Below are 57671 nucleotides of genomic sequence, written 5' to 3'. Positions count from 1 at the left end.
ACGTCTCGACCATGCGCTTGTAGTCGCTCGGCAGCGCGGTGCCCAGGCGCGACTCCGCCTCCGCCCAGTCCACGTCCGGCCGCTGTGCGGGCTGTGTCCAGCCGGTGATCCGTATGAGCCGCTGCATCCAGTCGACGTCCTCGTCCGGAGCAACCGCCAAGGGTTCGGGCACCTCCCTGCGAGCGACCACCAGCACCGGCCGCTCGATCCCCTCTGCATCCCGCGCCGTGCCCGTGCCGACCCACTGATCCCCGTACGCCCACGCCCGCATCGTGACGGCCCGGTCCTCGAAGGGGACAAGGAGAGCCGCGCCCCTGGACTCGTCGACCGTCGGATCGGTGAAGCCATCGAGGACGAGGGTGCGCGGGGCACCGTACCTGCCGCCGAGCAGGTCGGTCAGCTCCTGCGGGTCCAGCTCGCTGGGCAGGTACATCCAGCCGTCCCCCGGGCCGAGCTGCGCCAGCAGGTCGTTGACGGTCACTTGCGTGAGCTCCATGACGGACAGTGAAGCGCACCGCACTGACAATGGACGTGCTCACAGACGTGTCTGACGTCAACCCGATAGGTGCTGGACCCCACCCCCGAGGAGACCGTCACTGGACGTAGCCATTGTCAACGGGATCGTAGATTTGCTCATCCGCTGCTAATGAACCGCCCTCATTGCTGACGAAGTCGCGGATCCTGGAGGGGCGGGGACACGCCCGGTGCGCTCGTTCTGCAGATCCCACAGTTCGCGGAACAAGCCGTCGCGCTGGGCGAGGAGTTCAGCGAAGGTACCGTCCTGGATGACGCACCCCTTGCTCAGGACAACGATGCGGTCCGCGATCGCTACATTGGTGAGCCGGTGGGTGACCAGGACGACGGCGCGGTCTGCGGCGAGGCGGCGGAGGCCGGTGAAGATGCGGTGCTCGGCCCGTGGGTCGAGGGCAGCGGTCGGCTCGTCCAGTACCAGGAGTCCGGCCGGCCGGTGGAACGCGCGGGCGAGCGCGATGCGCTGCCACTGTCCGCCGGAGAGTTCCTGTCCGCCCCACCATTCCTTGGCGAGCAGGGTGTTCAGGCCGTTGCGCAGACCGTCGACGACCTCGTCGGCGCCCGCCGCGTGAGCTGCAGTGAGTACCGCGGAGTCCCCCTCCTCCTTGGGCTGGCCAAGGGTGATGTTCTCCCGAGCTGACAAGGGCCAGTTCGCATAGGACTGCGGTACGACGGCGACCCGCTTCCAGGCCGCGTGCGCGTCCAACTCCCGTGCGTCGACCCCGTCCCACGTGATCGCTCCGCTGTCGGGCAGGTACAGCAAGGACAGGAGCTTGCTGAGCGTGGTCTTACCCGAACCGTTCTCGCCTACCAGGGCGACGACCTCGCCCCGCCGGACTTCCAGGGATACGTCGCTGACGGCCGGGCGATCGGCGCTCGGATACTTGAAGGTGACATTCTCCGCGCATACGGCCGTGGGACCGGCCGGCTCGTGGGTGCCGCGGTCGATGCGATGGCCGCCGGCTTCGTCGATGAAGTCGGCCCAGTCGTCCAAGTACATGCCGGTGCGGAAGAGCTGGGCGCCGTAGCCGACGATTCCGTCCAGCCCGGCGCTGACACGCCCCAAGGCGAGGAACGCCGTGCCGAGGGCGGCAACCGAGATCCGCCCGGCGGACACCAGGAGCGCCAGGGCCACCCAGACCACGGCGTGTGCGATGCCTCCCGCGGCCCCGCCGACCAGGGAGATCCGGGCGGCGCGCCAGGTCGCCTGGTCGGTGGTCCTGTCGATCCGCGCACCGGCCGTGCGGTACTTGCCGAGCAGGAACGGGGCCATGGTGTCGGAGCGGACCTGGTCGGCGGTCTGCTTGTCGACCATGTACCAGCGCAGCATCCCCAGCAGCCGGCGGTCCTTCGATGTGGCGAGTGAGGCGATGTAGCTGATGCGGGCCGCCCGCACGCTGGCCACGCCCTTCGGCAGCGCGGCGAGGACGAGCAGCGGCAGCAGCACGGGGTGCACGGCGGTCAGGACGCATGCGGAGGCGATCAGCGACGCCGACGCCGCGAGGATGTACTGGGTCTCCGTCAGGAGATCCCGGGAGACCTCCACGCCGCGGTCGGCTGCATCCCACCGGTCATTGTATCCGGGATTGTCGTACGCGGACAGTTCCGCCTTGGTCGCGGCGTCGAGGAGCTTGAGTTCGGCTTCGCGGGAGACACGAGGCGCCAGCCGGGCCGACAGCGAGGACGAGGCGATGCCCAGGAGGGCGCGCAGACCGATGGCCCCGGTCAGTACGAGCAAGGATGGCGCGGCGTCCATGAGTTGGGCACTGCTGATGCGCTGAGAGGTGATCAGCGGCTTGATCGCTCCGGTGGTGGCCATGAGCCCGAACGCTTCCAGCACCCCTGAGAGGACCTGTACGAGCAGCAGGGCGATGACCGTGTTGCGGTCCACTTGCCAGCCCAGGGCGAGGGCGCGACGGATCAACTGGGGTAGGCGGCGAGCCATGGAGCGGCTGGTGATGGCGTTGGCGGCCTCGATACGGCGGTCACCGGGGATGGCCAGCCTCAGCTCCTCGTCCGGTACCTCCGCGTCGTCGGGCAGTGTGGCCTCTTGGGCGGTTTTCGGGGTGGTCGTCATCGCCTCCGCCCCTCCGCCGTCATCTGGCGCCTTGCCCGGATGGCGTCGGCCGCGGTCACGGCGCACGGTGCGATAGCCTCGGCCGCCCGATACCGGCCGATCAATGTGCGATACAAGACGTCCCCCTGTGGGTGAAGTGCCGATGGGTGTCGGCGGTGGCTGAACCGTTTGGGCCGTCGCTGAGAACGGCGCCGCTGCTGGGCCGCCGCGCGTGCCAGCGCGGTCCGAATGAGCGGGCATGTCACGTCCCGCCTCCGTCATGTGCCAAGGCGGGCGAACGCATCGTCGAGGTCGTCGAGGTGGTTCAACAGGCTGCGGATGGTGGTCTGTCTCTCGCTCCAGTGCTGCTTCAGGTCCTCCTCGGCTTCCTGCGGGAGGCCGTATTCGGCAGTCGTGGCGCCATAGAAGCTGAACAGCATGTACAGGAGCGCGACCCGGGCGCAGGACCGCACCTCCGCCAGGGAGAGGCCGGGGTTCTCCGCGTGGTAGGCGCCCACCATCGCCAGCGCGCAGGCGGCCCATTCCGGGCTGTTGGCCACGGTGCGCGGGTCGAACGCCGCCCGGCCCAATTCCCAGGCCGGCAGTCCGGACGCGCAACGGAAGTCGATGACACCGGTGACGGCATCGGCGAGGACGATCAGATTGGTGCGGGTGAGGTCCGCGTGCAGAGCCTGTTCCACCAACGTGGCGGGCAACTGCTCCCGCAGTCGGTGGACATGAGCGTGCAGGTCCTCTTGCCGGTGACCGAGGTCGACCCGCAGTTTCCAGAGCCCGTCGTGTCCCTGCTGTAGCGCCGTGACCATCACGCTGTCGCACTTCGCGACCGCGTCGTCGACGGCGCCGGTCCGCCAACGGGACTGCTGCACACGCTTCGGTAGCGGATATGCGGCCAACACCCGGTGCATGCGCCCCATCACGACACCGATGTGCTCGGCGAGGGAAACCGTCATTGCCGAGGTGGCCACGCGACCGGGCGCCTCGTCGACGACCGCCCACACTCTGCCCTCCGAGATGGTGACGAGGTTGCCATCCGCGTCGGTCCACACGCGCGGTACGGGAAGCCGTGCGGCGCGGCAGTACTCCGACATGTCCAACGCGGCCCGTGCCGCATCCACGTCCGCGACCGATCGGTACTCCTTGACGAACAGCCGCAATCCGTCCGTGGTCAGAACCCGCCGGTTGATCGTGTCGGTGCCCATGGGTACCGGCTCGATCGCGTCGACAACGAACCCGTACCGGCCTTCCAGCACGTCAGCCGTCAGCTCCGCGCCCCAGTCCGCCTCGCTCATCCCCGTCACCGCTCTCTGCGCCTGGAGGGGCGGCGGACGGTGAACACGGTGAACGCGTTGTTCTCTGGGAGCTGCCCGCCCTCCGCGAAAGGGGAGAAGGTCTCTGTGAGAGCCGCCTCGAAGGCGTCCCGACCGTCGCCGAACAGATGCTGGGCTGTGAACGACGTCGAGTGCAGGCAGCCGATGACCTGGTCGGTGATCCGCCGGCCGTGGACGGGAACGGTCGTTGAGGTGGCATCGCAGCAGTCGGACGCGCGCAGCATCTCCTCGTACGGCGGTTCCACCGGGCTGAAGAAGGCGTCATCCGCGCGCCGCCGCTCACCAGGGAACTCCTGGACCACTGTTCGCGCGGCACGTTGCCAGGGGTCTCCCGTCCACGGGCTGCGATCGCGGAACACCGCGATCACGCCGTCTTCGTACCGGTCGGGCTCGCTATCGGTGTGTTGCCTGGCAGCCCTCAGCTCACCGCTGGGTCCGCCGACCTCCCGGGCCGACGGCAGGATGTCGCCGGCCCGGGGATGTCCAGCTGCGACCGTGTACCTGGCGGTCTCCGATCCCACCAACTGGTGGAGTGCGCTGGGCATATCGGTCATGTCGGTGCGCCCTTCCGCTGGCTGAGTCGCCCGACCGAACCACAGTGTGCGACCGGCCGGGTGCGCAGGGTGTTCACGCCTGGGTGGATAGCTTGCCAAGAGCCACTGACATTGCGGCCTGAGCTGGTCATTTGCATGCCCGGAGACGAAGGACGGTGCCGGAGGCCATCTCGAGGAGGGACTCGCCCAGAACCCCGTATCTCCAGCCGAGAGTCACCAGATGCGGGTCGTTGGCCGCCTCGACGCGCACCCGCAACGCTCGTACCCGTCCCAGGGCTTCATCGCGGCTGATGCGAGTGCGCGCCGCGTGCTCCGTCGACGTCGCACCGATGGCGACCATCCGCCACGTCTCGATCTCCGCGTCCGAGAAGGCCCCCGGGAAGGTGACCTTCTCCGGGCGCCGGAGCTGCTCGGTGACGAAGCAGGCATGGACGACTGCGGCCCGTCCGCGTACGCCGAACTTCTGTCCACAGTGCTTCAACTGCACGTTGATCGTGCCAGCGGTGATCATGAGCTCGCGGGCGATCGTGTCGGTGCTCTTGCCCTCCGCGACCTGCTGGACGATCCGGATCTGTGCGGGTGTCAGGTCGAGCGAGGTGCGGGACGGGCGCGCCGGTCGGGCACTCACGGAAGGTCTCGATCCTTTCGGGGAGGAATGGCTGTCAGGCGCGAGCCAGCCACCGACGCCGCTCGGCATCGGTGACCAGCCTCCGCTCGTGTTCGAGTTCCAGCTGGGACAGACGGGTGTAGTGCTCGACCACGGCGGTGCCGAATGCCTCCTGCGCGAGAGCGCTGTTCTGGAAGGCGGCGAGAGCATCGGCGAGGGTGGGCGGCACGGAGGTGCCGCCCACCCTGTAGGAGTTGCCGGTCTGTGGCGGACCGAGAGTGAGCTTCTGCTCGATGCCACGGTCAATGGCCGCCAGTGCCGCGGACAAGGCCAGGTAGGGGTTGGCATCCGCGCCCGGTACGCGGATCTCCAGATGCAGCCCCTCGCCGTGGCCGACGACGCGGACGGCGCAGGTGCGGTTGTCGTAGCCCCAGCTGAACGTGGTCGGGGCGAATGAGCCGGGCGTGAACCGCTTGTAGGAGTTGGTGTTCGGGGCGTAGAAGGGGGCCAGCTCGGGCAGGCCGGCGAGCAGGCCCGCGATGGCGTGCCGCCCAGTCTTGGACAGCTGGCCCTCGGGCTCGTTGAGCTGGCTGATGGCTTTGGACCACAGCGACACATGGAGGTGCATGCCGTTGGCCCGGCCGGTTTCCGGGGCTGCCATGAAGGTGGGCGCGAGACCGGCACGTGAGCCGAGGGTGCGCACCGCGTGCTTGAAGAGAAGGTGCCGGTCGCAGGCGGTGAGCGCGGGCCCGTACGGGAAAGTCACCTCGACCTGGCCAGGCCCGGCCTCGGTCTTGATCGCTTCCACAGGCATTGCGGCGCCCGCGAGCGCGCGCTGAAGGCGGCGGAAGAACCGGTCGGGGACCGGATCGTGGTCAAGGGCGTAGTCGAGGTTCTCCGACGCCAGGGGCTGCAGGTCCTGGTACCCGGCCTGTTCCGCTTCCGCGTATGTGCCCCTGTAGAGGACGAATTCGGTCTCGATCCCTGCCTTGGGGTGCAGACCGTGCCTGGACAGCCGGGTCATCTGCTGGTGGAGGATCTGGCGCGGTGCGATCTCAATGGGTGTTCCGTCGTGGGTCACGGCGTCGCCGAGCACGACGGCGGTACGCGGCAGCCACGGCAGCACCCGCAGGGTCGACAGGGCCGGCTGCACGGACAGGTCCTGATAGCCGGTCTCCCACGAGGTCAGCGCGAAGCCGTCCGCCGGGCTCATGTCGACGTCGGTGGCCAGGACGTAGGCGCACACCTCAGCGCCGTGATGCGCGACGCGCTTGAGGAAGTGGTTCGCGTCGTACCGCTTCCCCTTCAGCCTTCCCTGCAGATCGGGCACGGCGAGCAGCACCGTGTCGATCGCGCCCGCCTTGACGAGGTCCCGCAGGTCAGACAGGGAGGAGGCTCTCTCGGAGCGCCCGCCCTGCCCGGGAAAGGACGCGGCGGCGAGGCGTGGCATGGTGCCGTTGGTGCTCGTGGTGTGCGTCATCAGACGACCTCGTCTTCGTACGTGGCGGCCGAGCGGTCGAAGTTCTGGGCCGGCACGTCGTACGAGCTGCCCTGTTTCCGCCACCATCCCCAGGCCAGGGCGAGGACTGCGAGCAGAGCGATCGGCGCGTAGTTGAAGCTCTCCACGGACACCAGGCCACCGCCGGCGGGACGTGTCTGCGGCAGACAGAAGAGCACCGTCACGAACACCACCCAGATGACCGCGATCGTGCCGACGGCCACGCCCCAGTTGCCGAGATTCCACGGTCCGGGCCGGAACCGGTGGCGGTTCTTGATGCGCAGATAGATCGGGATCGCATAGGCCGGGGTGATGCCGATCACGTTGATGCTGGTGATCGCCGCGTACGCGACCGGGCTGTACAGGCTCGGCAGGGCCAGCACCGCGGCGCACACGACGGACAGCAGCACGGCCTTGCGCGGGGTGCCGGTGCGGCGGTCGATCTGCCGCCACTGGTGCGAACCCGGCAGCGCCCCGTCGCGGGAGAACGCGAACACCATCCGGGACGCCGCGGCGGTCTCGGCATTGCCACAGAACAACTGGGCGCTGATCACCACCAGGAGCAGTGCCTTCGCCCCCGCCACGCCCAGGGCGTCCAGGAAGATCTGCGCCGGCGGCACCCCCGTCGCCGTGTCCACGGTGCCTGCGTAGTCCTGGATGGCGAAGGTGAGCCCGGCCAGCAGCACGAACCCGGCCAGCCACGACCAGCCGATCGAGTGAATGATCCCGCGCGAGGCGGACACCTGGGCGTCGGTCGTCTCCTCCGACAGGTGCGCGGAAGCGTCGTAGCCGCAGAACGTGTACTGGGCAAGCAGCAGACCCAGTGCCGCCACGTACAGGGGGCTGGACCAGCCGGTGTTGTTGACGAATTCGCCGAACACGAAGTCGGCGGCCTGGTGGTGGGAGGGAACGATCGCCAGTGCTGCGACGATCAACGTGACGCCGCCGAGGTGCCACCAGACACTGATGCTGTTGAGGATGCTGACCAGCCGGACCCCAAACAGGTTCAGGGTGAGGTGCAAAGCGAGGATGCACAGGAAGATCACCATGATCCGGCCCGGCGTCGGCTCGAAGCCCCACTGCAGGTTGAACAGGGCGCCCGTGAACAGTGCCGCCCCGTAGTCGATGCCGGCGATTGCGCCGAGCAGGCCCAACAGGTTCAACCAGCCCGTGTACCAGCCCCATTTCCGGCCGCCGAGCTGCTCCGCCTGGTAGTACAGGGCCCCGGAGGTCGGATAGGCGGAGGTCACCTCGGCGAGGGCGGCGCCGATGAACATCACCATGGCGCCGACGGCGAGCCAGCCCCACAGCATCACCGACGGGCCGCCGGTGTTCAGGCCGAAGCCGTACAAGGTCATGCAGCCGGACAAGACGCTGATGACGCTGAAGGAGATCGCGAAGTTCCCGAACGGCCCCATGCGCCGGGTCAGCACGGGCTCGTAGCCCAGCTCCCGCAGGTATGCGTCATCGGACTTCCGGGGGGTCGCATGGTGGTTTGGACTCAAGCGGGACACAGGTCAGCCTCCAAGACTTGAACTGGGGAAATACGGACAGGCTCATGCCAATTGGTTGGGCGTGGTGGGCAGCAGATCCCGATCACGGGTGCGGCCCGGCACGGGGCCTACGGGCACGGGCGTAGGAGAAGGACTCGGCACGCGCTCGCAGGAGCAGCGCTTCGCCGGGGTCTGGTCCTGCGGCCCCGTCGTGGACCGACGCCCACGGCTCACGGGCTGCGTACGGGCCCATCGCCTCGAAGACCTCGGCGGCCTCCAGGTACTGGTGGCCCGCCCACAACGTGTAGGCGAGAAGGTTCAGATCGGTTACCGAACGCTGCCAGGCGGGTGCCTTGCGGAACCAGTCATGAAAGGCGGTCAGCGTGCAGTCGAGCGTCGGCTCCTGCGCCCACTGCCGCCGCCACAGCGGATCAGCACGCGACTGCCGCCGCTGCTCGATCTGCGCGTACGCCGGCAGAAGCAGCACCGGCGATCCGACGGGCCGCTGCGAGGCCACGGACCGGCCGAAGTCGAAGACCGCGGCCAAGGAAGCGCCCCACGGGCCCTCGACGGCGAGCATGAACTGCAGCACGCGGTGGTATGCCTCGCGGTTGTACGGATCACGCTGGTTGACCTCGTACAGCAGTCCCCACGGACCGCTGGGCAGCATCGGCTCGGCGGGCCTCATACGATGTTCCTGACGCAGCTGCCGTGTGTCGATCTGCGCCAGCGCCAGGAGACACACCCAGGGCACGGGATCATGCGGCGCGCGACGAGTTGCCAGCAGCGCCTCACGCCGCGCCCTGATCTCGAACTCCAGAGTCTGTCGATGCTGTTGGCGGTTCGCACGCAACGCCCGCTCGACAGCAACGCGAGCACTCATCAGCTGCGCGTCGTAGCTGTCGGGCTCTTCCTCGAGCCACAAGCCGACCACATCCGACCGGGCGGCGGCCACCGCCAACAGCTGAGTGCGCGATGTGCGCAGTGCCCAATGCGTACCGGTATCCAGCAGCAGTTCCCGCGCCGTTCTCCAGCGGCCCGCCTGTAACTCGATAAGCGCCACGCCCAGGTCGTCGTCGTGGCCGGCAGGGTGATACACGAGACGCATCAGAGTCCCTCGCCACGGATGGGGTGGTGACGGAACGCGAGGTCGAGGCTGCTCGCCGGGTGTGCTCGAACTGTGCGAGGTGGCGTCGTGCTCTGTGGATCGAACGTCGATGTCATCGGGGGCCTCAGGCAAGTTGGGGGGAATGGGGCCGCGAAGTGGGTGAGTGCTACCGCCGCCGGGAGGCAGGAGGCGACTCGGTCACCGAGTGGGACGGCCTAGAGACGAATCTGGCCGATCATGTCCGCGATGCTGGTCACGAACCGGTTGATGCTCGGGGCCATGGACGTGCTCGCCAGGAAGAACCCGAAGAGCCCGCAGACGACCGCGGGTCCGGGTTTCACGGACTTGCTGCGGATCAGAACGACCACGACGATGCCGAGCAACAGGACGAAGGAGATACTCAGCGCCATCAGGAGGCTGCTTCCTCCGCAGGCCCGCGCCGCTCCCGGCGAGCCTGGCTCAGCGCGCGGCGCAGAGCATCGGGCCGGGTCAGCGATCGCGGGCCTTGAGGGAAGACGTGCCAGTGCATCCCCGGAGGCGTCGTGCTCTCGGCGGACGGCACGACGACGTGACACTTCTGCCCCAGCGCAACGGTCCCCGGCTCCTCCCAGCGGGCCGCGGTGCCCACGGGAACCAGGAAGTACAGCCGGGGCTCCGGACCCTCGTGGTCCAGGATCACCGGGCCGACCGGTTCGTCACCCTCGCCAAGGATCTCGATCGCGCGCCGGCCCACAGCCTCCACGGCGCGTACGGCATCCCACCACTCGCCTGCCGAGCACAGCTCCGGCTCCTCGCCGATGGGCATCCAGCGCGGCGGGAGCGCGCGAGTTGCGGGATTGTCGTCAGACATGGAAAAAGCCTCCTCACCACTGCGTGTGAGGAGACCATTCCATTCAGCAAGCTATTGTGCGCGGACAGACTGTCCGTGGGGTTCGCTCACCAAAGCCCTTGACACAACCTCAGGTTGTGCTAAGTCCCGTCCAACTCCCGAATGCGGACAGTTCGTTGGAAGGGTGAGCGTCCATCCTGAGCAGCGCCGCAGCCGTCTCGCGCACGGACGGGTGGAACCGCGTGTGGTTGGGCGCGACCTTCCGTGCACGCTTGAGATCCGCGAAGGCACCAGCCCGGTCGCCCACAGCAAGCTTCGCGGAGGCCACGTCGATGAAGTGGTGGCTCGACCGCTCGCCGACGGTCGTAGCGGGCGGCGCCCACTCTCCGCCGGAAACCGGAGACCATTCAGTGAGGCGAGCGAGAGCCTGCTCGGTATCACCCATGTCGATCATCGCGTGCACCTCGTGGATGCGGATGTTCGTCGGTCCGAACGACATCTCGTACGCCAGAGAGTCGCGGTTGCCTGCCATGCCCGCGACCTGCTCCGCCTCCCTCAGGTACGCGTCGGCACGATCGGAGTTGTTCTCACGGGCTTCGAGAACGGCCAGCTTCAGCAGCAGCGCACCGTCGACGGCAAGCGCGTCCTGCGTGAAGGAGCGTTCCGGCTGGAACCGCTCCAGCTCGGTCCGCAGCGCGAGGAGCTTGCGACGTGCCGGCGAGTACGCGCCCTGGCGGAGCATCGCTCCCGCGACGAGGTAACCGGCCGTGAACTGCATCAGGGGGTCGCCGGAGCGGTCGGCCGCCCACCGGACGCGCTCCAGCGCCGTGTTCGACAGGTCGTGGTGGCCCATCTTGTGGGCCAGGGAGTTCACGGCACGATAGGCGCGCGCCAGGTGCCAGAACGCCTTGCTCTGGTCGCCGTTGCCGCCCCCGAGGGCTACGTGCGTCAACTCGGTGATGATCGGCGGCAGCAGGGGGCCCATCGGTGCGTAGCGGGCGTCGCGGCGCAGGGCCGCCACCTGGTCGACTTCCGAGGCGAGCACGGGAAGCGCGCGGGGTGCGATCTCCAGGTCGTCGGGGCTGTCGTAGCAAAGCAGGAGCCGGCGCAGTTCAGGGATGACAGCGTGGACGCCGTCTTCGGCTTCCGGCTCACCGTAGTAGGGCTGGCCGGTCAGGACCTCGGGGCCGAAGCGCAGCGCCTTCGCGAGTGCCAGCGTCAGCGACGGTGAAGCCTTCCGCGCGCCGGACTCCAACTTCTGCACATAGCTCGGGGAGACTGCGACCTTCTGTGCCAGTTGAGCGGCAGACAGCTTCCGTGTCCTGCGTGCTGTACGGAGACGATCTCCCAGCGTCAGGTTTTCACTCATCGGTGGATCTGTCCCTTCGCGATGGAGCACTCGCATCAGGGTACGGAAAACGCCCTAACCCGCGCCCCAAGTCACCAAGTGTTAACGGAGCTGGCAGCGGGGCGCCCAAGGGGCGAAGCCCCCTGGTATCGAGTCCGAGACTCCCAGCACGGTTTGAGGAACCCATATAAACGCGGCAAGTAGGGGCGAAATGGTCCAGATTTGAGGACTATTTCGGCTCGGTAGTCAAGAGCCGGGGAACAACTGCTTACGGACAGATTGTCCGCGATTCTCTTCGACTGCCGCGATCGACGAGCCCCATCCGTTACGGACAGTGGTCACGCACTTCGCTCGACGGGACTACCTGACCGTGTTGCCTCATTCTCTCCTGAAGTACGGCACCGGTGCTATCTCGTGCGAGGAATGAGGCGAGAGTGGCTGAGAGTAGATGCCGGTACGCCACGCCTCTCTACGGCAGCGGACTCCGCACTGCGCACAACACGGCGAGTTCGTGTGCGTGCTCGCCGCCGTCCACGATCACGACCCCGTCGAACCACGAGGGCATTACTCCGGAGCACCGAATGTGAGCAGTGGCACGTCGTACATTTCAGGGTTTCGAGGCCGGGTCATGGCCGGTGAGGTCACTTCGACGATGAAGAGTTCGCTGAGGAACTGCACCTTGGCGCTCAGGAGGTGACTGGTACGGCCGTCGGCCGACTGCGCCTTCAGCCCGGCGGAGACGTGGATGTGCGGCAGGATGCCTCCCGTCTCCGGATCGTGGGCGATTGTTCCAGCACCGAAGGCTTCGACGTTGGTGACATAAGTCTTGGCCCAGACCGGGGCGTCCGGGTCTTCGAGTTTCTCGCAGGCGCCGACGATCTCGGCTTCGGCGAACGCACCGATGAACGAGGGAATGTAGCCCTGCCGCACTCCTTGGTCCCGGCAGAACGTGGAGAGCGCGTCGAAGAAGTCCTCGCCGTGGTCGAAGGTGACGCCGAATGTCCGGCCGGTGTTCAGTACATGGGCACGCATGCGGGTCCTCTCGGGCAGGGCTGACGTGCAGGATCAGCGCGCGAACGCGGCGAACTTCTCAGCGATGCTCTCGCGATCCGTGTCCTGGGCGAGCAACGCTTGGAGCAAGAGGCGTGCCTGATACGGACCGAGGTCGCCGGCCGGGATGAGCCCCCGGTTGATCAAGTCCTTCTCCGATCCGAGGAAACCGTACGTTCCGGTCAGGACCGGGCCGTTGCCGATGCGCGAGGCGAGCACCACGGGAACACGTACGGCGAGCCGTTCGAGGCTCTCGACGAGTCGCTGAGGGACGTGTCCCACGCCGAAGGCGGCGACGACGAGCCCGTCGCACTGGCCGGACCAGGCTCCGAGCAGCGCGCCGTCGTCGCCGAGGCTGACCGTGTAAAGGCCCACGCGTGCGTCACGGACCGCCGGCGCCAGGGGATCGAATCGCTTGGGCGGCGGGGAAGCCAGCCGTACACGGTCCTCCGCGATCCGGCCGATGGGGCCGACGCCGGGTGACGCAAAGGCGGCCGGGCTGGTGGTGTGGGACTTACGGACATGCCGTGCCGCGTGGATCTCGTCATTCAGGACGACCAGCACCCCGGCTCCACGCAGTTGCGGGTCGGCTGCCGCGATAACGGCCGCGTACAGGTTGGCCGGTCCGTCAGGCCCGGCCATGGCGGGATTGCGCATGGCACCGGTAACGACGACCGGCTGGTTGTGACCATGGCGGAGGTCGAGGAAGAACGCCGTCTCCTCAATAGTGTCGGTGCCCTGTGTGATCACGATCCCGTCGACATCGCCGCCGTCGAGGACCTTGTCGATCTCCGTGCCGAGCTCCGTAAGGTCGTCGAAGGTGAGCGAGGCACCGGGCACCCGGCGGAAGTCGTGCACGCGCAGCTCAATGCCGTGACCATCCAGGCCAGGGACAGCGGCCAGAAGGTCGTGGGCGGAGAGAGCCGGCACGACTCCTCCGGTCGCCGGGTCGGTGGTCATAGCGATGGTGCCGCCGAGAGAGTAGACAGCCACCGTTCGTGTCACGCCTGCCATAGCCCCAATTTCCGATCCACGCAGCCTGGTTGGATCTCGACCTCAGAGATCTTTCCGTGCAGGCTATCGGGTCGCTCCCACAGGGTCACCGGCCTCGGACCGCAACTCGGCCGCCACGTACGCGCAGGCCCTGTCCAAGGCATCAAGGCTGAGATGGCGGCTTCGTGGCCTGGCGAGGCCGGTGGTTCCCACAGCGGCAAGCTGTCCGCAGCGGTGAGTCAACCAAGCTCGCTCAAGGCCGAGGTAGTCCGAAGTCGCCGCCAAGCGCTCCCCGGAGGTCGATCCCATCGTGACGCTATGTGCTCGCGCGTGGCCCGTGATGCCCGCGAAGGCCCGCAGGGAACGGGCCCCGGAAGTCAGAGCGGTCTGGGGCGCGGATTCAGCGCGTACCCAGGTCGCTATGGCGGCCCGGTGACCAGGAACGAGCGCGAAGCCCTCTGTTTGCTGGAGGTCCGTCTCATCGGTCACCCAGGTCGTGATGCCGTACGACTCCATCAGCGCGATCGCGAGGAACAGCAACACGCGCTCGTACATGGGCGAGGCGGCGACCTCTTGGTGGGGAACGCAGAAGGCTCGTCCAACGCCGTCGTGTGCTCGCGCGGGAGCCATCAACTCAAGATAGCGGTGTTTGTGCTCGAAGAGCAGCCAGGTCGCGGCTTCCTCCCCTCGCTGTTCGCGGGTCCAGAAGACCGGATCGCCGGCCAGCTGGTCGCGCTGGTCGAGGATGAACCGGGCGCATGCCCGCGAGCCGACGAGCATCTGGGAGCCGTCGGTGAGGCCATCAAGAGTGACCGACTGACGGCCTACTCCTGACAAGTCCTGTGATGGAAGGTCCAGTTCTCCGTAAAGTGCTGCGTCGTCGCCAAGGATGGCGGAGTCGAACCCTGCCGCAGCCCAGAGGATCCCCAAGGTGAAGTCGTCGAACTCGTAGGCCATGGGAATGGCGAAGGGCCTTCCGGCTTCGTCACGGACGCCCCCGCGCACGTCCGTGACGAAGTACCGCTCTGTCCCGTCTCCGCTGTGGTGCACGGCGAGCAGGGCCCTGAGCAGCATCCGACTCCATGCCTCGGCCTCCCCGCTCGACGCGAGAAGCAGAGCGTCGCCCTGTAAGGAGGCGACTGGCCCTGTCAGCGTGGGAAGCGCCGTAGGCGGCAGGTTCCGCCCGGCGGGCAGAAGGAGCTGCCCGTGTCCGTCAGGAAGCGTCAGGTGGTTGCCCAAGCTGTCCGCCATCGACGACGGCCGGTCGACGTCGGGTAACGGTCCCAGGAGGCCGTCAGGCACTCCAAGGGCCTCGCTCCACTGTGCGAGCTGGCGACGGTCGCGGATCTTCTTCCGGCCGCGCTCCAGCCGGCTCACTTCGGCTTGGTCGATGTTGACGAGCCGGGCGACCGCTGCCTGTGAGAGGCCGGTGTGTTGCCGGAAGAGCCGCACGACCACACCGAGATCCCAGGCACGGATCGCCGCCACGACTGCGGGTTCCACCCAGAACTCACGTCCGACCCGGGGTACTACACCGCCCCTCTGGCAGGGCCCACACCGCGGTCCTACGTTGAATCGGCTGAGCGTCGCACGGCACACCGAACAGTGCCGCTCCACCCCGCGAGCCATCCCGGTCTCACCCCTAGGTGATCAGGCGTATCCCCCAGCTGCCGAACGTTTCACAGGACTACTTTGCCGCGCCGGCCGATCACCCAAACACGGCAGCGGAAGCTCGGTGGCAAGGTGGCCGGTCCCTAGAAAGCCCCTCTTCGGGTTCCTGAACGGACCCCTCAACTGCGCTCCGAGTCCGCGCAGTTGGTTTGCCGCCCCTAGCACAACATGCTGATCCGTCAACTCTCCTCGCTCCGGAAACCTGTGGACAACCTGTCCGCTCACGATGTGTGCGAACTGGAAGGGTCTCCACCACGAGATGCCGGTCATCCGAGCCCCCGACCTGACCGGTCGGTGCAGCCGCGCGGGGCCCGCCGAGTCTCCGCGATCAACTGCACGGCGGGTGCCAACCGGCCTTGGGACAGTCCCGAGGGATTCCCGGCACTCGTTCCAAGACCGCTTCCGCCAGACGAGAGGAGTTCAGCGTGACCGCTGTCCAGACCCCCGAGAGGACCGAGCTGGGCAAGTTCTTCCAGGTCTCGGTTCGGCAGTTCGACGCTGGCCAGGTCGCGCCCGAGATGTTCTCGGCCGCCATCGACGCCGAGTGGCACCAGCTCCTGGACAAGCCCGAGTACGCGGAGTTCTGCGCGCAGAGCGCCGGCCGGCTGATCAACCACGTGGAGAACACCGGCTACGGCCGGATCTCCTGGGTCGACGCCTACGTGGAGATGTTCGGCCCGCTGCCCGAGGTGTGGTTCACCGGCGCGGACGGGGTGCTCGACGAGCGGGCCATGGCGCGCTACCGCGAGACCGGCGAGGTGTGGGCGGAGTGGGACTGCAGCCCCATCCCGGGCGACGGCGGCGACGTCGCACCGAAGATCTCGGCACTCGCGGCCGGATGACGACCGGCCCTCTGACCGGAGCGTCCTGGTCCCGTGCCAGGGCGCTCCGCCTGGTCGAGCCACGTACCACGGCTCCGCGGACCGTGGACATCACGGGCTACCTCGACCGTGTGTCCGCGCACTGCCCCTACCTCGCGCCTTCCCTTCGACACGGTCTGACGGCCTGGACGGTGTACGAGATCGCAAGCAGCGATCCCGAGTCCGTGGAAGCTGGTCTGTTCCATGCGGGAGTGCAGGCCGCGGAGTGGGTTCGTCCACTCGCGGCTCGCCCAAGAGGCGCTCTCGTCTGTGAGAACGTCGTCATCCTGGGGGACGTCCAAGGAGTCGAACACCGTGAGTTGATGGCGTGGCCGCACTGGGCACTGAAGAACCTGTACGGCCCTGTCGGTGTCATGTTCGGGAAGTTCCAGGGAGGCGAGCAGCGGCTCGACAGATCAAGCCGCCCGATCCCGCCTCCCCCGTGTTCGTTCCTCCCTGTTCGCCCCGCCGTGAGAGCCCGCGACCCGCAGTTTCTGAAGGACACCCCTGATCTCGCGGATGCCCTCTCGGTCGCGGTAGACGATGGGAGCGATGTCCTCGAGCGAATCTCACACGATTGGCAGGCGGTAAAGGCATGGTCGCGTTCCCTCCCTGTCCCCCCGAAGCCCTCGCAGCCGCGGAAGCCGCCTGCGGCGGCACTGTCGACCTGAAGGAGCTGACCAACCGGCGTGGCTCCGCGGTCTGGAAGGCCGCCGGCCCCGAGGGCACGGTCGCGGTGAAAATCGGATACGACGACAATGTGGCCGCCACGCTGCGAGAGGCAACCACCCTGGTGGCCATGGGCGTTGCCGAATACGAGGCGGTCTCCGGTTCGTACGACGGCGGCTCGTGGCTCGTCACGCCCTGGTTCACCGGCCCCTCCACCTGGGCGGTCTTCACCCCCGCTCGCGAGGGCACAGGCGGGCGTGAGGCCGCTCTCCGAGGTGGCGCTGACCTGTGCCGGTCAGTCGCCGACCTGCACGCCTCCGGATGGATCCACGCCGACCTCCAGCCTTCCCACGGCATCCACACCCCGGCGGGCGTCCGCCTGATCGACTTCGCCTGGTCCTGGCACGAGGGCGAGGAGCCGGTCAGCGGCTTCAGCGGTGGCATCGTGCATCTCATGGCACCGGAACTCGCTGCCGCCGTCGCACGCGGAGACGGTCCGGTGACACCGACGCGCGCCAGCGACACGTACGCCCTCGCCGGTGTCCTGTGGACGTGCGCCTCGGGGAGCTGGCCACTCGACTACAAGGCCGCGGGTATCGACCGGAAGGCCGCGGGCCCGGACGGGGTTCGAGACGCGATCGCCACTGGCCGTCTGCCCTTCGCACCCGCAGTGTGGCCCGAGCTCCAGGACGCCCTCCGGCCCGCGCTCGCTGCCGTACCCGAGGACAGGCCCACGGCCAGCGAACTGGCGGAGCTCCTGCTCAAGGTTGAGCCGTGATCTCGCTCCGCGAGGTGACCCTGACCGACGCACCCGCTGTCCGCCGCATCTACAGCGCCGCTTCCGTGAGGTACCTGCCGCGAGCGCCCCTGACCGCTGAGAACGCTACCTCTTGGGTGACCGATCGCATCGCCGAACGTCGTGCGACGCCACGGATGCTGTACTGCTTCGGCATCGATCACGCTGACGACCTGGTCGGCGTGATCAAGCTACGCCCCGCCCGTACCTCGGCGGCGCTCAGCTACATCCTTCGAGACAACGCATGGGGTCACGGGTACGCCACCACGGCGGTGGCGCTCGTGCTCGACTTCGCCTCCACCACGCTCGGCCTGGCCTCCGTTGACGCCAAGCACCACCCCGACAACAACGCTTCCGGGCGGGTGCTGATCAAGTCCGGATTCACCTGCACCGGCCGCTCCGCGGAGGCCATCACGTACATGAGGAACCTCGCCCCGGGGCCAGGAGCACGGTCCGCATGCGCGAACGCCTGTCGGACGGGGCGACGACAGCACGCTCATAAACACTCATAAGCAGGAGGGCTGTTCACCGTCATTGTGGAGTGCGGGCCAACCGCGCGTGCTCCGCATCTCGCGGTGGCTCCCCATGGAGGTGAAGCCGTGCGTAGGCAAGGGACCACGTCTGGCAAGGGCCAGATGATGACCTTGACGCTCAACACCAGGCAGTCCACAAGGACACCTCGGCTCCGGTGCTCTCTGGCTGCCGAACCGGTCGCTGCCAGCGTGGCACGCCGCAGCGTCCACCGCTGCTTCAGCGGCTGGCCGGGCCCAGACGCCGTCAAGGACGACGGCCCGGTCACAGGCCGAACTCGTCGCCGACGCCGATAGAACCACAGGGAACTCCGGCGCGACGGGGTGAAGCCTGGTAGGCCGACGACGATGTCGTCGTCGAAGTGATTGACCAGGCTGTCGCCGAACCCCGCTGAGGGACAACGGCGAAATCCGACCGGAGCCTGCTCCTGGTCGCGCTCACCGGGCACTGCGGCTGCACGCTGGCCCTGCCGACCGCCGCTGAGCTCGTCGTACTTCTTGCCACACCGGCTGTGTGGCACAGCCATGCCAACTTTCGTTCACATTGTGAGGAATGAGGCGCTATGAGTACCTCTTTACGGAGGCACGGCTCGGACTCGAACCGGGCCCCCTTCCGCCGCGTGGTCGTCACCGGCGGCTGTGGATTCGTCGGTTCACACCTGTGCGATCTGCTGCTCGACAGCGGTGTCGAGGTGGTGTGCGTGGACAACTTCCTTACGGGCACGAAGGACAACGTCGTGCACCGTCAGCTGGACGACCGGTTCGAGTTGATGGTCCACGACGTCACCGACCCGATCCCGATACCCGGGGAAGTCGATCTCGTACTCCACCTCGCCTCGCCGGCCTCCCCGCAGGACTACCTGCGTCTGCCGGTCCAGACGCTTCAGGCCGGTTCCCTGGGAACCTTCAGCGCCCTGGAGTTGGCCAGAGAGAAGAAGGCCCGCTTCGTACTCGCCTCCACCTCCGAGGTGTACGGCGACCCGCTGGAGCACCCTCAGCGGGAGTCCTACTGGGGCAACGTCAACCCGGTGGGGCCCCGCAGCGTGTACGACGAGGCGAAGAGGTTCGCGGAGGCGGCGACCACCGCCTACCGCACCGAGCACGGTGTCGACACCGCGATCGTGCGGATCTTCAACACGTTCGGGCCACGGATGCGCGCGGAGGACGGGCGAGCGGTACCGAACTTCATCCGCCAGGCGCTGGCGGGCGAGCCACTGACCGTCACCGGCGACGGCTCGCAGACGCGGTCCATGTGCTACGTCGGCGACACGGTCCGGGGCATCCTCGCCGTCGCCGCGGGCAGCCACCCCGGCCCCGTCAACCTGGGCAATCCCGCCGAGACCACGGTCTTGGAACTCGCACACCTGGTGCGTGAACTGACTGGCTCCGCCGCGCCCGTCGAGTTCGTCGACCGCCCGGTCGACGACCCGGAGCGCCGCAGACCCGACATCGCCCTCGCCTGGGAGCAGTTCGGCTGGAAGCCGGAGACCGATCCCCGCAAGGGCCTGAGCACCACCATCGACTGGTTCACCGCGCAGCTCAACGGCACCGCAGCGAGGGAACGATGACACGACACGCACCGCGAAAGACGGAATCCGCCGAGGCCCTGTCGCACAGGCAGCAACTCAGCGACGGGTTTCTCCAGGACTTCCGCGCGGACGGCTACGCGGTCTTATCCCAGAAGATCGCGGGAGAGTCCCTCGAAGCCCTCCGCACGGAGGCTGATGCCCTGATCCGGCGCTTCACCCAGGACGGGTTCCGCTCAGACGACTACTGGCACTTCACACCCGCAGGCACGGACGCGCCCGTTCTCTACCGCATCCACAACCTGGAGAACCAAGGCTCCCCGGCGGCGACACGCCTCTACGCCGACGACGGCCCGCTGCACCCGATGGCCGTCGCCATCCTCGGCGGGCCCGTACGCGCCACCGCCTGCGCAATGATCGTCAAACTGCCGGGAGTGGCCGCCCCCGTGCCCTGGCACCGAGACCGGACCAATGTTCCTCCGCACACCGTGTGCAACCTCAGCGTCTTCCTCGACGACTCCGACGTAGGCAACGGATGCCTCGAATTCGTTCCTGGCTCCCACCTGACGCCCGACGCGGAAGAGGCCGAGGCGCTCCAGGCGCGGGGCCCGGTCCGCGCCCTCCCGCTCTCGGCCGGTGACATCGCCGTACACGACGTCCGCATCGCCCACGCCTCGCGCCGCAACACCTCCCCGAGGATCCGCCGCAGCATCGTCATCGAATTCGCCCCCGCCGACCAGGAGCTGCCGTGACCACCCCCAAGCCCACGGCCGAGAGTCCCAGAGTGCGGGTGGCCACCATCACGGTGGGCACCAACGAGATCCGCTGGCTGGAGCCTTGCTTCGCCACCCTCCTGGACAGCGACGTCCTCAGGATCGACCTGACGGTCTGGTACGTCGACAACGACTCCCACGACGGCAGCACGGCCTTCGTCAAGGACCGTTTTCCCGAGGTGCGGGTCATCCAGAACGAGAGCAACGTCGGCTTCGCCCGCGCCAACAACATCGGGATGCGCGCGGCCCTCGCCGACGGCGCCGACTACGTCTTCCTCGTCAATCCGGACACCCAGACCCCGAAGTCGCTGGTGCGCGACCTGGCCGAGTTCATGGAGACCTGGACCGACTACGGCGTGGTCGGCCCCATGCAGTACGAGTACGACGAGACGGGCAGCACCGCTCTGGGCGCGTACAACGACTGGTCGAAGTCCGCTCTGCGCTGGGGCGAGCAGCACGCCTTCGTCGGCGACTGGCCGAACCACCCCTCGCCGGCCAGCCCACCCGAAGGCCGAGCCCCGAACACCCTGGAGCACGCGTACGTCCAGGGCTCCGCATTCTTCGTACGTGCCGCGCTGCTGCGCACCGTCGGACTCCTCGACGAGGTCTTCCACACGTACTACGAGGAGACCGACCTGTGCCGCCGCGTCCGCTGGGCCGGATGGCGCGTCGCGCTCCTGCTGGACGTCGGCATACAGCACTTCGGCGGTGGAGGTACGGCTGGCAGCAGCTACCGGCGCATCCAGATGCGCCGCAACCGCTACTACTACCTCCTCACCGACATCGACTGGCGCCCGCTGCCCATGCTGCGACTGGCGACCCGGTGGCTGAGGGACGATCTGCGCGGACGTGGCGTGGGCGGAGTGACCACCTGGTGGCGTGGGACCTGGGAAACCGCGAAAGCCGTGTGCTGGCTCGTGCGCCGCGCACCTCTGATCCGGGCCCGGCGACGTGCCCACCGTCGGCTCGGCTCGCCGACGGGCAGTCGTGCGCGACTGTGGGCAAGGAGCGAGCGATGACCAGACCCCGGATTCTGTTCGCCGGCGTCTTCCACTGGAACGCGGGCTCCAGCCACATGATCGCCGAGTACGCCCGGGTCGCCTCGGCATCCGGATGCGAGGTCGGCGTCTCAAGCCAACTATCGCGCTTGGACGGCACGGTGAACGGCCACCTGCCGCTCGTGGACGACATCAGCTGGGCCACCCACCTGGTCCTCGTCTTCGAGAGCAGGCAGTTCCTCTCGACCCAGCAGCGGGAACTCTGCGAGGCCGTGCCGCGGCAGCGGCGCATCATCGTCGATCCCGACGGCCACTGGGGCCCGTACGTCACCGCCGGCGCGGACGACAACGCGGGTGCGGAAACCATCGAGTCCTGGCACAAGCTGTATGCCGACCTCAGCGATCTGATCCTGCAGCCGCGCATGAATGAACTTCCCGACGGGGCCGAGTTCTTCAGCTACTTCGGAATGCCGGACATCCACCGGCTCGCCAGCGACCTCCCGCCCCCGCGGGCACTGCCGTACGAGCTGCAGTACGTCGGCGCGAACTGGTGGCGCTGGAACGAGATGACCAGCCTCATCCGGGCCGCAGCCGCCGCCCAGCCGCCGATCCAACGCATCCGCGTGTGCGGACGCTGGTGGACCGGCGCTCCGCACTCCGACCACCAGACGGCCACTACCAACGTGTCCGGCTGGATGCGGGATCACCGTGTCGAGGTGGCGCCACCCGTTCCGTTCGGGCACGTGGTCTCCACCATGTCCCAGGCGGCGATCACGCCGGTGCTGGCCCGTCCGCTGCTCGCGCGGATGGAGCTGCTGACCCCCCGCATGTTCGAGACCCTGGCCTCGGGCAGCATCCCCGCGCTCGGGCCGGATCTGGGCTACCTGTCCTCGCTCTACGGCGACGACGTGGAGATGTTCCTGCTCGACGGCGATCCGGCCGACAGCCTCGCCCGGATGGTCCGTGAGCCGATCCGGTACCGCGAGCGGCTGGCGACCATCCAGCGCCGAGTACACGAACGCTTCAACTACCGCGCAGTTCTGGCGGAACTCATCCGGTTCACCCGATGATCCCTGAGAGGTCTGCTGTGTCCAACGTCCTGATCACCGGCATCACCAGCTGTGAGAGCCGCGGCGTCGAGGCCCTGGCCCGCTCCATCATCGAGCAGCTGAACACCGAAGGCCCCGGGGGAGGCGACAACGTCACCGTCCTCACCCAGACCCCGGTGCTCGACGCGGAATCCCTGGCCCCCGTCGGCCCCCGTTGCGTGGCCGACCCGTTCGTCGTCTCCCGCTCCTGGCAGCAGATGCGCCCCCCGGAGAGCCTCGCCGAACTGGCCGAACGCCGCGAACAGCTCCTCGCCGAAACAGATCTGGTCATCGCCACCGGGGGCGACCTGCACACCTCGGACTACGGCGTCTCCACGCCGTACCTCCGCACCCTCACAGCCGCGCAACAGCGGGACATCCCAACGGTCATGATCGGCCAGTCCGTCGGCCCCTTCAACGACCCGGCCGATGCCGAGGCATGGCTCACGGTCGCCACCCGGTGCGATCTCCTCACCGTCCGGGAGAGCGTCTCCCTCGACTACCTCGTGGGCAAGCTCGGCCTTCCCGAACATCGTGTGCGACTGTCCTCCGACCCCGCCTTCCTGCTGCCGACAGCCGCCAGCGAGCGAATAGCGGCCGTGCTCAGGCCGCTGGGACTCGCCCCCGAAGACCCATACCTCTGCCTCGCCCCCAGCCAGGGCATCACCCGCTTCAGCACCCTGGAGGAGTCCCAGCACGCGGCAGCACTAACGCGACTCGCCACCTCCCTCGTCCGCACCCGGAAGATGCCGGTCGTCCTCGTCCCGCACTGTCACGACTCCCGCCCGCACAACGACGACCGCATCCTCGCCACCCGTATCGCCGAAGTCGCCGGCCTGCCCGAGGTCATGGCGCTGCCCGGCGCGCTGACGGCATCCGACTACAGGGGCGTGCTGTCACAGGCCGAACTCGTCATCTCCGAGCGCCTGCACGCCGCGATCGGCGCACTGTCCGGCGGCGCCCCGGCCATCGCGATCGGCCACTCGCACAAGTTCAACGGGGTGCTCGCCGAAACCTATGGCCCCACGGTCGACATCGACGGCATCCACGCGGACGTCCGCGCCTTCGCCCAGGACGCCACCGTCACCGACCGGCTCGTCAACGACACCGACGCGACCGCGCTGCGCACCACCCTGCGTCAGCGGCTCCCGCTGATCACAGACCGCGCCCGCAGCGACTTCGCTCAGATCAACAAGCTCCTCGGCGCCTGAACCACCAGTCGCATAGGCGGTCCGCCTGCCCGCACCGCATCGCGCACGACCCGCTGCGGCCCAGTCCAGGGCCGCAGCGGAACCCACTCACGCCAAGGGAGACACACCATGCCCACACATCTGGTGACCGGCGGCGCCGGCTTCATCGGGTCCCACCTTGCCGCGTCCTTGATCGAGCGCGGCGACGACGTCGTCATCCTGGACAACCTCGACGGCGGCAAGACCGAGAACGTGCCCGACGGCGCGACCCTCGCCGTCGGCTCGGTCGCCGACCAGGCCACGGTCGCCGAACTCTTCGCCTCGTACCGCTTCGACGGTGTCTACCACCTGGCCGCCTTCGCCGCCGAAGGCATCAGTCACGCCGTCAAGCACCACAACTACTCCGTCAACCTGCTCGGCAGCATCAACCTGATCAACGCCTCGCTGGCCGCCAAGGTCAGGTTCTTCGGCTTCGCCTCGTCGGTCGCCGTGTACGGCCACGGACACGTCCCCATGCGCGAGGACGAGCGGCCCGTCCCCGCCGACAGCTACGGCAACGCGAAACTCACCGTGGAGCGCGAACTCGCCGTCACCATGCAGCTTCAGGGTCTGCCGTACTTCGCCCTGCGCATGCACAACGTCTACGGCGAGCGGCAGAACATGGGCGACCCGTACCGCAACGCCGTCGCCATCTTCCTCAACCAGATCATGCGCGACGAGCCGATCAGCGTGTACGGAGACGGCAGCCAGATCCGCGCCTTCACCTACGCCCCGGACATCGTCGGCACCTTCCTCGCCGCGGCCGACCAGCCGGCTGCCTGGGGCCAGGTCTTCAACGTCGGCTCCTCGCACACGAGCACCGTGCTGGACATGGCGCACGCCGTGCGCACCGCCATGGGCGTACCCGACCACCCCATCAAGCACCTGGCGGCACGCGACGAGGTCCACGCCGCGTACACCGACAACAGCCTCGCCCGTAGAACGCTCGGCGACTGGACCGATACCCCGCTCACCGACGGTCTGCGACGCACCGCGACCTGGGCCCGTGAGCACGGCCCCGTGGAACCCGTGACCTCCCTCAGCATCGAGAACGACACCGCGGACAAGCCCGAGTGGTTCACCTGGGCCGCCGGACGGGCGGCCACGTCGTGACGGGCCGCACCCTGGCCGTCGACGTCGGCGGCGTCCTCTACTACGACGAGCCCTTCGACCTCGCCTGGCTCCAGGGCGTCTGGGAGCTCACGCGCGCGGACGATCCCACCTTCACCATGGACGCCTTCCTCCAGGCCATGCGCGACTTCTACCAGGGCCGCGCGCCCGGATCACCCCCGCCCAGCCTGTTCCCGCCCAACGGCACGAAGAGCTGGCAGGGCGTCCGCGAACGCTGGACCTCGTTGGTCCAGCCCGTTCCCGGAGCCGTCGACACCCTCAGCCACCTCGCCGAGGAGTACGAGGTGTGCATCGTCGCCAACCAGCCCCCGGAATGCCTCGCCGCCCTGCGCACCCTCGGAATCGAGCAGCAAGTCCAACTCGTCGCGCTCGACTCCCTCGTCGGCTACGCCAAACCCGACCCCCGCCTCTTCAAGTGGGCCATGGACCGGCTGAGCTGGAAGCCCGAACACACCACGGTCATCGGCGACCGGCCCGACCACGACGCCGCTCCGGCACTCGCTCTCGGCTGCTCGGCAGCGATCGTCCACGTCGACAGCGGCTGGAGCGCGCCTGCTGGGGTCGCTCCCGAGATCGTGACCGCCTACCGAGAGCTGAAAATCCAACGCGTCCACACAACCGAGGGAAGCACGAGGCACTGGGCCATCGCCGCCCTCGGAGACCTGGCCGATGTGCTGCGGACCATCAGCCACCAAGAGCGCAGCCCACGCCCCCGCCAGGAGGCGCGCCCATGACCCTCGGCGCCGACTTACCTCTCACCATCGTCATCTGCAGCAACCGCCCCGACAGCCTGCCAGCAGCTGTCACCCGCACGGCCGCAACCATGGGCCCCAAAGACCGCCTCCTGGTCATCGCGGACATGCCCGCCCAGCACCTGCCCACGCTGCCCACAGACGCCTCGCCGCCTCCGTCCCGCATGCGCGTCATCTGTAACGAGGGGAACCAGGGGCTCGCCCACAGCCGCAACAAGGCCATGAAGGAGGCCACGACGCAGCACGTCGTCTTCCTCGACGACGACATCGTCCCCACGACCGAGGCGATGACTCGGATACGCGGGGCTCTGACCGCCGGCGCACACGTCACGGGGACGAGGATCACCGCCCACCTTCAAGGGAGCCGCCGCCCGTGGTTCCTCACCTCGGGACAACTGCATTACCTCGGCTCCCACGCGCCGGCCCAGCCAGCGTCGATCTGGGGCGGCAGTTTCGCCATCGACGTCGAGCACGCCCGCTTGCTGGGAGTCGGCTTCGACGAGCGCCTCGGCCGGATCGGCGGCTCCCTCATCTCCGCCGAGGACACCACCTTCGTTCGGGAGATGACCGCGCGCGGTGCCATCGCGACGATCCTGCACGACGCAGAGGTGCAACACCTCATCCCCGCCCATCGGCTGACCCTGTCCTACCTGCTACGCCGTGCCTTCTGGCAGGGCCGCAGCGAAGCACGGCGTAACGACGCGCGGCGAGGCGTGGGCAAGGAATGGAGCCGCAACCGCTCGGGAGACGGCACCCGTCCGGTGCGGGCCGCCCTCGCCCTGCTCTACACCGCCAGCGTGCTTCTCGGAGTGTGCCGGGAGGCCATCACACGGAGCCGGACCAGCGCCGCCGACGCCGAGACCAGGAGCGACCGATGAAGGTAGCCATGGTCATTCCGCCGTACCGGTACGGTGCCGACCCCAGCCAGTGGATCACTGTGCCGCCCCAAGGCTACGGCGGCATCCAGTGGGTCGTCGCCACGCTCATGGACGGACTGCTGGAGGCCGGGTGCGAGATCCTCCTCCTCGGAGCTCCAGGAAGCCCGGTCCAGGAGGGCGTCACGGTGTCCGACGCAGTGGAGACGGCCGAGATCCACGCCGCCATCGAAGCCTTCGGCCCGGACATCGTCCACGACCACTCGAACACCGCCGCACTGCCAGCCAACAACCACAGACCCACGGTGAGCACACACCACCTCAACAGCGTGCCGGAGCTCCAGACCAACGGCATCTACCTCTCCCGCGCGCAACGCACTGCCGCAGGGTCCGTCTCCGCCCCGGTGATCCGGCTACCGGTCAACCCCGCGCGCTGTCAGTTCCAGGAGGCGAAGGACGACTATCTCCTCTTCCTGGGCCGGGTCTCCGCGCACAAGGGCGTGCGCGAGGCAGCGGCGTTCGCGCACGCCGCCGGCGTGCCGCTGACGGTCGCCGGACCGGCCTGGGAGAAGGACTACCTGGACGCGCTGCTGGCCGACTTCCCGCACACCGTCCGCTATGTGGGCGAGGTCGGCGGCAGCGCCCGTACCCGACTGATCGCACGCGCCCGAGCGCAACTCGTGCTGTCCCAGCCGTGGGGAGGACCGTTCGGCGGACGATGGATCGAGCCCGGCGCCACCGTGGTCTCGGAGGCCGCCGCCAGCGGCACCCCGGTGATCGCCACGGACAACGGATGCCTGCCGGAGATCATCCCCGGTGTCGGAACGGTGCTGCCGATCGGGCGGGAGATCACACCCGGCGACGCGAAGGGGGTGCTGGCCTCGCTGCCCACGGCCCAGGTCGTGCGCGAAACAGCGGTGGACCGATGGGGCCACCACACCATCGCCCGCCAGTACCTGGCGGTCTACAAGAGAGCGGTCAGCGGCGAGGTCTGGACGTGACCTCGGAAGGTCACGCCGTGCGCTGCTTCGCCAGACGCTGACGGCGCGCTTCGTAGAGAATGACGGAGGCGGCGTTCGACGCGTTCAGGGAGCTGGCCGAGCCCGTCATCGGAATGCTGATCACGTGGTCACAGAGCTCTCGCCAGGCGGTGCTGAGGCCGGCGGTCTCATTGCCGATGAGCAGCAGGACCGGTTGGGTCAGATCGAATTCCGAAACCTCGGCATCGCCGTCCTCGTCCGTGCCGACGACGGCAACCGGCCGCCCCTGAGCGCGCTCCTTCTCCAGCCACTCCATGACCTCGTGGTGCGACTGGCTCCGCACCACGGGCACGGCGAAGAAGGAACCTGTGGAGGCACGTACCGACTTGGGGTCGTACGGGTCCGCCGCGTGCCCAGTCACGATGAGCCCACTTGCGCCGAAGGCGTCGGCCGATCGCACGATACTTCCGATGTTGCCGGGCTGCGTCGGTCGGTCGAAGACCAGGCCGAGGAAGTCGTCGCGAACCTTGATCCGCGACAGGCTGTCCGGCGCCATCTCGACCACTGCCAGGACTTCCGCCGCCCCGTCAGCCTTCTCGCTCAGCTCGCCGAGCAACTGCGGCGCCATCGCGACGCGCTCGGCGCCGACACCGCGCAGTAGATCCTCGGCCCATCGGGAGAGCGGGCGGCTCGCGTCATAGAGCAGGGACCGAATGGTCCAGCCGTGCTCCACAGCCATCGTGATCGGCCGTACGCCCTGAACCAGGAACTCCTTGGCACGCCCTCGCTTGGTGCGGTTGTTGAGCAGCGTCTGCAGCTGCTGGAAACGGGCATTGCGGGTCGTGATCCGCTGTACTGCCACCCGTCCTCCAAGCCGAAGATGATCGTTGCGAACCCGGTCGTCCCAGGCGGAACACGGCACCGGGCACCCAGCAGGTTACACGGGTCTGGATCGTGACCGTGCGTGTCCATCCGTTGTGCAGGCGTCTCGGCTTTGGGCGGCAACACACACGTGATCGCCCTGTTGGCAACGGCTACGACCTCGCTGGGAACGGCCTTCCAACGCGCTCCTCTACGACCGGACCATCCCTCAATCCGCCTGCAGTTCGGCCAGGAGCCGTTTCGTCTCCTGCTGGGCGAGCGCCAGCCGGGAGTCATCCGGGTCAGTGTGGGGGCCCACGATCGTGGTGCAGAAGAACAGCGCCATCAGCTTTCCGTCCCGGCTTTCCAAGTCCTGGTGCCGCTCACGGCGTACACGCGCGGCCAGTTCCGGGATGGCAAGCGAGTTCCCCCACAGCCAGGCAGAGTCCAGCCCGCGGGGAGCCATCCCCCAGTCTTCCCAGTCGAACAGGCAGAACTGCGGGGCTGTCACGTTCGCCCAAGTGAGATCCGCGTGCGCCGGCGCCCAGTTCCGGATCGTCGTATCGCGGACGCTCGGGAACACCGCTTGGATGGACTCCGTGACCCCGGCTTGGGTGACGGTCACGGTGTCCGACGTAGCGACGCGCGTCGTGTGGTGGGCGGCAAGCGCATCGAGCGAGGCGTTCAGCGCCGCCCACCACTCATCCGAAAGTGCCAATGCCGTACCCGCATTCACAGGGGCCCCGGGGAGAAGCTCGGTCTCATCAGCCCGCCACATCACCGCCTCAGCAGCGTCACTCCAGACGACGCCTCCGAACCAAGCGGGCTTCTCGATCCCATCCAGCAATGCGGCGCACTCGGCACCGTTCCAACCCTGGCCCTCGATCTTGTCGAACGGGCGGCGCTCGATCCGAACCCAGGTCTCGCGGTCCGTACGCACGCCGACCGTCCGGCGCTTACGCACCATCGTGTTCCGGTCGAAACGGATCTGAAGAGAACGCTCCACTCTCTCAAGTACCGTGTCGACGTGCTGGACCCGTAAGTCTACGGGAGTGGCGGTGGACAACGGGGCTGTCATACGGCTCCTCGGCTGTAGTACCGAGACGTTAGCAATGGGCCTGCCCGCCTACACCGACCATTCCCGCTCAGATCAACGGGTAGGCAGCAACCGCCGGGGCGTCGCGGTGCGTGAGGTGGTGATGCTGATTCGTTTGCCCGAAATATGTCGGGACCCAGCCCTACAATCGGCCGGGATGTCGAGTCCGGTCGAGGGGGCTGCACGAAGTGTCGCTGAGCGATGAGTCCGAAGAGATCGTCGTCTGTGTGGCGGAGGACCGAGCCGTCGTGATCGGTGCCCCGTCCGAGATGAAGCGTTCACGTTGGGGGCGCTGGGTTGCCGACCTCACCTCCGGCGAATGGGCGGCTCTCGTGCGGACACTGGACCCTGCGGTCCGGTCCTTCATTGAGTCTCAGCGTCTGACCGCCCATCTGGTCGAACTCGACCAGACCTCTCGCGAGGTGATGAAGGTCGGCAAGGTGATCACCGAGGGAGGGGGGTGGATCCAGAGCTCTATCCGTAACGACCGAGGCCGAGTGACGCGTCTGATGCGTATCCGTCCCGCCACGGGTGTGGCCGCCATGTCAGGTGGGGCGGCCATCCTGGGTGCCATCGCGGCTCAAGCTCAGACGGCCGAGATGGCCCGGGATATCAAGGCCATCCGGCAGGGGCTGGACGAGATCCGCGAGCACCTGCAGACCGACCGGACCGGTGCTGTTGAGAATGCCGTGGAGCAGGTCGAGGATCTGGTCGCTCGGCTACGTGCTCACGGCGAGCGCGGCGTCGAGGCGAGCGATTTCTCGGTCACGCGGAACAGTCTGGGTGATGCGAGGCACAAGTGCCTTCGCCATCTCCAGGATGCGGTCACGAGGCTGGAGAACGCCGAGCAGAGGTCCCCACGCAAGGCGGAGAAGAGCCTGAGTAAGGCGGCGGTGGAAGAGGCGATGCTGTACCTCGACCTGATGGCGAAGTGCTACGCGGCTACGGTCCAGTTCGGACTCGCCGAGATCGCCTTCGAGTATCACAAGGAGAAGCCTGACGTCGCCAGGACCCTGGGCGAGCGCATCACTCAGTCCACCGCCGAGCTCCGTGCTGAAATCGAGGACGTTCATGGCCGGCTCGGCCAGTTTGACGAGAGCGTCCGTGCCCAGTTCCGGCCCGCGTCGAAGAACATGGACTCGCCGTCTTCGGTGGCAGACGCAGTAATCGCGACAACTGCGTCTGCCACCGCGAAGGCGCTGGCAGGAAGGTCCGTGACCCTAGGTCGACTTCGTGGAACCTCGGTCTCGCTCCCCGCGACTTCAATCGCCGTTGGTGCTGGCGTACTGCTCCTCAGCATTGGAGGCGTCGACGCCGTGGCTCAGTCCCGTGCGGTGAAGAAGCTGGACGAACGCCTCGGACGGCTCGCGGAAGCCAGCGGCAGAAGCTCCCAAACCCTCGACCAAGCGGCACCGAGCCTTGAAGTGCTCCGAACCCTGACCGAAGAGCTTGCCGGACCCGACAAGTGATCCGCTTCGGATCACAGCCTCAGGCAGCCTGACGTTGCTTCCCAGCAGTTGCTGCGCCGAACGACAACCGCGAGTCGGCCGGCAAGGCCATACGAGCGTCACACTCGGTTCGTCGGACGGCACCGTCACCCGCGTGAGGTGAAGGCGGTGCATCCGCACGGTAGTCGCCGGTGTCCTCGGCCGATGGCTCCGGCGTGATCTCGAACCATGTCGTCTTGCCCAGGGGTTCCGGTTGGGTCCCCCAGGCATCCGCCAAGGCGCTCACGAGCAGGAGGCCCCGACCGCTCTCGTCGTTCGGCCCGGCCTCAACAGTTCTTGGCAACGATGCATCCGTGTCCGTGACTTCGACACGAAGCCGTTCATCGGTCTGCGTCACAGAGACGTCGCACGGAGCATCCGTGTACAGGACAGCGTTAGCGATCACCTCGCCAGCGAGCAACTCGACGGTCTCCAGTGTCTGGTCCGACAGCGGAAGGTCCAGATCACGGGCCAGCGAGACAACTTGGCGGCGTGCGGCAGGGACAGCGTCGACAGCAGCCGCAACCGTGAATCCGTACGTCGGACGTTCGGGACTACGACGCGCCATGACGACAACCTCACCTGGTAGTGGCCTCAGTGAAAAAGAAGCCTTCCACCCGACAAGAGCTGTGTGAGGACAGTCTGTCCGTAGGCTGGCCCGGCAAGATGCCTTGACACTTCGGCGAGTTGTGGTAAGCAGATCGGCTTCCGTTGAAGCCGGAAACCGTTGAAGCCGGAAACACCAGGAGACGCACGTCGCGTAAACCGTACCCCTCCGCACCTCACATCAGACCTCCCCGCTGCCGGTCATGTCGGCGGGTCGGAGTCAGCTTGGCTGTCCGGCGAGCTGCTTAATCAGGAACCGTGCAGGGTCGGCAACCTCGTGTCGCAAGCCGTTGTCGTCGATGTAGTGGTAGCGGTCGAGGTAGCGGCAGCCAGTCTCCTGGTAGCCGAGGCGGAGGTAGAGCGCGGCTGCTCGGTGGTTCAGGTCGTCCACGCCCAGGCCGATCTACTGGTGGCCACTGCGGCGGGCCTGCGTCTCCACTGCGCGGATGATGGCCGTTCCGATGCCCTGGGATCGCAGCTGCGGCGGCCAGACTCCCAGACCGTTCAGCTCGGGGCATCTGGGGAAGCGGTCGCGTACTTCGGGTGCTGTGCACCCTTGCCACAGAACCTGAGCCGTCCCGACGGGGATTCCATCGGACCAGGCAACCAGGAAGGTGCTCAGTCCTTGCTGTTGCTTTTCGAACCGCATCGCGTGGCGTCGGGTCTGTCCGGGCGAGGGCATGTGCCTCTCCAGGAGTTCAAGATCTTCTTCCTTGCAGTGTCGTATGTCCATGAGCTACTTCCTCATCGGTCGGCGACCGTCTCGTCCTGCAGCATCGCGTCGAACATCGCATCTTCGGGACGCATCTGGACCACCCCGGAGACAAGCTCCGGATGAGCCGACCCGACCAGGGCTACCCTGCGCTGATGCATCACTCCAGACCATCCCTTCTGGGGCAGATCATGCATCAGACGGGATCATCTCGAACCGACAATCTCGGTGGTGTTGCGGCATGCGGCTGCCCCATTGTGGCTGCATGGTGAACATCATCACCCCGCGTCCCAGGTACGGCTCCACCGCATTACGTCCCGACTGGGAGGAGCTGCCCCAGCATGTCCATCACCTGATCTCACGGCATCTGGGTGGAGAGGTGACCGCCGAGCCGAGTGCCGGAAGCGGGTTCACCCGCGGCTTCGCCGCCGTGGTCCACGGAACAGCCGGCACCCAGTTCGTCAAAGCGGTGAGCAGCGTGGACTCCGGTGTGATCGCTGACTGCTACCGGCGAGAGGCGGAAATCAACCGGGCGCTGCCCGAGGCGGTGCCGGCGCCACGACTGCTCTGGAGCGAGGAGCGGGACGGGTGGGTGGTGTTGGGGTTCGAGGCCGTGGAGGGCGGTCGGATGCCCGAGGAGCCGTGGCGGCTGACTGAGCTGACCGCCAGCCTGGACGCCTACGCGACTGTGGCCGAGGTGCTCGCGTCGCCGTCGGCGTCGATGCTGAAACTTGGTCTCAAGCACGTCGAGGCCAGTGGAGACTTCGATGACTGGCGGGCCCTGGCCGGTGGCACCATCAAGGTGGATCTCCTGCCCGCGTGGGTACCGCTGGAGTTGCTTGACGCGCTGGCCGAACTGGAGAGCAATTGGAAGCCAGCCGTCTCCGGTCACGCGGTACTGCACTACGACCTGCGCCAGGACAACGTGCTGATCGACGCACACTCAGCAGCATGGATTTGTGACTGGAACTGGCCCTGTTTGGGGTCCAGTTGGTTCGATCTGGTACCGCTGCTGACCACCGCGCACGCAGACGGCCATGACGGGTCAGCCCTGTTCGCTGCCCATCCCACCGCCCGCGGCGTATCCGGCGACCAGTTCGATGCCGCTCTGGCCGCCCTCTCAGGCTTCTTTCTCGTCTCCGGTGCACAGCCTCCGCCCGATTTCGGCTCCCCGTTTCTGCGCCAGCACCAGACGTGGAGCGGCGAAGCCGCCCTGCGATGGCTTGCCGATCGACGCGGATGGTCGTTCTGAACCGATTCCCTCGGTGGTCGGACATCGCGGAAGCCCAAATGGCTGCGTGTGACTGACCCCCGACAGACGGCGACACCCAGATCCACCGAGGACGGGAGCGGCGAAATGCGCGCCAGCAAGCCCGACCTGCCACCGCTCGGCTGGCAGGCTCAGATCCTGCCGGAGTTGTCCCGGATCGCCGCCGGCGATGAGCGCATCCGGGCACTTCGCACGTATGGATCCGCGAACGACCCTGCGCTGGACGCCGACGTATGGTCCGACCTTGATCTGCTTCTGGTGGCCGAGGACCCGGCTGCCGTGGCAGAGGACTTCTGTCGGCAGGTTGAGGACTCCCTCGCCCCCGCGTTCGCTTCCCATCGCAGCGACACGGCCGACAAGTACGTCATCCGCCTCGTGCTTTTCGATCTGCGTCGTCTCGACATCGCCGTGGTGCCTCCTTCCAGCGGATACGAACCTGTACCGATGTCCGCCCCAGCCGAGGGGATCGAGGACACCGTGACCGGGCTGGTCAACGCATTCCGGTTCGACGCCGTGCTCGCTGCCGTTCGGGCTACTCGCGGTGACATGCTGATTGGCGCCCACCTGACGCTCCAACTCGCCCGCCACATTCTTGTCATCGCCATGCTGATCCGTGATCGCGAGGCCGGGACCAACCACCACCGCTTCGGGGGCACCCGATGGGACGCGTGGGCGGCACGGCTGGCTTCAGCCCCCGCTCCATACACGCGTGCCGGGATCACCGCGGCCATCCGCTACTACGCCGACGCCCTGGACGAGTTGCTATTGACCGGCTTCGGGCTCGGCCACCTCTCCGATGACCAGCCTCTACGAAATCTCCTGGACGCGATCGATGCTCGCGGCGCGACGGCACCGGGTAGATGACGCTGGCGCCGTCCGGCAGCGGGCGGTCTGGCTGGTTACGCTGCCTGGCCCTTGGCCTGGGCCGCAGCAATGGCTGGTGTCGAGCCAGTCTTCTCGTCGGTGCTTCCGATGCCGAGGATGCTGAGCAGGTCGGCGGTGATCACGCGGTAGGTGTTGCCGACGCGGAGCACCCTGCACGGGTACTGACCGCGCTTGGCCAGCGCATACCCGGTACTACGGCCGAGGGCAAACGCGCGGTTAGCAGTGTCGAGGTCGATCGCGGCGGGGAGGGCGAGAATCTCCGCACGCGTCAGGGCCTGCGATCCACGACCAGCGTTAGGTGTAGCCATGATGTACTCCGATCCCGTGCAGGTGCTCCAGCGACGGAACGTTTATCACAGATGTTGCAGTCACCTTTTTTCTCGTCGTAAGTTGTAGCTATGACAACCGATGACTGGTCGACGCGACTCACCGCCCGCGTCGCCGAGCAAATGCGACGGGCCCGCAAGGCGGCCGGGCTCACGGTGGCGGAAACGGCCGACGCCTGCGCCGCCCGGGGTCTGGCTGTACCGAAGACGACGATCACGAATCTGGAGACCGGACGCCGTGGCTCGGTCGACCTCGCGGAGTTCCTCGTCCTGGCCGATGTCCTCGGTGTTCCGCCCATCACCTTGCTGTTCCCCCTCGACGCCACGCCCACGGTGGACGTACTCCCGGGCCAGCCGGTCTCGACCTGGGACGGCCTTGCCTGGTTCACCGGCGAGACGGCCTCGTCAGAAGCCGCGCCCAAGGGCAGCCCACGCGAGCTGCTCGACGTCTTCCGGGCACACAGCGACGCGGTGGCCGCCGCTGCGGTCTCGACATCCATGGCGAAGGACAGGCGGCGGAAGGCAAGCACCACGCTCGACCCGGTCCGTCGCGCGGATCTTCTGGAGACCGCCGCCGGCTACGAGCAGCTCGCTTTCGACGACTGCCGGGCGCTGCGTTCATACCGCGAGGGCATGCGCGAGCGGGGCCTAGTGCCCCCGGTCCTGCCCGCTGCCCTTGCCTTTGTTGACCAGCCGGAAACCACTTCCAAGGACGATGCGTGAACGGAACGGTCACCCGCCGGTGCTCTTGTCGCAACCCTGAGACTGGCAATCCCTACGGCACGCAATGCCCGAAACGCGCCAACAAGCGGCACGGCGCTTGGAGCGTCGTGCAGGAGTTGGTCCCGGGTGAGGACGGAAAGCGTCGGCGCTTCCGCCGGTCAGGGTTCGCGACCTCCGCCGCCGCTACGGAGGAGCTGAACAAGGTCAGCGCGCTCATGGCGATACCGGAGGAGGACGACACCGCCGGGCAGATAGCCATCAGCGATCTACTCGAAGCCTGCTCCAAGGCCAAGGAGCCCCTGCCGGACTACGACGAGACCCGTCGCCGCTTCGCGGTCGGCCAGAGCCTGAACTCCAGGATGACCGTTGGCGAGTGGCTCGACATCTGGCTCGCGGGGCGCAAACGCCTTCGTGTCACCGGCCTCAAGCGCTATGAGTGCGATGTGCGCGTCCACCTCAAGCCCCACCTGGGTGAGATACGTCTGGACAAGTTGCGTGTGCACCATCTGGACAAGATGTTCGACGCAATCAACGAGGCCAACATCGAGATCGTGGAGCAGAACGCCCAGCGGCGGTCCGCGATCGAGCTGTTGAAGACCGTCCCGTGGAAGGGCGCCGAAAACCGGGCCCGTCGCAAGTGGCTCCAGGCGTCGATCGACGCGATGCCGCCGTTCCGCCGGGTTACCGGCGCCAGCACCCAGGCGCACATCAAGGCCACGCTGCGTGCGGCCCTCAATGTCGCCATCGCGCAGCAGGAGATGGCCAACTTCAATCCTGCCGAGCACGTCGAGTTGGAACCCGGCGCCAAGCCCAAGGCGCTGGTGTGGACTGACGAGCGAGTAGAACACTGGCTGGCTACCGGGGAGAAGCCATCCCCGGTGATGGTCTGGACGCCCGAGCAGACGGGCCGCTTCCTGGACTTCATCGCCGGAAGCCGTTTGTACCTTCTGTGGCATCTGATCGCGTTCCGGGGCCTTCGACGGGGTGAAGCCTGCGGGCTCCGCTGGATGGATCTAGATCTCGGCAGCGCGTCACTGTCCGTTGCCACCCAGCTCGTCCAGGACGGCTGGGAGGTCATCGAGGGTGCGCCGAAGACCAACTCCGGAATCCGCCTCGTCGCGCTGGACAGCGAGTCCCTCCAGTACGCGCGAGACCACAAGCGCCAGCAAGACAAGGAACGGCGCGAGGCCGGCGACAAGTGGAAGCTGACGGGCCGGATCTTCACCCAGGAGGACGGCTCCTGGCTCCACCCCGGCAAGGTCTCCGACCTCTTCGAGCGCCTGGTGGCCGCCGCCGACTTGCCGCCCATCCGCCTGCACGACCTCCGCCACGGCGCCGCGACGCTGATGCTCGCGGCCGGGATCGACATCAAGGTCGTCTCCGACACCCTCGGGCACAGCGACACCCGCATCACCCGGGACATTTACCAGGCCGTCCTCGACGACCTCGCCCGTGCCGCCGCCGAGGCCGTCGTCAAGCTGGTACCCCGTACCCGTGCCCGAGGCCGCTCACACGGGGACGGCCAGGCCAAGCTTCCTGCCATGCGCAAACCCAGCACGCCAGAACGCACGCCGGACGAAGGAACCGACGAAGCGCACACCGCATAGCCCACTCATGAGGGGAGCCCCCAGCACACCACGGCAGGACCCCCTCATGACTCTGTCCATTCATCCGGATCGGCGATCGGCGCTGTAAAGGGATGCAGCGGTCGGGCATTGGCGATGCTCGGGTGGGTCCGGTGGAACTTGTAGAGCTCTGCGAACTGCTGTACACGGAGCAGGTGCCGTGGTTCCAGACCAAGGTGCGCTCCACCGGCTCACGCCGACGGGGCTGACCTTCAGGGCTCCGTGCAACGCCACCAATGCGGCACCACCATTCCAGGGTTCCGTCGGCCGCTACCGGGAATGCCAGCTGTGCTCGGCGACGTCCCAGGGATGTTGCCCGTACCCGGGAGTGTCAGTACCCCCGCCTAGGCTCAGCCGAGTAGTGCCTGACGGCATCCGTAAGCCGGGCGTGAGGAGCAACACCGTGACGACAGTCCGCCCGACTCATCTCGTCGATCGAGCCGGAGTCGCCAGGACGAGCTATCTCGTGACCACCCAGCTGGGGTGGTTGTTCCGGGAACAGGAGACCAGCGATGTCGGCGTCGATGCCCACCTCGAAGTCGTCACCGGCGCCAGCTTGGCCGCCAAGACCACCGGCGGCGCGACCGGCCGACTGCTCGCCGTGCAGATCAAGTCAGGGGAAAGCCAGTTCGCCACTGCTTCCGAGGGCGGATGGTGGTTTCCCTGCGACGCCGCTCATGTGGCGTACTGGGAGAACCACTCGCTTCCGGTCACGGTCATGCTGTTCGATCCGGAGACAGAACGCGTTCACTGGCAGCACGTCAACGCCGACACGCTCGTCTCCACTGGCAAGCACTACAAAGTCTTCGTCCCTGCCCACCAGCAGATCGACGACGCCAACGCCGAGGCACTGAGTTGCCCAGCCCAGCCCGAGCAGGGCGCCGATCCCCTCCAGGTGGCAGTCGACCGTCTCCCGAGCGATGCCCGCATCCGCCTGCTGCGCGATCACCGTGCCGACGCCGATTACGCCCTGCCCCTGGCACTGTTCCTTGCCGATGCCGACGACCCTGCCCGCGCCGTCACCGAACTCCTCACTCAACCGCCGAACTGGCTTGCCTGCCTTCAGCCCCGGCACGAGGAGGGTGCGTGGAAAGCGGTAGCCGCCTATGCCTGCGCACACGAACTCGGACTAATCGCCACCGATGCACTCGAGCGCGCTGCCGCCACGGCCCCCGACGACGGCCACCTGCTCGCACTCGCTGCAGTCACCGCCGTCGCGTATGCGCCCGACCGGGCCCGCATCCTGGCGGCAGCTGCGGAAGAAGCAGGTGCCACCCTGCTGGTGTCCGCGGCCCGGGCGCTGATCGACACTGGCGGGTATCACCCCGCGCATCTGCCGGACATCGTGGCGCGATCGCTCGCGGCGGGAGATCCCGCCGCTGCCAGAGACGTCAATGTCCTGCGGTTCGCAGCGTACTGCCACTTCGCAGGCGACCGGCACGACGACGGCGAGGACATGCTCGAAAGGGCCCTGCGCATCGCCCCAGATGAGCCGAGCCTGCAACTCGATCTTGCCCGGTGCCTGCTCCGTCGCAGCGCGACGGGAACAGCACGGCAGGCGTCCTTCGACACCGGCCGCGCCCAGCGCCTGGCCAATGCCGCGCGCGCCGGCTACCGCCGTTGGCACGGACCCAGCACCTCTGCCGCCGTCGTCCTGCTTGAAGCCCGGCTGATGGCTGAAGATGTCATCGCGGCCATCCATACCGCGATTGCCGAGCCGGAAGGCGAGGCACAAGAGCCGGAGACCACCTGCGAGCCGCTGCAGTTGGAAGCAGCGCGGTTGGCGTACAAAGCTGGTCGGCCCGATCTCGTGGAGACGATCGCCACGGGGCTGACCAGCGATGGCGCGAAGCTCCAGTTGGACGCATTTGCGGCCGATGCGGACCCTGGCAGCAGCCGCGAGAGCCGCATCGCGGCGTGGGAAGCGGCCGCTGTCAGCGCTACCGACGACGACCAACGGGGCATCGCAGCATTCGCCCTGTCCGGCCTCGGCGTTTGGCCGGTTCCATACCTCGACGAGGCCCGCGAGCGAGGTGTCATACCCGAAGCGATCTACCAGACGCGCCGGGCCGCGGCCGAAGCAGCCCAGGGTGCGACGGAGGCCGCAATCAGACGTCTGCGCGCATGGGAGAACAGCAGTGCCGTGGCCGCCATGGGACTCGTGGAGTTGTATGAGCGCGAAGGGCATCTCGTGCTGGCGGCCGAAGCCGCCGAGCGGGCAGGGCTGCGCTTCGGTGACACCCGCCCGAGGGTACTCGCGGTCGAGCTGTGGGACCGCTCCGGCGCAACGGAGCAGGCCCGCCTCAGGGCCCTGACCTTGCTGAGCCGACCGTTCCTGCCCACCAGTATGCGCCGTCACCTGCGCGGCCTGGCCGTCCAGTGGGCCAACGACCGGTCGGACTGGAGCGACATGGAAGAGCACGCTCTCGTCGGGCTGGCCGAAGCCGTGGGAATCGAACACATCACCGCGCTTGAGGGCGCCGCCGGTGTCCTTCCGCAGACCGCGCTCCCCTTCGCTTGGGCAGCGATCCGAGCTCAGCTCAACGGCCGCAACCCTGAGGCCGCGCGGGACACGCTCAACCGATTCGCGCCACAGATCCGCAACGCGGACGACGCACGGTCCTGGCTCATGCTGGTCGGCTGGTCCGGCTGGACAGAGACGCTGGCGGAGACAGCGATCGGCCTTGCCGAGCACTACCGCTCCGAGGATGCAGAATTGACAGGCGCCATCCTGGCCGGTCTGCTGTTCGCCACGGCTGAGCCGTCGCAGGACGACACGACGCCCTCGTGCACCGCGGTCAGCGAGGCGGAATCGCGCGCCACGGCGCGTCGACTGGTGCTGCCCGAAGCCCTCAGGATGAGGCTGCGGGCGCTGCTGGCCGATCCGCCAGCGAGTAAAGCCCTCACGATGGTGCCCGGCGACGCGGAAGACCTCGTGCGGCGCGTCGAGCAAGACCTCGGCCCCCGCGAGGCATTGCTCGATGCGGCCGCCGACGCTGTGCGCTGTGGAGCCGTCCCCATGGGAATGCTGGCATGGGCAGCAGGGCGCCCGGTCGCTCTCGCGTTCGCCCAGCGGGCTCCTGGCTTCATCCCCGCCTCGAGTATTAACGACACACACGTGGCCGCAGAGATCAAGGCCGTGCGCGACGCTCTGAACCGCACCGCCGTCCTGGACGTCAGCGCCCTGGCAGTTGTCTCGCTGATCTCTGACCGGTTCGACCAGCTACGAGCAGTCTTCGCCGCCACGCCCACCACAACGGCGGTCTATGACGACATCATCAGGACCCGGTACGCCCTCAACGAGATGCTGCTCTCGTCGGGACAACTCGGGGTGAGGGGCGGGCGCTTCACCATCTCCGAGTACTCCGACCAGGACAAGGAGCATCTGGCACATCAGGCCGCCGCCTTCTCCCAAATCATCCCGAGCTTGCGGCCAGTTGAAGTCCCGGACCTCGCCGGGATCCGTGGCCGCCTCTGCATTGCCAGCGCTCCCGACGAAGCGGACACTGCCTGGCTCTCGGCCGCACAGCACGCCCTCGACACAGATGCGGCCCTGTGGTGTGACGATGCGGCCCTGCGCGACCTGCTCATCCGCGCAGGCATCCCCACCTTCGGCACCGTCGCTCTCCTGCACGTACTCAAGGAGCTGAGCGCCTACCCTGAGTTCACTGACGAACGCCACAACCGAGATATCCACAGCCTGTTCAAGGCCTGTGTCGTGGACCTGCCGATTGCGTTGGCCGACATAGCGGAGGTGGCGGCCGCGAAGGGATGGCAGCCAGTCGGCGCCGCGATCCTGTTCGCTCGGCCCCAGCTATGGGCGATAGACGCATCGAGACCGCTGTGGGCAGAAGTTGCGGAGAAGGTATGGGACAACGCCCCAGACCAACTCGGTGGCTGGTTTGAAGTTGCGGCCGTCGGCGTGAGTACGTGGAGAGAGCCCGAAGCGGTGCCCCAGGCTGTCGTCCAGTTAGCCGCCGAGACTTTGGTCGCCATCGGGGTAGGACCGGACGTAGCAGACAGCCTGCTGTGTGCCCTCCCTGGCGCCATCGAATCATGCAGCCAGGCGGCGACCCGTCGGCGCAACCTGAGCAGGCAGCCGGTGGCCGCACCGCAGGTACCCGCCAGGAGCGTCCTTCCAGTCCTCCTCCGTCGCGCGGTGATAGGGCAGCTGACTAGCCATCACGGATTCGCAGGCGCTGCGGCCGTCGCCATCGTCAATGCTGCCCTGCCGCACCCCACTGACGCGGACGAAGCGTAGGTGAACCTGATGGCCCGCCCCGCCACCGCAATGAGCTTCCAGGTGCCGCGACAGAGATGCGACTACAAGCCGCGCGGCGAGGTACGCCACGGCTGCCGGTCGGCGAACTGGACTTCTGGGATACCTACACCGCCTGGCAAGGCAGACCCCCACCCTCGCTGACCTGCGGGATCAGCATCGCTGGTAGGTGATAGTCGTTGATGCCGAACCCCAAGCCGGCACCAGACGTACGATCTGCCGGTTATGCGCCCGCCCGAGAACGCAGCCGACGAGCCAGCGCTGCGTCGCCACGCATGACCGGCACGACCTCGACGTCTACCTCGTCCTGCTCGTGCACCTCCCCGCAAGGGCAGATGCTCCATCTCTCGGACTCGATCTTCGCTGCCACGGACTCGACCACCTGTGCCAGCTCGTCCAGCAGCCCGACGGGGACCTCGGTCTCCCCGTCGGCTCGGTCGACCGCGAGGGCCGCTCCAAGTTCAGTCACCAGGTCCATCGCCTGCTCCGCCTTACGGCCGTCGCCGTTCAGGCTCGCGTACTTGCCGGCCTGCGCCGCAGCCATGACGAGGCGCCCCAGAACACGTACCGCCGCCGAGACGGTGCGTGCATCCACCCTGACCGGACGCACAGCGTGAACCGCCTCCGCACCTTCGCGCGTCTGGTCCGAGGCTCTCACGATCGCGTCCGCCACGGTTTCCGAGGTGACCAGGTGGACCGCCTCCTCGGCGTCCATCCCCGTCTGCTGTGCGAGCATCTCGACCATGTGCGCTACGACGTCCCGTACCGCCACCGGCTCCACTTCCAGGCCACGCGTCAGCAGTACGGCGGTCGTCTCCGTCACCAACGCCTTGAACTTCACGGTGCTCTTCACATCCGACACGCGACCCAGCGTAGGAGGTAACCGCGCGCTCCCCCAACCATCAGCCCTTGTCGAGTGCCTACAAGGGAGGCACGGGCGGACAGCCGTCCCGAATCGCGGCCGCGCCACCACCCGTGCCATTCCCGCAGCCCTCGCCAACGTCAGCTGTTCGGCCACTCCTCGCCCCCCCGTTGCGGTGGCGCTGCGCCGTCTCCGTCCAAATGGCCACCCCTTGGCCACCCCTTGGATCTGGCGGCCTTCCGAAGGTCCCCACCACCTACCGGTAAAACGTAAAGGAAAAGAAAAAGACCCAGGTCAGATAGGGTCTGATCTGGGTCTCATTGGAGCCGCCTTCGGGATTCGAACCCGAGACCTACGCATTACGAGTGCGTTGCTCTGGCCATCTGAGCTAAGGCGGCGCGCTGCCGCACTATGGTGCGATCAGCAACGTCGGTAAGTCTACACAGTTTCCGGGGGTGCTCCGACCATGTCCCGGGACGGCCGGTCCCGCCCGGGGCGGGAGGGGCCGGGGCCGGCGGTGCCGGGGTGGGCCGGTGGTACTACGAGCAGCGCTTCCCCTTCGCCGGCAGGGTGCCCCGGAGCAGATACGCGTCGATCGCCGAGTCGATGCAGGTGCTGCCGCGGCCGTATGCCGTGTGCCCGTCGCCGTCGTAGGTGAGGAGCCTGCCCGCGGAGAGCTGTGAGGCGAGGGACCGTGCCCAGGCGTAGGGGGTCGCCGGGTCGCGGGTCGTGCCCACGACCACGATCGGCGCCGAGCCCTTGGCCTCGATGCGGTGCGGTCGGCCCGTCGCCTCCACCGGCCAGTAGGCGCAGTTCAGCGATGCCCAGGCCAGCCCTTCCCCGAACACCGGTGACTCCTTCTCGAACGTCGGGAGCGCGTCCCGTACCTCCTGCGGGTTCGAGAAGGCCGGCGGCAGGTCCAGGCAGTTCACGGCCGCGTTCGCGAACATCAGATTGGAGTACTGCCCGTTCGCGCCGCGCTCGTAGTAGGTGTCCGACAGGAGGAGCAGCCCGGCGCCGTCGCCCGTCTGCATCGCCGAGGTCAGCGCCTCGCGCAGCTGGGGCCAGGCCGCCTGGTCGTACATCGCCGCGATCACCCCCGTCGTGGCCAGGGCCTCGCCCAGCTTGCGGCCTCCCGAGTCGCCCGTAGGGAGGGGGGACGCGTCGAGCTTCCGGAAGAACGCCTTCAGCTTCCGGCCGGCCTTCTCGGGCGAGGTGCCGGGGACGCCCAGCGGGCAGCTGGTCTGCCGGAGGCAGTCCTTGACGAAGGACTGGAACGCCTCCTCGAAGCCCGCCGTCTGGCCCTCGTTGAGCTTGCGGGCCGACAGGGCCGGATCCATCGCACCGTCCAGCACCATCCGGCCGACCCGGTCCGGGAACAGCCCCGCATAGGTCGCCCCGAGGAACGTCCCGTACGACGCCCCCACATAGGTCAGCTTCCGGTCGCCCAGCACCGCCCGCAGGATGTCCATGTCGCGGGCCGCCTCGACCGTGGAGACATGGCGCAGCAGGGCCGGCGACTGGCGGCCGCAGCCCTCCGCGAACCGCTTGTACGCGTCGACCAGTGCGTTCCTCTCCTGCTGGTCGTCGGGGGTGATGTCGGTCTGCGTGTACGCGTCCATCTGGGGGCCGCTGAGGCACTTGACGGGCTCGCTGCGGGCCACACCGCGCGGGTCGACGGCGACCAGGTCGTAGCGGGCGCGGATCTCCGCCGGGTAGCCGGTGCCCGCGTACTGCTGCAGATAGCCCACCGCCGATCCCCCGGGCCCGCCCGGGTTCACCAGCAGGGAGCCGAGGCGCCTGCCCTGATCGGTGGCCTTCTTGCGGGCGAGGGCCAGTCGGACGGTGCCCGAGGCCGGGCGGCCGTAGTCGCGCGGCACCTTCATCGTGGCGCACTCGAAGCTTGGGACTCCGCATTCCCGCCAGGCCGGTTTCTGCGTGTAGTACGGGGTCAGCGCCGCCGGTGTGGACCGGGGCAGCGCGGCCAGTCCCGCCTGCGCCGTCGCCGTCGTCGAGCCCCCGTGCGAGCAGGCCGAGACCAGCAGCCCTGCAGCGGCGAGCAGGGCGCCGCTCGCCCGCAGCAAGCGCGGCGGGCGGAGCGGGGTAAGGGAGAACGCGGAAGAGGGGAAGCGGCTCCGGCGGGGGCGGCGGGACGGTCCGGGGGTGGGCCTGGTGTGCATTGTGTGAGCGTAACGCTATGCGATGCGTTACTCACCTTCAGTGGCGAAGGTGCCTCGTACGAGTGACGGAGCCGGTCCACCGCCAGGCGTGTCACCCGGTCGTCCCGCCAACGTCGTCCGGTCAGCCGTCGTCCGGTCAGCCGGTCCGCAGCGCCATCGTCATGGCTTCCACCGCCAGCAGCGGTGCCACATTGCGGTCCAGGGCCTCGCGGCACGCGGCGATCGCCTCGATGCGGCGCAGCGTGGATTCCGGCGCGCTGCCGCGGGCCAGACGCTCCAGGGCGTCTTCCACGTCCGTGTTGGCCAGGGCGATACGGGAGCCGAGCTGGAGCGCCAGCACGTCGCGGTAGAAGCCCGTCAGGTCGGTGAGGGCCTGGTCGAGACTGTCGCGCTGGGTACGCGTTCTGCGGCGCTTCTGCCTGTCCTCCAGCTCCTTCATCACGCCTGCGGTGCCGCGCGGCATGCGCCCTCCCTGCGCCGCCCCGAGTGCCGCCTTCAGCTCCTCGGTCTCCTTGGCATCGACCTCCTCCGCGAGTTGCTTGGAGTCCTCGGTGGCCGCGTCGACCAGCTCCTGGGCGGCCCTGAGGCAGCCGCCGATGTCCTCGATCCGGAGCGGAAGCTTCAGCACGGCGGCCCGGCGCTCACGGGCACGCTCGTCCGTGGCGAGACGGCGGGCGCGGTCGATGTGGCCCTGGGTGGCGCGGGCGGCGGCGGCCGCGATCCCGGGCTCGATACCGTCGCGGCGTACGAGCATGTCCGCGACGGCCTCAACGGACGGCGTGCTCAGGTTCAGATGGCGGCAGCGGGAGCGGATCGTCGGCAGGACGTCCTCCAGCGAGGGGGCGCACAGCAGCCAGACGGTACGGGGAGCGGGCTCCTCCACGGCCTTGAGGACCGCGTTGGCCGACTTCTCGTTCAGCCGCTCGGCATCCTCGACGATGATCACCTGCCAGCGGCCGTTCGCCGGCGACGTGAACGACTTGCGGACGGTGTCGCGCATGTCCTCGGCGAGGATCTGTGTGCCCACGGCGGCCACCGTGGTGACGTCCGCGTGCGTGCCGACCAGCGCGGTGTGGCAGCCGTCGCAGAAGCCGCAGCCCGGGGAGCCGCCGAGGGCGCGGTCGGGGCTCACGCACTGGAGCGCGGCGGCGAACGCCCGTGCCGCCTGTGTCCGCCCCGCGCCGGGCGGACCCGTGAACAGCCAGGCGTGGGTCATCTTCGACGTCTCGGGCGGCGGTGCGTCGGCGGCGGCCGCGGTGACCAAGGCATCGGCGTCACGCGCGGCCGCGCCGAGCTGCTCGCTCACCCTCTCCTGACCGACCAGGTCGTCCCACACGCTCACGGGACACCGCCTTTCGTCGCGCTTCGCCCCTCCGCGGTCCATTGTGCGGGTCACCACCGACAACGGGTCACCACCGGCGACGGAACCGGGCGCCCGCGCCCCACCGAAGTCACGGCTGCACCAGGGCGCCGACACCGCGGAGCGGGCGCGCCGCCGACCGGGCGGCGCCGTCCGTCTCAGCGCCGCCGACCGGACCCGCGGCCCTCGTCCCAGTACCCGTCGTCCTCGTCGTCGCGCGGGCCGAGCAGTTCGTCGGCCAGGGTCGGCAGGTCGTCCAACGGGGTCTCCTCGGCCCAGTCCGGCCGGGGACGGCTGCGCGGGCGGCCCTGCGGGTCCATCCGGGGCAGCTCGCGCGTGCGGTCCTCGGCACCGTCGGGCCGCGGCGCCGGGCGCTCGTCGCGGAAGAAGCCCGGCGGCACCCGGTCCGCCGGATCACCGGCGCCGCCGTCCCGTACTGGCGGCAGCACGGCCGTCTCGTCGGCCGTCGGCTGCCGCTCGGACGGCCTGGGGAGCTTCGCCGTGGTCTCCGACTCGGACTCCCCCACCCGCACGGGCGGCAGCACGGCCGTCTCGTCCACCGGACCGCCCGTCGCATTCGACGGCGTCACCAGCGGCGTGGGGACCGTGGTCTCGTTGTCCGGCGAGGAGCCGGACGAGGCGGAGCTCCCGGACCCGCCCCCCACAAGACCGGTGGCGCCCGTGCCCGCCGAGCCGTCCGTACCCGAGGCCGGCACGGTGGCCGACGCCGCCGCCTGGGCCGCGGCCCTGCGTGCTTCCTCGGCCCGCAGCAGTGCCTCCTCGGCCTTGCGCTGCTTCTCCAGGCGACGCGCCTCGGCCTCGGCCCGCAGCCGGGCCTCCTCCTCGGCCTGCCTGCGCCGCCGCTCCTCCTCGGCCTTGCGGCGTGCCTCCTCGGCCGCGCGTGCCTGCTCCTCCGCGAGGAGCCGCACCCGCTCCTCCTCGGCGCGACGGCGGGCCTCCTCGGCCCGCTGCCGGGCCTCCTCCGCCTGCCGCTCGGCCTCGCGGCGCTGTGCCTCCTCCAGCTCGCGCTGCTTGCGCTCCTCCTCCTCGGCACGCAGCCTGGCGAGCTGCTCCTGGCGCTCGCGCTCCAGCCGCTCCTCCTCGGCCCTGCGCGCGGCCTCTTCCTCCGCCTTGCGCCGCGCCTCCTCCTCGGCCTTCCGGCGCGCCTCCTCCTGGGCCTTCACCTCGGCCTCGGAGAGCGGCAGCATCTGGTCGAGCCGGTGGCGGATCACGGTCGTGACCGCTTCGGGCTCCTGGGCGGCGTCGACGACCAGATAGCGTCCGGCGTCGGCGGCGGCCAGTGTGAGGAAACCGGAGCGCACGCGCGCGTGGAACTCGGCCGGCTCCGACTCCAGCCGGTCCGGCGCCTCCGTGAACCGCTCGCGCGCGGTCTCCGGCGCGACGTCCAGCAGGACCGTCAGGTGCGGCACGAGACCGTTGGTCGCCCACCGGTTGATCCGGGCGATCTCGGTCGGGGACAGGTCGCGGCCCGCGCCCTGGTAGGCCACGGACGAGTCGATGTACCGGTCCGAGATCACCACCGCGCCCCGCTCCAGCGCCGGCCGCACCACGGTGTCCACGTGCTCCGCGCGGTCCGCCGCGTACAACAGCGCCTCCGCGCGGTGCGACAGCCCGGCGCTGGAGACGTCCAGCAGGATCGACCGCAGCCGCTTGCCGACCGGTGTCGCGCCCGGCTCGCGGGTCAGCACGACCTCGTGGCCCTTGGCCCGGATCCACTCGGCGAGTGCCTCGGCCTGGGTGGACTTCCCGGCTCCGTCGCCGCCCTCCAGGGCGACGAAGAAGCCGTTCGCCGCGGGCACCTGCACCGGGTCGTCACCGCCACGCAGCGCGTCCCGCAAATCGTGCCGCAGCGGCACCCCGGAGCGGTCGTCCACCTTGGCGAGGACCAGCGCGGCCACGGGCAGCAGCAGCGCGCCGACCAGCATCAGCGTGAAGGCGGCGCCCCCGTGCGCGAACACGAACTTGCCGTTCTCCAGCCGGTGCGGCCCGATCCCCCCGGCCACGACCGGTGCCACCAGCGCCCCGAGGACGACGAAGACCCGGACGACCGCGTGCAGGTGGTCGGTCGTCCGCGCCCGCCGGTTGTCCTCGGCCTCCTGGTCGAGCAGCGTGTGCCCGGTGTTCGCGGCGATGCCCGCTCCGACGCCGGCGAGCGCCCCGATCAGCAGCACGCTGGTGACGTCCGGATCGAGACCGCAGGCGAGCAGCGCGATCCCGGTGAAGGCGATCGCGAGCGCGAGCAGCCGGCGCCGCGACAACGAGGGGAGCACGCCGGGCGCCGTACGGATGCCGACGGCCGTGCCGCCGGTCAGCGCGAGGACCAGCAGGCCGTACGTCACCGGGCCGCCGCCGAGGTCCCTGGCGTGCAGAGCCGTGACGGCCACGGCGGCGGAGATCGCCCCGGCGACGGCCGCGCAGGCGAGCACCAGGAGAGGGATCGCTCCCGTGCGGCCCTTGTCGACGGCCCCGCCCGTCTTGGGCCGGCGCAGGCCCTCCAGCGGCGACCGCGCGCGGGGTGTGCGGGTGCCGGGCAGTTCGAGGAAGGTGACCACCGCGAGGGAGGCGGCGAACAGCCCGGCCGCGACGTACGAGGCGAGGGCCGCCTGGTGCTGGGCGAACCAGGCGATGCCCGTGCCCAGCAGGTTGTTCAGGAGGGAGGCGGCGATCAGCCCGGCGGCGGCCAGCGGGACCGCCGCGAAACCCGTACGCAGCGACAGCCGCCGCAGTGCGTCCAGGTGGTCCGGGAGCGGGCGCACCGTGGCGCCTTCCAGGGGCGGCGCGGGCAGCAGGGCGGGCGCCGCGCCCTCGCGGCACACCGTCCAGAAGCGCTCGGCGACGCCGGTCACGAAGGCGGTCACCAGCAGGGCCGCGAGCGCGTCGGCCGGAGTCCAGTCGATCCACAGGGGGGCGACGATCAGCAGGGCGGCCCTCAGCGCGTCGGCGCCGACCATGGTCCAGCGGCGGTCGAGCGGCCCGTCCTGGGAGGTCAGCGCGTTGAGCGGGCCGAGGAGGACGGCCCCGAAGAGCAGGGTCGCCAGGACACGTGCGCCGAAGACGGTCGCGATCGCGAAGCCCACACCGCGGTAGCCCCCGCCGAAGGAGCCCTCGGCGATGGCGGCCTGGAGGGCGAGCACGACCAGGACGAGCAGGGCGAGGGCGTCGCCGACGCCGCCGATGAGCTGGGCACTCCACAGCCGTTTCAGTTGCGGTCGGCGCAGCAGGGCGCGGACCGCGCGCTCGCGGGAGTCTGCGACCAGGGCGTCGTCGGGGGCCGGGATGTTCGCCGTCGGCTGCTCGGCTCGCGTCATGCGTTCAGCCTATCGGGAGCCGCCGACAGCCCGAGGCTACCAACCGAACGTGCGCACGCCGTGACACCAAACTGATGCCGGTGCGTGCGTTTCGCGCACACATCGGGAAGAGAAGACCGGTCGAGGCGTGCGTCCGAGGGCCCAGGTGCCGTCTGTCCTGCTCCAAGCCACCCAGCCGCCATCCACCGCAGCCGCCGGTCGCCCCGCCCGGACCCTCAGGAGTCCCGACCGCCCAGGAGCCCCGACCGCTCAGGAGCCCCGACTGCTCAGGACTCGACCGACGCCTTCGACGCCGCCGTCTTCGCGGCAGCGGTCTTCTTGGCGGGCGCCTTCTTCGCGGTGGTCTTCTTCGCGGTGGTCTTCTTCGCGGCCGCCTTCTTCGCCGTCGACGCCGTCTTCTTGGCCGGCGCCTTCTTCGCTGCAGCCTTCTTGGCCGTCTTCTTGGCAGGCCCCTTGGCGCGCTTCTCCGCGAGCAGTTCGAAGCCGCGCTCCGAAGTGATCGTCTCGACGCTGTCGCCGGACCGCAGCGTCGCGTTGGTCTCGCCGTCGGTGACGTACGGGCCGAAGCGGCCGTCCTTGACGACGACCGGCTTCCCGCTGACCGGGTCCTCGCCCAGTTCCTTCAGCGGCGGCTTGGCGGCGGCTCGGCCACGCTGCTTGGGCTGCGCGTAGATCGCCTGCGCCTCCTCCAGCGTGATCGTGAAGATCTGGTCCTCCGACTGCAGCGACCGCGAGTCCGTGCCCTTCTTCAGGTACGGCCCGTAGCGCCCGTTCTGCGCGGTGATCTCCACGCCGTCCGCGTCCGTGCCGACGACCCGGGGCAGGGACATCAGCCTGAGGGCGTCGTCGAGGGTCACCGTATCCAGGGACATCGACTTCAGCAGCGAGGCCGTGCGCGGCTTGACGGCGTTCTTGCCCGTCTTGGGGGTGCCCTCGGGCAGGATCTCCGTGACGTACGGGCCGTAGCGGCCGTCCTTGGCGACGATCGGGCGGCCGGTTCCCGGATCGGTGCCCAGCGGGCGCTCGCCGCTCGGCTTGGCGAGCAGTTCCTCGGCCAGCTCGACGGACAGCTCGTCCGGGGCCAGGTCGGCCGGGATGTCGGCGCGCTGGTGCTGCTCGGAGTCCTTCTCGCCGCGCTCGATGTACGGGCCGTAGCGGCCGACCCGCAGCACGATGCCGTCTCCGACGGGGAACGAGGACACTTCGCGCGCGTCGATCGCGCCCAGGTCGGTCACGAGGTCCTTCAGGCCGCCGAGGTGGTCCCCGTCGCCGTTGCCGGCGTCGGCCGCCCCGCCGTTGCCCGTGCCCTCGCCGAAGTAGAACCTCTTCAGCCACGGCACGGCCTGTGCCTCGCCTCGGGCGATGCGGTCGAGGTCGTCCTCCATCTTGGCGGTGAAGTCGTAGTCGACCAGCCGCCCGAAGTGCTTCTCCAGGAGGTTGACCACGGCGAAGGACAGGAAGGACGGCACCAGGGCCGTGCCCTTCTTGAACACGTATCCGCGGTCGAGGATCGTGCCGATGATCGACGCGTACGTCGACGGGCGGCCGATCTCGCGCTCCTCCAGCTCCTTGACCAGCGACGCCTCGGTGTAGCGGGCAGGGGGCTTGGTCGCGTGGCCGTCGGCGGTGATCTCCTCGGCGGTCAGCGCGTCGCCCTCGGTGACCTGCGGCAGCCGGCGCTCGCGGTCGTCCAGCTCGGCGTTCGGATCGTCGGCGCCCTCGACGTACGCCTTCAGGAAGCCGTGGAAGGTGATCGTCTTGCCGGACGCGCTGAACTCGGCGTCCCGGCCGTCGGCGGCGGTGCCACCGATCCGGACCGTGACCGAGTTCCCGGTCGCGTCCTTCATCTGGGAGGCGACGGTCCGCTTCCAGATCAGTTCGTAGAGCCTGAACTGGTCGCCGGTCAGCCCCGTCTCGGCGGGGGTGCGGAAACGGTCGCCCGAGGGCCGGATCGCCTCGTGCGCCTCCTGCGCGTTCTTGACCTTGGCGGCGTACGTGCGCGGCTGCTGCGGCAGGTAGTCGGCGCCGTACAGCTGCGTGACCTGGGCGCGGGCGGCGGTGATCGCCGTGTCCGAGAGCGTCGTGGAGTCCGTACGCATGTACGTGATGAAGCCGTTCTCGTACAGCTTCTGCGCGATCTGCATGGTGGCCTTCGCGCCGAAGCCGAGCTTGCGGCTGGCCTCCTGCTGCAGCGTCGTCGTACGGAACGGGGCGTACGGCGAGCGGCGGTACGGCTTGGACTCGACCGAACGGACCGCGAACCGCGTGTTCTCCAGGGCTGCAGCCAGTGCCCGGGCGTCCGCCTCGTCGAGGTGGAGCGTGTTCGCGCTCTTCAGCCGGCCCAGCGAGTCGAAGTCACGGCCCTGGGCGACGCGCTTGCCGTCGACCGTCGCAAGCCGTGCCACCAGGGACGACGGGTCGGACGGATCGCCGGCGCGGCCGGTGCCGAAGGTGCCGGTGAGGTCCCAGTACTCGGCGGAGCGGAACGCCATGCGCTCCCGCTCCCGCTCCACGACCAGGCGGGTGGCCACGGACTGGACGCGGCCCGCCGACAGCCGCGGCATGACCTTCTTCCACAGGACCGGCGAGACCTCGTAGCCGTAGAGGCGGTCGAGGATGCGCCGGGTCTCCTGGGCGTCGACCAGCCTCTGGTTCAGCTCGCGCGGATTGCGCACGGCCTGCTGGATCGCGTCCTTGGTGATCTCGTGGAAGACCATCCGCTTGACCGGGACCTTGGGCTTGAGCACCTCCTGGAGGTGCCACGCGATGGCCTCGCCCTCGCGGTCCTCATCGGTGGCGAGGAAGAGCTCGTCGGAGTCCCGCAGCAGGTCCTTGAGCTTCTTGACCTGCGCCTTCTTGTCGGCGTTGACGACGTAGACCGGCTGGAAGTCGTGCTCGACGTCCACGCCGAGGCGACGGACCTCGCCGGTGTACTTCTCGGGGACCTCCGCGGCGCCGCTCGGAAGGTCGCGGATGTGCCCGACGCTCGCCTCGACGGTGTAGCCGGGGCCGAGATAGCCCTTGATCGTCTTCGCCTTGGCAGGCGACTCGACGATGACGAGTCGGCGGCCGCCCTGTGCGGTCTCGCTGGTCGGGGACAACTTCGCTCTTCTCTCCGGTCGACGCTCTGGGGCCTCCCCAGGTCTTCTTCCCGGGGGCGGGTCATGGTGACGCTGCGGAGTGTGACGGTACAGCCCGCCCCCGTGTCAAACGGGAAAAGCCCGCAACGGCCACTCGAACGGTAACCCGACTACCGGTATTCCTGCCGCCCGGAGTGGCCACCTGCTCTTCGGGCCCTATCCGGAGGGTGATCTCTCAGTTACCGGAGCCTCGACCGCCGGGCGGTCGCGAACCATGACGTCACAGGCGTGTGAAGCACCATGCGGAGAGTACGAGCGCGGCCACCGCGGCGAGGCTCGCGACGGCGGCAGATGCGGCGCGGCTCACACCCTCGGCCACCGGCTCGCGGCGGTGCAGCCGCGTCGCGGTCCACATCAGCACGGCACCACCGAACAGGGCGAACACCGTACCCGCGAAGATCGCCGGTCCGCTCTCCATGCTCCTGCTCCTCCCCGGCCTGGACCGCCGGACCGCTCGGACGGCCCGGAGACGGGAGGCTGGCACACGCGGGAGACCGGAGCGCGAACCCGGGGTGAACGCCGGGCGGACGAACCTCCCCGGCGTCGCGTGCGCCCGGGCCGGCCCAGGCGCCGGGCGGCCGGAACGGGGGCGCGTTCGCCCGGGTCGGGCCGAAGCCCGCACATCGTCTCGAACCCATCCCCAGTCCGTCGGTGTGCCGTCGGCACCCTTCGCACGTGTTCTTCGCACGTGCCCTTCGCAGGTGATCGCCAGGCGTCTCCTCGGCGGGGCAGCGCGCATCGCCTGCGGGACCGCGCATCGCCTGCGGGACCGCGCGACCGCACCCGCGGGATCATGCGGCGGCACCCGCGGGGTCATACGGCGAACCCGCGGGACCGCGTCGGCGGCCGGCGAGCCCACGCCCGCAGCGCTGCCGGACGCCCCGTCACGGCGCGGGTTCGAGGAAGCCCTGCCCGACCAGCAGCCGGATCTGCGCGGGCGTCCGGTCGCGCAGCAACACCGGGTCCTCGCCGACCAGTTGCGCGATGGCGTCGAGGATCCGCCCCGCGCTCAGCGTGCCATCGCAGACGCCGGCGAAGCCCGCGCCCACGGTGTCCACCCTCGTGGCGCGGCGCATCCCGCGGTTCTGACGCAGCACCACATACTCCGGGTCCTCGGCGCCGGGCAGCCCGACCTGCTCCTGGACGACTTCGGCGGCCAGCCTGAAGTGCCCGGCGAGGAGGGCGGCGTCGTCGTGCTCCCGCAGGTACGCGAGGCGCTCGAAGTGGGCGAGCACGGTGTCGCCGAGTGGCTGCTCGACCGGGTGCGGCCACTCCTCGACGGTGATCGAGGGCTCGGCGGCGTCCGTCCTGCGCAGCGTGATCCAGCCGAAGCCGACGCCCTGCACCTTGCGCGCCTCGAACTCGTCGAGCCATGCGTCGTACCGGGCCTGGTACTCGGCCGTGTCCCCTCGGTGGTCGCCCGAGTCCCGCAGCCACAACTCGGCGTACTGCATGACGTCCTGGACACCGCGCTGCACGATCCAGGCGTCACAGCCGCCCGGCACCCACGCGCGCAGCCGGTCCTGCCAGTCCTCCCCTTCCACGTGCTGCCAGTTGGCGAGGAACTGCGCGAACCCGCCCGGGTTCAGCCGTGCCCCCGCCTGCTGAACGAGCGTGCGGCACAGATCGTCCCCGCCCATGCCGCCGTCGCGGTAGGTGAGGCGGGCGCCGGGGGAGATCACGAAGGGCGGGTTCGACACGATCAGGTCGTACCTCTCGTCGTCCCGGATCGGCTGGAAGAGGGAGCCCTGGCGGAGGTCCGCGGCCGGGGCGCCGGACAGCGCGAGCGTGAGCGCGGCGATGTGCAGGGCGCGGGGGTTGACGTCGGTCGCGGTCACGCGCGTGGCGTGCCGTGCGGCGTGCAGCGCCTGGATCCCGGATCCGGTGCCGATATCGAGGGCGGCGCCGACAGGGGTCCGTACGGTGACGCCGGCGAGGGTGGTGGAGGCGCCGCCGACGCCCAGGACGACCGTCTCCTCGCGGCTGCCGACGCCGCCCGGCCGTGGCCCGTCACCGCCCCTGCGACGAGCGCCGGCGCGCACACCTCCTGATCCGCCGACCGCACAGCCGAGGTCGGAGACGATGAACCAGTCCTCGCCGTCGGGTCCGCCGTACGGCCGGACGTCCACGGTCGCGGCCACCTCGTCGCTCCCGGCCGGGACCAGCCAGCCGGTCTCCAGGCATGCGTCGGCGGGCAGGACGCCCGCCACGCGCGCGTGCGGCACGGGTTGCTGCAGCAGGAACAGCCGTACCAGCACCTCCAGCGGTGTGTCCCCGCGTGTCGCCCGGAGCGCGGGCACGGTCTCACTCCGGGCGAGTGCCGCGTACGCGGGCGCGCCGAGCAGTTCGAGCAGCCCATCGGCGGTGAAGGAGGCCGCGAGGAGGGCGTCCCTCAGCCGTGCGGTGACGTCGGGGCGGTCGGTGGAGGGCAGGGTGGCGAGGCCGGAGTTACTCACGTCGCCCATTCTGGCCCCGGGCGGCCCGTCTCCGGACGTTTTACCGCCGCGGGCAGCCGCCCCGCGAGCCGGTGCGCCCGGGTCCGCCGCTCAGCCGGAGGCCGCCGGGGCCGAAGCCGACGCGGACGCGGACTTGCAGCTCTCCTGCTGCGCCATGGCCTTGCCGACGTCGCCCTCCTCCAGCTGCTTCAGCGCATCGCTTCCGCTCTGGCTGAGCTTGTCCAGCTGTGTGGCGATCCCCTTGAGCCCGTCGGCGAACTTTCCTTGGTCCTTGGTGTCGAGCCCGTCCACCTGTTTCTTCAGGTCCGCGTACGCCGCGGAGATGCCGTCGAGCTCCTTGACCGCATTCTTCTGCTTCGTCGCGCCGCCGTCGACGTCCGGGGCACCCGCCGTGTCGACGGCGGCGCCGATCGCCTTGTAGGCGTCGGACATGTCCTGGAAGGCCTGGGAGTCGGTCTTCTGGACCTGCTCCGGGGTGCTGTTGTCCGAGGTCTGCTTCTGGATCGCGGTGCTGGCACCCGCGATCTTCCTGGCCTGCGGCTGCACCGCGTCGCAGACCTGCTTGGCCCAGGATCCCAGCTTGTCGTCGGTCGCGCTGCTGTTGCTGGTGCACGCCGACAGCGCCAGTACCAGTACCGCACCGCCGGACACTGCGGCCGCGAGCTTCTTGTTCACCGGATTGGTCCCTTCCATGGCTCTCTCGGCCCCGGAACATACACGCCAACCGGACGGCGACCCCATATCGAATGTCGTTTATGACCACTATGTAAGTGTTTGCTCCGTGCGAGAGAAGCCTCACGAAGGGGGCGTGAACGCAACAGGGCGGGCGCACGGCGTCTTGACGATCGCCGTACGCCCGCCCGTTTGCCGGCCCCTGACCAGGCCGGAAGAGCGGGTGCCGTGGAACCGGCTACGAAACCACCGCCGGATCGGCCGGCTTGGCCACCCTCTCGGCGTTGTCTTCGTCACCCACGGCGATTCCGCGCCGCTTGGAGACGTAGACGGCGCCCACGATCACGACGAGCGCGAGCAGCGAGATCAGGATCCGCACACCGAGGCTCTTGTCACTGCCGTACGAGAACTTGATCACCGCGGGCGCGATGAGCAGCGACACCAGGTTCATCACCTTCAGCAGCGGGTTGATCGCCGGGCCGGCGGTGTCCTTGAAGGGATCACCGACCGTGTCGCCGATCACCGTGGCGGCGTGCGCCTCGCTGCCCTTGCCGCCGTGGTGACCGTCCTCGACCAGCTTCTTGGCGTTGTCCCAGGCACCTCCGGAGTTGGCGAGGAAGACCGCCATCAGCGTGCCGGCCCCGATGGCGCCCGCGAGGTAGGCGCCGAGCGCTCCCACGCCGAGTGTGAAGCCGATGAAGATGGGCGCCATGACGGCGAGCAGACCGGGCGTGGCCAGCTCTCTCAGGGCGTCCTTGGTACAGATGTCGACGACCCTGCCGTACTCGGGCTTCTCCGTGTAGTCCATGATCCCGGGCCGCTCGCGGAACTGCCGCCGCACCTCGTAGACCACCGCGCCCGCCGCCCTGGAGACCGCGTTGATCGCCAGCCCCGAGAAGAGGAAGACGACCGCCGCGCCCGCGATCAGGCCGACCAGGTTGTTCGGCTGCGAGATGTCCATGACCAGCGTCATCGGTCCGCCGCCGCCGACCTTCTCGCCCACGTCCTGTGCGGCCGTGGTGATCGCGTCGCGGTACGAGCCGAAGAGCGCCGAGGCCGCGAGGACGGCCGTGGCGATGGCGATGCCCTTGGTGATCGCCTTCGTGGTGTTGCCCACGGCGTCCAGATCGGTGAGCACCTGCGCACCCGAGCCCACGACGTCGCCGGACATCTCGGCGATGCCCTGCGCGTTGTCGGAGACGGGGCCGAAGGTGTCCATGGCGACGATCACACCGACCGTGGTGAGCAGGCCCGTACCGGCCAGCGCCACCGCGAACAGCGCGAGCATGATCGACGTACCGCCGAGCAGGAACGCCCCGTACACGCCGAGCCCGATCAGCAGCGCGGTGTAGACGGCCGATTCGAGACCGACGGAGATACCGGCGAGGATCACGGTGGCCGGCCCGGTCAGCGAGGTCTTGCCGATGTCCCGCACCGGACGGCGGGTGGTCTCGGTGAAGTAGCCGGTCAGCTGCTGGATCAGGGCGGCGAGCACGATGCCGATGGCCACGGCGACGACCGCGAGGATCCGTGGATCGCCGTCCTTGGCCCGGATCGCCGCGTCGGAGACACCCTTGAGGTCGGCGTACGACGACGGCAGATAGGCGAAGACCGCCACGGCGACCAGCGCCAGCGAGATCAGCGCGGAGATGAAGAACCCGCGGTTGATCGCGGACATGCCGCTGCGGTCGGCGCGGCGCGGGGCCACGGCGAAGATGCCGATCATCGCGGTCACGACCCCGATGGCGGGCACGATCAGCGGGAACGCCAGTCCGGAATCGCCGAACGCCGCCTTGCCGAGGATCAGCGCGGCGACGAGCGTCACCGCGTACGACTCGAAGAGGTCGGCCGCCATGCCCGCGCAGTCGCCGACGTTGTCGCCCACGTTGTCGGCGATGGTCGCGGCATTGCGCGGGTCGTCCTCCGGAATGCCCTGCTCGACCTTGCCGACCAGGTCGGCGCCGACGTCGGCGGCCTTGGTGAAGATGCCGCCGCCGACACGCATGAACATGGCGATCAGCGCCGCACCGAGACCGAAGCCCTCCAGGACCTTCGGGGCGTTCGCCGCGTACACCAGCACCACACAGGAGGCGCCCAGCAGACCGAGCCCCACTGTGAACATGCCGACGACACCGCCCGTGCGGAACGCGATCTTCATGGCCTTGTGCGAGACGGCGGTGAGATCCTTTTCCGGCTCGCCTTCCGCCGGGGTCGCCTCGCGTGCCGCCGCGGCAACCCGCACATTGCTTCGTACGGCGAGCCACATGCCGATGTATCCGGTGGCCGCCGAGAACGCCGCACCGATCAGGAAGAACACCGACCGTCCGGCGCGCTGATTCCAGTCGTCCGCGGGCAGCAGCATGAGCAGGAAGAACACGATCACCGCGAATACGCCGAGCGTGCGCAGTTGCCGGGCCAGATACGCGTTCGCGCCCTCCTGGACCGCCGCCGCGATCTTCTTCATGCTGTCGGTGCCCTCGCCGGCCGCGAGCACCTGCCGTACAAGAA

At 68.8% G+C, this 57671-nt stretch carries 46 protein-coding genes, 1 tRNA gene and 1 pseudogene (1 of these 48 cut by a window edge); 18 read left to right on the top strand and 30 right to left on the bottom strand.

Features of this window, described 5'->3' with window-relative positions; genetic code table 11:
* From ACFSL4_RS18655 to ACFSL4_RS18590, 14 genes are all read right to left on the bottom strand, one after another.
* Positions 1–496 carry the 5' portion of an SMI1/KNR4 family protein gene (locus ACFSL4_RS18655; RefSeq protein WP_381083993.1) on the bottom strand. The gene continues 302 nt to the left of window position 1, outside the view, so 496 of the gene's 798 nt are visible here — the first part of the coding sequence; it begins with the start codon at positions 494–496; its stop codon lies off the left edge, out of view.
* Between the two features lie 147 nt (positions 497–643).
* Positions 644–2608 carry an ATP-binding cassette domain-containing protein gene (locus ACFSL4_RS18650; protein WP_381083991.1) on the bottom strand — a complete coding sequence of 655 codons (1965 nt, stop codon included), beginning with the start codon at positions 2606–2608 and terminating at the stop codon, positions 644–646.
* A 257-nt stretch (positions 2609–2865) separates the two neighbouring features.
* Complete coding sequence (locus tag ACFSL4_RS18645; protein WP_381083989.1) at positions 2866–3897, bottom strand: phosphotransferase enzyme family protein; 1032 nt, start codon at positions 3895–3897, stop codon at positions 2866–2868.
* Between the two features lie 5 nt (positions 3898–3902).
* The gene (locus tag ACFSL4_RS18640; RefSeq protein WP_381083988.1) at positions 3903–4490 is read right to left on the bottom strand and encodes a hypothetical protein; all 588 of its coding nucleotides are present in this window, start codon (positions 4488–4490) and stop codon (positions 3903–3905) included.
* A 127-nt stretch (positions 4491–4617) separates the two neighbouring features.
* Positions 4618–5118 (bottom strand): LuxR C-terminal-related transcriptional regulator, encoded by a 501-nt coding sequence (locus ACFSL4_RS18635; protein ID WP_381083986.1) that lies wholly within the window; start codon positions 5116–5118, stop codon positions 4618–4620.
* Between the two features lie 34 nt (positions 5119–5152).
* A complete protein-coding gene (locus ACFSL4_RS18630; protein WP_381083984.1) occupies positions 5153–6577 on the bottom strand; it encodes a glutamine synthetase family protein in 1425 nt (474 codons plus the stop codon).
* Positions 6577–8109 (bottom strand): amino acid permease, encoded by a 1533-nt coding sequence (locus ACFSL4_RS18625; protein ID WP_381083982.1) that lies wholly within the window; start codon positions 8107–8109, stop codon positions 6577–6579. Before ACFSL4_RS18625 ends, ACFSL4_RS18630 begins: the two co-directional genes overlap by 1 nt.
* A gap of 82 nt (positions 8110–8191) precedes the next feature.
* A complete protein-coding gene (locus tag ACFSL4_RS18620) occupies positions 8192–9196 on the bottom strand; it encodes a hypothetical protein (RefSeq protein WP_381083980.1) in 1005 nt (334 codons plus the stop codon).
* A 215-nt stretch (positions 9197–9411) separates the two neighbouring features.
* Entirely contained in the window at positions 9412–9606 is a 195-nt protein-coding gene (locus tag ACFSL4_RS18615; protein ID WP_381083978.1) for a hypothetical protein, read from the bottom strand.
* Positions 9606–10046, bottom strand: a complete 441-nt coding sequence (locus ACFSL4_RS18610; RefSeq protein WP_381083976.1) for a hypothetical protein — start codon at positions 10044–10046, stop codon at positions 9606–9608. The genes ACFSL4_RS18615 and ACFSL4_RS18610 overlap by 1 nt, the downstream gene beginning before the upstream one ends.
* Before the next feature lie 109 nt (positions 10047–10155).
* Positions 10156–11394 (bottom strand): helix-turn-helix domain-containing protein, encoded by a 1239-nt coding sequence (locus ACFSL4_RS18605; RefSeq protein WP_381083974.1) that lies wholly within the window; start codon positions 11392–11394, stop codon positions 10156–10158.
* Positions 11395–11937: 543 nt separating this feature from the next.
* Entirely contained in the window at positions 11938–12405 is a 468-nt protein-coding gene (locus tag ACFSL4_RS18600; protein ID WP_381083972.1) for a PPC domain-containing DNA-binding protein, read from the bottom strand.
* A 33-nt stretch (positions 12406–12438) separates the two neighbouring features.
* Positions 12439–13437, bottom strand: coding sequence for an asparaginase (locus ACFSL4_RS18595; protein ID WP_381083970.1), 999 nt, complete (start codon positions 13435–13437; stop codon positions 12439–12441).
* 63 nt (positions 13438–13500) lie between these two features.
* Positions 13501–14904: a helix-turn-helix domain-containing protein gene (locus ACFSL4_RS18590; protein ID WP_381083968.1), complete on the bottom strand. Its 1404-nt coding sequence runs from the start codon at positions 14902–14904 to the stop codon at positions 13501–13503.
* Positions 14905–15512: 608 nt separating this feature from the next.
* On the opposite strand from ACFSL4_RS18590, the gene ACFSL4_RS18585 reads away from it, so the two are divergent.
* The 12 genes from ACFSL4_RS18585 to ACFSL4_RS18530 all read left to right on the top strand — a co-directional run bounded on the left by ACFSL4_RS18585 (position 15513) and on the right by ACFSL4_RS18530 (position 27315).
* On the top strand, positions 15513–15929 hold the full coding sequence (locus ACFSL4_RS18585; RefSeq protein ID WP_145869522.1) for a hypothetical protein: 417 nt from the start codon (positions 15513–15515) through the stop codon (positions 15927–15929).
* Between the two features lie 613 nt (positions 15930–16542).
* Complete coding sequence (locus ACFSL4_RS18580) at positions 16543–17394, top strand: protein kinase family protein (RefSeq protein ID WP_381083966.1); 852 nt, start codon at positions 16543–16545, stop codon at positions 17392–17394.
* Positions 17391–17924 (top strand): GNAT family N-acetyltransferase, encoded by a 534-nt coding sequence (locus tag ACFSL4_RS18575; RefSeq protein WP_381083964.1) that lies wholly within the window; start codon positions 17391–17393, stop codon positions 17922–17924. The genes ACFSL4_RS18580 and ACFSL4_RS18575 overlap by 4 nt, the downstream gene beginning before the upstream one ends.
* Positions 17925–18505: 581 nt before the next feature.
* Entirely contained in the window at positions 18506–19510 is a 1005-nt protein-coding gene (locus tag ACFSL4_RS18570; protein WP_381083962.1) for a UDP-glucuronic acid decarboxylase family protein, read from the top strand.
* The gene (locus ACFSL4_RS18565) at positions 19507–20220 is read left to right on the top strand and encodes a phytanoyl-CoA dioxygenase family protein (RefSeq protein ID WP_381083960.1); all 714 of its coding nucleotides are present in this window, start codon (positions 19507–19509) and stop codon (positions 20218–20220) included. The genes ACFSL4_RS18570 and ACFSL4_RS18565 overlap by 4 nt, the downstream gene beginning before the upstream one ends.
* Positions 20217–21260 (top strand): glycosyltransferase family 2 protein, encoded by a 1044-nt coding sequence (locus ACFSL4_RS18560; protein WP_381083958.1) that lies wholly within the window; start codon positions 20217–20219, stop codon positions 21258–21260. The genes ACFSL4_RS18565 and ACFSL4_RS18560 overlap by 4 nt, the downstream gene beginning before the upstream one ends.
* Positions 21257–22309 (top strand): glycosyltransferase, encoded by a 1053-nt coding sequence (locus ACFSL4_RS18555; protein ID WP_381083956.1) that lies wholly within the window; start codon positions 21257–21259, stop codon positions 22307–22309. The genes ACFSL4_RS18560 and ACFSL4_RS18555 overlap by 4 nt, the downstream gene beginning before the upstream one ends.
* The gene (locus ACFSL4_RS18550) at positions 22306–23538 is read left to right on the top strand and encodes a polysaccharide pyruvyl transferase family protein (RefSeq protein ID WP_381083954.1); all 1233 of its coding nucleotides are present in this window, start codon (positions 22306–22308) and stop codon (positions 23536–23538) included. The genes ACFSL4_RS18555 and ACFSL4_RS18550 overlap by 4 nt, the downstream gene beginning before the upstream one ends.
* Before the next feature lie 108 nt (positions 23539–23646).
* Positions 23647–24669 (top strand): NAD-dependent epimerase/dehydratase family protein, encoded by a 1023-nt coding sequence (locus tag ACFSL4_RS18545; RefSeq protein WP_381083952.1) that lies wholly within the window; start codon positions 23647–23649, stop codon positions 24667–24669.
* Positions 24666–25421 (top strand): HAD family hydrolase, encoded by a 756-nt coding sequence (locus ACFSL4_RS18540; RefSeq protein WP_381083950.1) that lies wholly within the window; start codon positions 24666–24668, stop codon positions 25419–25421. Before ACFSL4_RS18545 ends, ACFSL4_RS18540 begins: the two co-directional genes overlap by 4 nt.
* Positions 25418–26317: a glycosyltransferase family 2 protein gene (locus ACFSL4_RS18535; protein WP_381083948.1), complete on the top strand. Its 900-nt coding sequence runs from the start codon at positions 25418–25420 to the stop codon at positions 26315–26317. The genes ACFSL4_RS18540 and ACFSL4_RS18535 overlap by 4 nt, the downstream gene beginning before the upstream one ends.
* Positions 26314–27315, top strand: coding sequence for a glycosyltransferase (locus ACFSL4_RS18530; protein ID WP_381083946.1), 1002 nt, complete (start codon positions 26314–26316; stop codon positions 27313–27315). Before ACFSL4_RS18535 ends, ACFSL4_RS18530 begins: the two co-directional genes overlap by 4 nt.
* Before the next feature lie 10 nt (positions 27316–27325).
* On the opposite strand, the gene ACFSL4_RS18525 is transcribed toward ACFSL4_RS18530, so the two are convergent.
* The gene (locus ACFSL4_RS18525) at positions 27326–28156 is read right to left on the bottom strand and encodes an RNA methyltransferase (protein ID WP_381083944.1); all 831 of its coding nucleotides are present in this window, start codon (positions 28154–28156) and stop codon (positions 27326–27328) included.
* Positions 28157–28384: 228 nt separating this feature from the next.
* Positions 28385–29233: a hypothetical protein gene (locus ACFSL4_RS18520; RefSeq protein WP_381083942.1), complete on the bottom strand. Its 849-nt coding sequence runs from the start codon at positions 29231–29233 to the stop codon at positions 28385–28387.
* 206 nt (positions 29234–29439) lie between these two features.
* Here ACFSL4_RS18520 and ACFSL4_RS18515 point away from each other — a divergent pair, with 206 nt between their 5' ends.
* Positions 29440–30720, top strand: a complete 1281-nt coding sequence (locus ACFSL4_RS18515) for a hypothetical protein (protein WP_381083940.1) — start codon at positions 29440–29442, stop codon at positions 30718–30720.
* A 19-nt stretch (positions 30721–30739) separates the two neighbouring features.
* Here ACFSL4_RS18515 and ACFSL4_RS18510 read toward each other — a convergent pair whose 3' ends face one another.
* The 3 genes and pseudogenes from ACFSL4_RS18510 to ACFSL4_RS18500 all read right to left on the bottom strand — a co-directional run bounded on the left by ACFSL4_RS18510 (position 30740) and on the right by ACFSL4_RS18500 (position 32217).
* Complete coding sequence (locus tag ACFSL4_RS18510) at positions 30740–31306, bottom strand: ATP-binding protein (RefSeq protein ID WP_381083938.1); 567 nt, start codon at positions 31304–31306, stop codon at positions 30740–30742.
* Between the two features lie 258 nt (positions 31307–31564).
* Positions 31565–32077 (bottom strand): annotated as a pseudogene (locus ACFSL4_RS18505) (GNAT family N-acetyltransferase).
* A gap of 11 nt (positions 32078–32088) precedes the next feature.
* Positions 32089–32217, bottom strand: a complete 129-nt coding sequence (locus tag ACFSL4_RS18500) for a hypothetical protein (RefSeq protein ID WP_381083936.1) — start codon at positions 32215–32217, stop codon at positions 32089–32091.
* 104 nt (positions 32218–32321) lie between these two features.
* Here ACFSL4_RS18500 and ACFSL4_RS18495 point away from each other — a divergent pair, with 104 nt between their 5' ends.
* Complete coding sequence (locus tag ACFSL4_RS18495; RefSeq protein ID WP_381083934.1) at positions 32322–33308, top strand: phosphotransferase; 987 nt, start codon at positions 32322–32324, stop codon at positions 33306–33308.
* A 105-nt stretch (positions 33309–33413) separates the two neighbouring features.
* Positions 33414–34190, top strand: a complete 777-nt coding sequence (locus tag ACFSL4_RS18490) for a hypothetical protein (protein WP_381083932.1) — start codon at positions 33414–33416, stop codon at positions 34188–34190.
* A 35-nt stretch (positions 34191–34225) separates the two neighbouring features.
* Here the strand turns inward: ACFSL4_RS18490 and ACFSL4_RS18485 are convergent, their stop codons facing one another.
* Complete coding sequence (locus ACFSL4_RS18485) at positions 34226–34519, bottom strand: hypothetical protein (protein ID WP_381083930.1); 294 nt, start codon at positions 34517–34519, stop codon at positions 34226–34228.
* 90 nt (positions 34520–34609) lie between these two features.
* On the opposite strand from ACFSL4_RS18485, the gene ACFSL4_RS18480 reads away from it, so the two are divergent.
* The 3 genes from ACFSL4_RS18480 to ACFSL4_RS18470 all read left to right on the top strand — a co-directional run bounded on the left by ACFSL4_RS18480 (position 34610) and on the right by ACFSL4_RS18470 (position 41146).
* On the top strand, positions 34610–35260 hold the full coding sequence (locus ACFSL4_RS18480; protein ID WP_381083928.1) for a helix-turn-helix domain-containing protein: 651 nt from the start codon (positions 34610–34612) through the stop codon (positions 35258–35260).
* The gene (locus ACFSL4_RS18475; RefSeq protein ID WP_381083926.1) at positions 35257–36867 is read left to right on the top strand and encodes a tyrosine-type recombinase/integrase; all 1611 of its coding nucleotides are present in this window, start codon (positions 35257–35259) and stop codon (positions 36865–36867) included. Before ACFSL4_RS18480 ends, ACFSL4_RS18475 begins: the two co-directional genes overlap by 4 nt.
* A 346-nt stretch (positions 36868–37213) precedes the next feature.
* Positions 37214–41146 carry a DUF4365 domain-containing protein gene (locus tag ACFSL4_RS18470; RefSeq protein WP_381083924.1) on the top strand — a complete coding sequence of 1311 codons (3933 nt, stop codon included), beginning with the start codon at positions 37214–37216 and terminating at the stop codon, positions 41144–41146.
* Between the two features lie 241 nt (positions 41147–41387).
* On the opposite strand, the gene ACFSL4_RS18465 is transcribed toward ACFSL4_RS18470, so the two are convergent.
* From ACFSL4_RS18465 to ACFSL4_RS18420, 10 genes are all read right to left on the bottom strand, one after another.
* On the bottom strand, positions 41388–42026 hold the full coding sequence (locus ACFSL4_RS18465) for a hypothetical protein (RefSeq protein ID WP_381083922.1): 639 nt from the start codon (positions 42024–42026) through the stop codon (positions 41388–41390).
* Positions 42027–42347: 321 nt separating this feature from the next.
* Positions 42348–42424: transfer RNA gene (locus ACFSL4_RS18460), tRNA-Thr, on the bottom strand.
* Positions 42425–42565: 141 nt separating this feature from the next.
* Entirely contained in the window at positions 42566–44206 is a 1641-nt protein-coding gene (locus ACFSL4_RS18455; protein WP_381083920.1) for an alpha/beta hydrolase, read from the bottom strand.
* Between the two features lie 136 nt (positions 44207–44342).
* Positions 44343–45548 carry a DNA polymerase III subunit delta' gene (locus tag ACFSL4_RS18450; RefSeq protein WP_381083918.1) on the bottom strand — a complete coding sequence of 402 codons (1206 nt, stop codon included), beginning with the start codon at positions 45546–45548 and terminating at the stop codon, positions 44343–44345.
* A gap of 176 nt (positions 45549–45724) precedes the next feature.
* Positions 45725–48895 carry a dTMP kinase gene (tmk, locus tag ACFSL4_RS18445; RefSeq protein ID WP_381083916.1) on the bottom strand — a complete coding sequence of 1057 codons (3171 nt, stop codon included), beginning with the start codon at positions 48893–48895 and terminating at the stop codon, positions 45725–45727.
* A 266-nt stretch (positions 48896–49161) separates the two neighbouring features.
* The gene (gene topA / locus ACFSL4_RS18440; RefSeq protein ID WP_381083914.1) at positions 49162–51996 is read right to left on the bottom strand and encodes a type I DNA topoisomerase; all 2835 of its coding nucleotides are present in this window, start codon (positions 51994–51996) and stop codon (positions 49162–49164) included.
* Between the two features lie 259 nt (positions 51997–52255).
* Entirely contained in the window at positions 52256–52453 is a 198-nt protein-coding gene (locus ACFSL4_RS18435; protein ID WP_381083912.1) for a hypothetical protein, read from the bottom strand.
* 466 nt (positions 52454–52919) lie between these two features.
* Entirely contained in the window at positions 52920–54491 is a 1572-nt protein-coding gene (locus ACFSL4_RS18430; protein WP_465269757.1) for a DUF7059 domain-containing protein, read from the bottom strand.
* Between the two features lie 90 nt (positions 54492–54581).
* Positions 54582–55184 (bottom strand): small secreted protein, encoded by a 603-nt coding sequence (locus ACFSL4_RS18425; RefSeq protein ID WP_381083908.1) that lies wholly within the window; start codon positions 55182–55184, stop codon positions 54582–54584.
* Positions 55185–55401: 217 nt separating this feature from the next.
* Positions 55402–57671: sodium-translocating pyrophosphatase (locus ACFSL4_RS18420; RefSeq protein ID WP_381083906.1), on the bottom strand; the 2270-nt coding region annotated here is incomplete at its 5' end.

The organism is Streptomyces caeni (assembly GCF_042678285.1).
Lineage (GTDB): Bacteria > Actinomycetota > Actinomycetes > Streptomycetales > Streptomycetaceae > Streptomyces > Streptomyces caeni.
Note: the sequence above shows the minus strand (reverse complement) of the source record. Positions and strands in the feature narration are given on the sequence as shown.

Coding starts and splice junctions, on each gene's coding strand:
- ACFSL4_RS18650 (WP_381083991.1), bottom strand. CDS start 2,608: ATGACGACCACCCCGAAAACCGCCCAAGAGGCCACACTGCCCGACGAC.
- ACFSL4_RS18645 (WP_381083989.1), bottom strand. CDS start 3,897: ATGAGCGAGGCGGACTGGGGCGCGGAGCTGACGGCTGACGTGCTGGAA.
- ACFSL4_RS18640 (WP_381083988.1), bottom strand. CDS start 4,490: ATGACCGATATGCCCAGCGCACTCCACCAGTTGGTGGGATCGGAGACC.
- ACFSL4_RS18630 (WP_381083984.1), bottom strand. CDS start 6,577: ATGACGCACACCACGAGCACCAACGGCACCATGCCACGCCTCGCCGCC.
- ACFSL4_RS18620 (WP_381083980.1), bottom strand. CDS start 9,196: ATGCGTCTCGTGTATCACCCTGCCGGCCACGACGACGACCTGGGCGTG.
- ACFSL4_RS18615 (WP_381083978.1), bottom strand. CDS start 9,606: ATGGCGCTGAGTATCTCCTTCGTCCTGTTGCTCGGCATCGTCGTGGTC.
- ACFSL4_RS18610 (WP_381083976.1), bottom strand. CDS start 10,046: ATGTCTGACGACAATCCCGCAACTCGCGCGCTCCCGCCGCGCTGGATG.
- ACFSL4_RS18605 (WP_381083974.1), bottom strand. CDS start 11,394: ATGAGTGAAAACCTGACGCTGGGAGATCGTCTCCGTACAGCACGCAGG.
- ACFSL4_RS18600 (WP_381083972.1), bottom strand. CDS start 12,405: ATGCGTGCCCATGTACTGAACACCGGCCGGACATTCGGCGTCACCTTC.
- ACFSL4_RS18595 (WP_381083970.1), bottom strand. CDS start 13,437: ATGGCAGGCGTGACACGAACGGTGGCTGTCTACTCTCTCGGCGGCACC.
- ACFSL4_RS18580 (WP_381083966.1), top strand. CDS start 16,543: ATGGTCGCGTTCCCTCCCTGTCCCCCCGAAGCCCTCGCAGCCGCGGAA.
- ACFSL4_RS18570 (WP_381083962.1), top strand. CDS start 18,506: ATGAGTACCTCTTTACGGAGGCACGGCTCGGACTCGAACCGGGCCCCC.
- ACFSL4_RS18565 (WP_381083960.1), top strand. CDS start 19,507: ATGACACGACACGCACCGCGAAAGACGGAATCCGCCGAGGCCCTGTCG.
- ACFSL4_RS18555 (WP_381083956.1), top strand. CDS start 21,257: ATGACCAGACCCCGGATTCTGTTCGCCGGCGTCTTCCACTGGAACGCG.
- ACFSL4_RS18550 (WP_381083954.1), top strand. CDS start 22,306: ATGATCCCTGAGAGGTCTGCTGTGTCCAACGTCCTGATCACCGGCATC.
- ACFSL4_RS18545 (WP_381083952.1), top strand. CDS start 23,647: ATGCCCACACATCTGGTGACCGGCGGCGCCGGCTTCATCGGGTCCCAC.
- ACFSL4_RS18535 (WP_381083948.1), top strand. CDS start 25,418: ATGACCCTCGGCGCCGACTTACCTCTCACCATCGTCATCTGCAGCAAC.
- ACFSL4_RS18530 (WP_381083946.1), top strand. CDS start 26,314: ATGAAGGTAGCCATGGTCATTCCGCCGTACCGGTACGGTGCCGACCCC.
- ACFSL4_RS18520 (WP_381083942.1), bottom strand. CDS start 29,233: ATGACAGCCCCGTTGTCCACCGCCACTCCCGTAGACTTACGGGTCCAG.
- ACFSL4_RS18510 (WP_381083938.1), bottom strand. CDS start 31,306: ATGGCGCGTCGTAGTCCCGAACGTCCGACGTACGGATTCACGGTTGCG.
- ACFSL4_RS18500 (WP_381083936.1), bottom strand. CDS start 32,217: ATGCATCAGCGCAGGGTAGCCCTGGTCGGGTCGGCTCATCCGGAGCTT.
- ACFSL4_RS18495 (WP_381083934.1), top strand. CDS start 32,322: ATGGTGAACATCATCACCCCGCGTCCCAGGTACGGCTCCACCGCATTA.
- ACFSL4_RS18490 (WP_381083932.1), top strand. CDS start 33,414: ATGCGCGCCAGCAAGCCCGACCTGCCACCGCTCGGCTGGCAGGCTCAG.
- ACFSL4_RS18485 (WP_381083930.1), bottom strand. CDS start 34,519: ATGGCTACACCTAACGCTGGTCGTGGATCGCAGGCCCTGACGCGTGCG.
- ACFSL4_RS18480 (WP_381083928.1), top strand. CDS start 34,610: ATGACAACCGATGACTGGTCGACGCGACTCACCGCCCGCGTCGCCGAG.
- ACFSL4_RS18455 (WP_381083920.1), bottom strand. CDS start 44,206: ATGCACACCAGGCCCACCCCCGGACCGTCCCGCCGCCCCCGCCGGAGC.
- tmk (WP_381083916.1), bottom strand. CDS start 48,895: ATGACGCGAGCCGAGCAGCCGACGGCGAACATCCCGGCCCCCGACGAC.
- ACFSL4_RS18435 (WP_381083912.1), bottom strand. CDS start 52,453: ATGGAGAGCGGACCGGCGATCTTCGCGGGTACGGTGTTCGCCCTGTTC.
- ACFSL4_RS18425 (WP_381083908.1), bottom strand. CDS start 55,184: ATGGAAGGGACCAATCCGGTGAACAAGAAGCTCGCGGCCGCAGTGTCC.